This is a genomic window from Actinoplanes sp. NPDC026619 (assembly GCF_040638295.1).
Taxonomy (GTDB): domain Bacteria; phylum Actinomycetota; class Actinomycetes; order Mycobacteriales; family Micromonosporaceae; genus Actinoplanes.
This window is the reverse complement of record NZ_JBEZYA010000013.1, coordinates 59,707-109,431: the sequence shown is the minus strand read 5'-3', so window position 1 is coordinate 109,431 and position 49,725 is coordinate 59,707. Positions and strand designations below refer to the sequence as shown.

Annotated in this window: 45 protein-coding genes; 32 read left to right on the top strand and 13 right to left on the bottom strand. The window is 69.9% G+C overall.

Annotated elements, in window-relative coordinates; translation table 11 throughout:
- The 3 genes from AB0E90_RS26735 to AB0E90_RS26725 form a co-directional block, all read left to right on the top strand.
- Positions 1-253, top strand: a 253-nt coding sequence (locus tag AB0E90_RS26735; RefSeq protein WP_360411723.1) for a hypothetical protein, incomplete at its 5' end; no start/stop codon positions are given.
- On the top strand, positions 235-1,023 hold the full coding sequence (locus AB0E90_RS26730; protein WP_360411720.1) for a hypothetical protein: 789 nt from the start codon (positions 235-237) through the stop codon (positions 1,021-1,023). The genes AB0E90_RS26735 and AB0E90_RS26730, both read left to right, overlap by 19 nt.
- Positions 1,008-1,667: a response regulator transcription factor gene (locus AB0E90_RS26725; protein ID WP_360411696.1), complete on the top strand. Its 660-nt coding sequence runs from the start codon at positions 1,008-1,010 to the stop codon at positions 1,665-1,667. Before AB0E90_RS26730 ends, AB0E90_RS26725 begins: the two co-directional genes overlap by 16 nt.
- Positions 1,668-1,728: 61 nt before the next feature.
- On the opposite strand, the gene AB0E90_RS26720 is transcribed toward AB0E90_RS26725, so the two are convergent.
- Entirely contained in the window at positions 1,729-4,458 is a 2,730-nt protein-coding gene (locus tag AB0E90_RS26720) for a M14 family zinc carboxypeptidase (RefSeq protein ID WP_360411160.1), read from the bottom strand.
- A gap of 120 nt (positions 4,459-4,578) precedes the next feature.
- Between AB0E90_RS26720 and AB0E90_RS26715 the strand changes: the two genes are divergently transcribed.
- Genes AB0E90_RS26715 through AB0E90_RS26700 form a run of 4 tightly spaced genes read left to right on the top strand, consistent with a single transcriptional unit; the run spans position 4,579 to position 11,668 of the window.
- Positions 4,579-5,811, top strand: a complete 1,233-nt coding sequence (locus AB0E90_RS26715; RefSeq protein ID WP_360411157.1) for a CHAT domain-containing protein — start codon at positions 4,579-4,581, stop codon at positions 5,809-5,811.
- Positions 5,812-5,823: 12 nt separating this feature from the next.
- The gene (locus tag AB0E90_RS26710; protein WP_360411154.1) at positions 5,824-6,129 is read left to right on the top strand and encodes a hypothetical protein; all 306 of its coding nucleotides are present in this window, start codon (positions 5,824-5,826) and stop codon (positions 6,127-6,129) included.
- Positions 6,126-6,743, top strand: a complete 618-nt coding sequence (locus tag AB0E90_RS26705) for a hypothetical protein (protein ID WP_360411151.1) — start codon at positions 6,126-6,128, stop codon at positions 6,741-6,743. The genes AB0E90_RS26710 and AB0E90_RS26705 overlap by 4 nt, the downstream gene beginning before the upstream one ends.
- Positions 6,740-11,668, top strand: a complete 4,929-nt coding sequence (locus tag AB0E90_RS26700; protein WP_360411147.1) for a hypothetical protein — start codon at positions 6,740-6,742, stop codon at positions 11,666-11,668. The genes AB0E90_RS26705 and AB0E90_RS26700 overlap by 4 nt, the downstream gene beginning before the upstream one ends.
- Here the strand turns inward: AB0E90_RS26700 and AB0E90_RS26695 are convergent.
- From AB0E90_RS26695 to AB0E90_RS26685, 3 genes are read right to left on the bottom strand one after another with little or no spacing between them, the layout of a single operon-like run.
- Positions 11,654-13,162: a long-chain fatty acid--CoA ligase gene (locus tag AB0E90_RS26695; RefSeq protein WP_360411144.1), complete on the bottom strand. Its 1,509-nt coding sequence runs from the start codon at positions 13,160-13,162 to the stop codon at positions 11,654-11,656. The genes AB0E90_RS26700 and AB0E90_RS26695 overlap by 15 nt on opposite strands.
- 3 nt (positions 13,163-13,165) lie before the next feature.
- Positions 13,166-14,293, bottom strand: coding sequence for a DUF5938 domain-containing protein (locus AB0E90_RS26690; protein WP_360411141.1), 1,128 nt, complete (start codon positions 14,291-14,293; stop codon positions 13,166-13,168).
- 2 nt (positions 14,294-14,295) lie between these two features.
- The gene (locus AB0E90_RS26685) at positions 14,296-15,078 is read right to left on the bottom strand and encodes an SDR family oxidoreductase (RefSeq protein WP_360411138.1); all 783 of its coding nucleotides are present in this window, start codon (positions 15,076-15,078) and stop codon (positions 14,296-14,298) included.
- 104 nt (positions 15,079-15,182) lie between these two features.
- Here AB0E90_RS26685 and AB0E90_RS26680 point away from each other — a divergent pair, with 104 nt between their 5' ends.
- Genes AB0E90_RS26680 through AB0E90_RS26660 form a run of 5 tightly spaced genes read left to right on the top strand, consistent with a single transcriptional unit; the run spans position 15,183 to position 21,124 of the window.
- Positions 15,183-15,788, top strand: coding sequence for a TetR/AcrR family transcriptional regulator (locus AB0E90_RS26680; RefSeq protein ID WP_360411135.1), 606 nt, complete (start codon positions 15,183-15,185; stop codon positions 15,786-15,788).
- 34 nt (positions 15,789-15,822) lie between these two features.
- Positions 15,823-17,040, top strand: a complete 1,218-nt coding sequence (locus tag AB0E90_RS26675) for a cytochrome P450 (protein ID WP_360411132.1) — start codon at positions 15,823-15,825, stop codon at positions 17,038-17,040.
- A gap of 32 nt (positions 17,041-17,072) precedes the next feature.
- The gene (locus AB0E90_RS26670; RefSeq protein WP_360411129.1) at positions 17,073-19,112 is read left to right on the top strand and encodes a serine/threonine-protein kinase; all 2,040 of its coding nucleotides are present in this window, start codon (positions 17,073-17,075) and stop codon (positions 19,110-19,112) included.
- Positions 19,113-19,116: 4 nt separating this feature from the next.
- Entirely contained in the window at positions 19,117-20,499 is a 1,383-nt protein-coding gene (locus AB0E90_RS26665; protein ID WP_360411126.1) for a hypothetical protein, read from the top strand.
- Between the two features lie 25 nt (positions 20,500-20,524).
- Positions 20,525-21,124, top strand: a complete 600-nt coding sequence (locus tag AB0E90_RS26660; protein ID WP_360411123.1) for a nitroreductase family protein — start codon at positions 20,525-20,527, stop codon at positions 21,122-21,124.
- Here AB0E90_RS26660 and AB0E90_RS26655 read toward each other — a convergent pair.
- Positions 21,121-21,564: a nuclear transport factor 2 family protein gene (locus tag AB0E90_RS26655; protein WP_360411120.1), complete on the bottom strand. Its 444-nt coding sequence runs from the start codon at positions 21,562-21,564 to the stop codon at positions 21,121-21,123. The two genes, AB0E90_RS26660 and AB0E90_RS26655, sit on opposite strands and share 4 nt — an antisense overlap.
- 424 nt (positions 21,565-21,988) lie before the next feature.
- Between AB0E90_RS26655 and AB0E90_RS26650 the strand changes: the two genes are divergently transcribed.
- From AB0E90_RS26650 to AB0E90_RS26625, 6 genes are read left to right on the top strand one after another with little or no spacing between them, the layout of a single operon-like run.
- The gene (locus tag AB0E90_RS26650; RefSeq protein ID WP_360411117.1) at positions 21,989-22,330 is read left to right on the top strand and encodes a hypothetical protein; all 342 of its coding nucleotides are present in this window, start codon (positions 21,989-21,991) and stop codon (positions 22,328-22,330) included.
- A gap of 14 nt (positions 22,331-22,344) precedes the next feature.
- Positions 22,345-22,671 carry a hypothetical protein gene (locus AB0E90_RS26645; protein ID WP_360411115.1) on the top strand — a complete coding sequence of 109 codons (327 nt, stop codon included), beginning with the start codon at positions 22,345-22,347 and terminating at the stop codon, positions 22,669-22,671.
- A 6-nt stretch (positions 22,672-22,677) separates the two neighbouring features.
- Complete coding sequence (locus AB0E90_RS26640) at positions 22,678-23,475, top strand: metallophosphoesterase (RefSeq protein WP_360411112.1); 798 nt, start codon at positions 22,678-22,680, stop codon at positions 23,473-23,475.
- A gap of 34 nt (positions 23,476-23,509) precedes the next feature.
- The gene (locus tag AB0E90_RS26635; protein WP_360411109.1) at positions 23,510-23,950 is read left to right on the top strand and encodes a YbaB/EbfC family nucleoid-associated protein; all 441 of its coding nucleotides are present in this window, start codon (positions 23,510-23,512) and stop codon (positions 23,948-23,950) included.
- Between the two features lies 1 nt (position 23,951).
- Positions 23,952-24,266 (top strand): type VII secretion target, encoded by a 315-nt coding sequence (locus tag AB0E90_RS26630; RefSeq protein WP_360411106.1) that lies wholly within the window; start codon positions 23,952-23,954, stop codon positions 24,264-24,266.
- Between the two features lie 2 nt (positions 24,267-24,268).
- On the top strand, positions 24,269-24,973 hold the full coding sequence (locus AB0E90_RS26625) for a hypothetical protein (RefSeq protein ID WP_360411103.1): 705 nt from the start codon (positions 24,269-24,271) through the stop codon (positions 24,971-24,973).
- Positions 24,974-25,038: 65 nt separating this feature from the next.
- On the opposite strand, the gene AB0E90_RS26620 is transcribed toward AB0E90_RS26625, so the two are convergent.
- Positions 25,039-25,431, bottom strand: coding sequence for a PIN domain-containing protein (locus AB0E90_RS26620; protein WP_360411100.1), 393 nt, complete (start codon positions 25,429-25,431; stop codon positions 25,039-25,041).
- Positions 25,428-25,694: a hypothetical protein gene (locus AB0E90_RS26615; protein WP_360411097.1), complete on the bottom strand. Its 267-nt coding sequence runs from the start codon at positions 25,692-25,694 to the stop codon at positions 25,428-25,430. Before AB0E90_RS26615 ends, AB0E90_RS26620 begins: the two co-directional genes overlap by 4 nt.
- A gap of 207 nt (positions 25,695-25,901) precedes the next feature.
- On the opposite strand from AB0E90_RS26615, the gene AB0E90_RS26610 reads away from it, so the two are divergent.
- On the top strand, positions 25,902-26,846 hold the full coding sequence (locus tag AB0E90_RS26610; RefSeq protein ID WP_360411094.1) for an acyltransferase domain-containing protein: 945 nt from the start codon (positions 25,902-25,904) through the stop codon (positions 26,844-26,846).
- 14 nt (positions 26,847-26,860) lie between these two features.
- On the opposite strand, the gene AB0E90_RS26605 is transcribed toward AB0E90_RS26610, so the two are convergent.
- Positions 26,861-27,280: a VOC family protein gene (locus AB0E90_RS26605; protein WP_360411092.1), complete on the bottom strand. Its 420-nt coding sequence runs from the start codon at positions 27,278-27,280 to the stop codon at positions 26,861-26,863.
- A 194-nt stretch (positions 27,281-27,474) separates the two neighbouring features.
- Between AB0E90_RS26605 and AB0E90_RS26600 the strand changes: the two genes are divergently transcribed.
- Positions 27,475-28,326, top strand: coding sequence for a carbohydrate esterase (locus tag AB0E90_RS26600; protein WP_360411090.1), 852 nt, complete (start codon positions 27,475-27,477; stop codon positions 28,324-28,326).
- A gap of 38 nt (positions 28,327-28,364) precedes the next feature.
- On the opposite strand, the gene AB0E90_RS26595 is transcribed toward AB0E90_RS26600, so the two are convergent.
- The gene (locus AB0E90_RS26595) at positions 28,365-31,991 is read right to left on the bottom strand and encodes a hypothetical protein (protein ID WP_360411087.1); all 3,627 of its coding nucleotides are present in this window, start codon (positions 31,989-31,991) and stop codon (positions 28,365-28,367) included.
- A gap of 374 nt (positions 31,992-32,365) precedes the next feature.
- Between AB0E90_RS26595 and AB0E90_RS26590 the strand changes: the two genes are divergently transcribed.
- The gene (locus tag AB0E90_RS26590) at positions 32,366-33,982 is read left to right on the top strand and encodes a cellulase family glycosylhydrolase (protein WP_360411084.1); all 1,617 of its coding nucleotides are present in this window, start codon (positions 32,366-32,368) and stop codon (positions 33,980-33,982) included.
- Positions 33,983-34,305: 323 nt separating this feature from the next.
- Here the strand turns inward: AB0E90_RS26590 and AB0E90_RS26585 are convergent, their stop codons facing one another.
- Positions 34,306-34,602 (bottom strand): FkbM family methyltransferase, encoded by a 297-nt coding sequence (locus AB0E90_RS26585; protein ID WP_360411081.1) that lies wholly within the window; start codon positions 34,600-34,602, stop codon positions 34,306-34,308.
- 807 nt (positions 34,603-35,409) lie between these two features.
- Between AB0E90_RS26585 and urtA the strand changes: the two genes are divergently transcribed.
- The 9 genes from urtA (at position 35,410) to AB0E90_RS26540 (ending at position 44,218) form a co-directional block, all read left to right on the top strand.
- Positions 35,410-36,672 carry an urea ABC transporter substrate-binding protein gene (gene urtA, locus AB0E90_RS26580; RefSeq protein ID WP_360411080.1) on the top strand — a complete coding sequence of 421 codons (1,263 nt, stop codon included), beginning with the start codon at positions 35,410-35,412 and terminating at the stop codon, positions 36,670-36,672.
- 73 nt (positions 36,673-36,745) lie between these two features.
- A complete protein-coding gene (gene urtB / locus AB0E90_RS26575) occupies positions 36,746-37,630 on the top strand; it encodes an urea ABC transporter permease subunit UrtB (RefSeq protein ID WP_360411079.1) in 885 nt (294 codons plus the stop codon).
- Positions 37,627-38,724 (top strand): urea ABC transporter permease subunit UrtC, encoded by a 1,098-nt coding sequence (gene urtC, locus AB0E90_RS26570; RefSeq protein ID WP_360411076.1) that lies wholly within the window; start codon positions 37,627-37,629, stop codon positions 38,722-38,724. The genes urtB and urtC overlap by 4 nt, the downstream gene beginning before the upstream one ends.
- Positions 38,721-39,524 carry an urea ABC transporter ATP-binding protein UrtD gene (gene urtD, locus AB0E90_RS26565; RefSeq protein WP_360411073.1) on the top strand — a complete coding sequence of 268 codons (804 nt, stop codon included), beginning with the start codon at positions 38,721-38,723 and terminating at the stop codon, positions 39,522-39,524. The genes urtC and urtD overlap by 4 nt, the downstream gene beginning before the upstream one ends.
- 1 nt (position 39,525) lies before the next feature.
- Complete coding sequence (locus AB0E90_RS26560; protein WP_360411070.1) at positions 39,526-40,209, top strand: ATP-binding cassette domain-containing protein; 684 nt, start codon at positions 39,526-39,528, stop codon at positions 40,207-40,209.
- 85 nt (positions 40,210-40,294) lie between these two features.
- Positions 40,295-41,971, top strand: a complete 1,677-nt coding sequence (locus AB0E90_RS26555; protein ID WP_360411067.1) for a hypothetical protein — start codon at positions 40,295-40,297, stop codon at positions 41,969-41,971.
- Positions 41,971-42,537 carry a helix-turn-helix domain-containing protein gene (locus AB0E90_RS26550; RefSeq protein ID WP_360411064.1) on the top strand — a complete coding sequence of 189 codons (567 nt, stop codon included), beginning with the start codon at positions 41,971-41,973 and terminating at the stop codon, positions 42,535-42,537. Before AB0E90_RS26555 ends, AB0E90_RS26550 begins: the two co-directional genes overlap by 1 nt.
- Positions 42,522-43,109: a TetR/AcrR family transcriptional regulator gene (locus tag AB0E90_RS26545; RefSeq protein ID WP_360411061.1), complete on the top strand. Its 588-nt coding sequence runs from the start codon at positions 42,522-42,524 to the stop codon at positions 43,107-43,109. The genes AB0E90_RS26550 and AB0E90_RS26545 overlap by 16 nt, the downstream gene beginning before the upstream one ends.
- 248 nt (positions 43,110-43,357) lie before the next feature.
- Positions 43,358-44,218 carry a hypothetical protein gene (locus AB0E90_RS26540; RefSeq protein ID WP_360411058.1) on the top strand — a complete coding sequence of 287 codons (861 nt, stop codon included), beginning with the start codon at positions 43,358-43,360 and terminating at the stop codon, positions 44,216-44,218.
- 463 nt (positions 44,219-44,681) lie between these two features.
- Here AB0E90_RS26540 and AB0E90_RS26535 read toward each other — a convergent pair whose 3' ends face one another.
- Positions 44,682-45,950 carry a DUF4143 domain-containing protein gene (locus AB0E90_RS26535; protein WP_360411055.1) on the bottom strand — a complete coding sequence of 423 codons (1,269 nt, stop codon included), beginning with the start codon at positions 45,948-45,950 and terminating at the stop codon, positions 44,682-44,684.
- A gap of 373 nt (positions 45,951-46,323) precedes the next feature.
- Between AB0E90_RS26535 and AB0E90_RS26530 the strand changes: the two genes are divergently transcribed.
- Together AB0E90_RS26530 and AB0E90_RS26525 are read left to right on the top strand one after the other, a co-directional pair.
- Positions 46,324-46,581, top strand: a complete 258-nt coding sequence (locus tag AB0E90_RS26530) for a type II toxin-antitoxin system prevent-host-death family antitoxin (protein WP_130511265.1) — start codon at positions 46,324-46,326, stop codon at positions 46,579-46,581.
- Positions 46,578-46,838 (top strand): Txe/YoeB family addiction module toxin, encoded by a 261-nt coding sequence (locus AB0E90_RS26525; RefSeq protein WP_360411051.1) that lies wholly within the window; start codon positions 46,578-46,580, stop codon positions 46,836-46,838. Before AB0E90_RS26530 ends, AB0E90_RS26525 begins: the two co-directional genes overlap by 4 nt.
- Positions 46,839-46,858: 20 nt before the next feature.
- Here AB0E90_RS26525 and AB0E90_RS26520 read toward each other — a convergent pair whose 3' ends face one another.
- Entirely contained in the window at positions 46,859-47,734 is an 876-nt protein-coding gene (locus tag AB0E90_RS26520; RefSeq protein WP_360411048.1) for a hypothetical protein, read from the bottom strand.
- Between the two features lie 319 nt (positions 47,735-48,053).
- Positions 48,054-49,193, bottom strand: coding sequence for a hypothetical protein (locus AB0E90_RS26515; RefSeq protein WP_360411044.1), 1,140 nt, complete (start codon positions 49,191-49,193; stop codon positions 48,054-48,056).
- Positions 49,194-49,725 lie beyond the last annotated feature (532 nt).

Below are 49,725 nucleotides of genomic sequence, written 5' to 3'. Positions count from 1 at the left end.
CCAGCCGAACGCGGCCCAGCCGAACGCGGCCCAGCCGAACGCGGCCCAGCCGAACGCGGCCCAGCCGAACGCGGCCCAGCCGAACGCGGCCCAGCCGAACGCGGCCCAGCCGGGCCTGGCCCCGCCGGGCGCGGCTGGCGGGTTTGCGCCGTCATTCCGCCGGCCGGTGTCGTGGCGTCCGGCGGCGCCGCGGCCGTGCTGCGCCGGATCGGTGCACAGTGGAGCAGCGCGGCCGTGCTCGACGCCGGCCTGATGCTGCTGACGCTGGCGCTGCCGCTGACCTCGGCGCTGGACGGCGCCGGACCGGCCGCGGTGACCCTGCTGACGCTGGCCGCCGTCGCCCATTCGGCGCCACTGCTCGCGCGCCGCCGCCACCCCTGGCCGGTTCTGATCGCCTGCGCTCTGACCGCGTGGCTGAGCACCCTGCTGGTGGCGACCGGAGTGGCCCCGGGCGGCGAGGTCTTCTTCTTCGGGCCGGCCGCCGACCTGGCCGCGGTCTATGCCGTCGCCGCCCGCGCGGCCCGCTCGTGGATCGCCCCGATCGTCTCGCTGGCCGGCACCGCGGCGGCCTTCGGGCTCCTGGCCACGATCGAGCAGCCGGCCGGCGGCGGTCCCGGTGGAAGCGGAGGCATGGGCGGCGGACTGGCGGTCATGGTGTTCCTGCTGTCGGCGGCGTTGTTCGCGGGTCTGCTGGCCGCGCCGTTCGGCGGTGCCTGGCTGGCCGGCCACCTGGTCCGGAAACGCCGGGAGCGCCGCCACGACCGGGAGCGCGGGCTGGTCGCGGTCGAGGGGATGCGGGCCGAGGCGAGGGCGCGCCACGAGCATGCCCGGATCGCCGACGGTCTGCGGTCCGCCGTCCTGGAGCAGGCAGCCCGGGTGCCGGCGGCCGCCGAACAGGCCGACCTGGCGGGCGTCCTGGAGGCCGCGCGGGCCGCCCTGGCCGCGATGCGCGGTCTGCTCGACGGCCTGGGCGGGCGCCCCGGCCGGACCGAACCGGAGGTCTCGTCATCGCCGTCCGTGTGATCGTCGTCGACGACCAGGTGATGGTCCGCGCCGGACTGTGCGCAGTCATCGGCGCGCAGGACGACCTGGAGGTGGTCGGCGAGGCCGGCGACGGTGAGGCCGCGCTCGAGCTGGCCGCCCGGGCCGAACCGGATGTGGTGGTGATCGACGTGCGGATGCCCGGCATGGACGGCCTCACCGCGACCGCCCGGCTCACCGCGGCCGGCAACCCACCCCGGGTGCTCGTGCTCACCACCTTCCATCAGGACGAATATGTCTTCGCGGCGCTGCGTGCCGGCGCGTCGGGCTTCCTGCTCAAGGACGCTGGGCCGGCCGAGCTGGTGACCGCGATCCGCACCGTGGCGGCCGGCGACGCGATGCTCAGCCCGGTGGTGACCCGGCGCCTGATCGAGGCGTTCGCGGCCGGCCGCGTCTCCGGCGCCCGCCCCGGCGACCCGCGCCTGGGCACGCTCACCCCACGCGAGCGCGACGTGCTGGTCCAGCTGGCCACCGGCCTGTCCAACGCGGAGATCGGCGCGGCTCTCGGTATCACCGCCGGAACGGTGAAGGCGCACGTCAACGCCCTGCTGCCGAAACTCGGCGCGCGCGACCGGGTGCAGGCCACGATCGTCGCGTACGACCTGGGCCTGGCCCGCCCGAAATAGGCCCGCCCGAAATAGGCCCGCCCGAAATAGGCCCGCCCGAAATAGGCCCGCCCGAAATAGGTCAGCCGACGACCGAGCGGAGCGGGATCCCGGCCGCTTTCAGGTCGGCGACCAGGTTGCGCAGGAACGGGTGTTCGTCGAACTGGAGGCCCTGCGGGTTCGGGATGGTCAGGTAGGCCGAGTCGCCGGCCAGCGCGACCGTTGCCGTGTTCGTGTAGCGGGCGACCAGGCTCCGGGCGCGGGCCAGGTCGGCGGTGGCCACCTGGATGCGGCCGGGGCGCCACTCGCCGCCGAGGTTGGCCGGGGCCGGCTGGGCGGCCGCGGCGGCCCGGGCCGGGGCCACGGTGGGGGCGATCCGGGCCGGCGCGGTGGCCGCGGGCGGGTGGAGCAGGGCGTTGGCCAGCAGTTGCAGGCCGCTCTCGTTGTACGCCCGGAACAGCGGGTTGAACGCGAACAGCACCGCGTGGCCGGCGCCGGTCGGCTCGTCCACCACCACCGGCGTTCCCTTCAGGACGTCCTCGTGGACGGTGTAGCCGTTGTGCCAGAACGTGTCGTCGCTCGGGTAGGTCAGGACGTTCACGCCGGTGGTGCTCGGGGTGAGGATCGCGTCGTTGTTGTTGAACTCGAAGTCCTCGGCCGGGCGGCCCAGCGCGACCGGGCTGCTGGTGTCCACGTCCACCCGCAGATGCGAGCCGATCACCAGGTAGTCGTCCGGCTTCGCCTTCTCGGTGGTGGAGGTCAGGCCGGCCGCGCGGGCCAGCCGGGTGCCCTCGTTGCGCAGCCCGATGTAGGTGTGGCCCTGCGCGATCCAGTTGCGGAGGTTGGCCTGGCCGGCCGCGGTCAGACCGCCGGTGGCGCTGCTGCCGTCGGGCACGAGCAACGCCGTACGGCCGGTGAATGCTTCGGTGTTGTCGTTGATGTCGGCCGTGGTGACCGGCGCGAGGTCGAGGCCCCATCGTTCGCCGAGCACGTAGCGCGCCTCGCCGTAGGAGCCGGATGTGGTGGAGATGCCGGCGCCGCGGAACAGGCCGACGTCGGGCCCGGTGATCGCGGTGCCGGTGGCGGCGCGGCGGCCGGGGGTCAGGGTGACGCCGAGCGAGCGGGCCAGCCGGTCGACGGCCGGGGTGACGGCGGCGGCCGGCAGCCGGGCCTCACCGTCGTCGCGGACCGGGGTGATCCCCTGGTCGAGCAGCTGGAACGTCAGCTGGGCGGCCGCGGCCGAGTCCAGCGGGAACGTGTAGGACCCGGTCGCCGGCCCGCTGCGGCCGCCCTCGATCCGCCGGACCACCGACGCCCGCGGCCGTACGTCATCGCCGGTGTAGATGGTGTCGATGCCCATCAGGAGCGGGTTGCTCCACGAGGACACGTCGTAGAAGTAGGGGAACGGGACGTACGGATCCTCGCCCAGCGTGGCCTGGATCCAGTGCTTCTGCGGCTGCTCCATCGGGATCCAGTAGGCGCCGGCCGGCACGCTGACGTCGCGGCCGGTGCGACCGCCGAAGATCCGGGCGTTGCGCACCGTCAGGGGCTTGTCGACCTCGTACACCTCGACGTCCATCCGGCGCAGCCGCTCGACCAGCCGGCGCACGTCGGCGAGCTGGCGGCCGGGCATCAGGAAATACGATTTGATCTTGATATCCGGCACCGGGAACTGGACCGCGTTCTCCGGCTGCACGATCTCGTTGGGCTCCAGCGCGCCGGCCCGGCCCTCGGCGAGCGCGTCCGCCCAGATCCGGTAGTAGCCGGTCAGCACCTCGCGCTTGTTGGCGGCGGCCCAGCCCAGGGTCGCCCACTGGGTGTTGAACTGCTGCTGCACCCGATCCTGGACCGCCGAGGAGCTGCCTTTCTCGTACGTCATGCCGGCCGCGCCGAATCCGGTGGCCGGGACCGTATCGCCGTACCCCATGTAGAAGAGGTCGTAGGTGTCGTAGTTGAAGTAGCACTCGGTGGTGACCGTGTCGGTGCAGGCGCCGTGGTAGCCGAACCCGGCCTTGTTGGCCGCGCCGATCCGGTTGATCCAGTCGACCGGCTCGTCGGCGATCTCGTGGTGGATCGGGTCGGCGTTCGGCGGGAAGAAGTATTGCTGCCCGCCCATCTCGTGGGCGTCGACGAAGACCTGCGGCGGATACTTGCGGAGCAGGTCGATCTTGCGGTCGGTCTCCGGCTGGGTGCGCGCGAACCAGTCCCGGTTGAGGTCGAAGCCGAACTCGTTCTGCCGCCGGTTGGCGTCGCGGCCGTCCGGGTTCTGGGTCGGCAGAATCACCGTGATCAGGTTGTCGTTCCGCTGCTTGACCGCGCAGGACCGCCCGGCGGCCAGCTCGTACAACGTCTTGAGGGCGGCGTCGGCGCCGCTGGCCTCGCCACCGTGGACGTTACCGGCGATCCAGACGATGGCCGGCCGGGTCGCGGCGATCCGGCGAGCCATGGCGGCCGGCGTCTCGCGCGGATCCCGCAGGGCACGGATCTCGTCGGCGGCGCCCGGCCGGCCGGACACCACGGCGTATTTCAGCGGCTGGCCGAGCACGCTGTCGCCCATCGTGCCGGTGGTCACCCGATCGGACGCGATGTCGACCGCGCTCAGGTAGTCGCGGATCTCGGCGTTGGTGACCACCCGCTGCTGCCCGGCGCCGAGCGGGAAGCCGAGGAAGGTCTCCGGGCTGGGCACCGCGTCCAGGTGGGCGGCCGGGTCGCTGTCGCAGCCGGCGGCATGTGCTGCGCCCCCGGTCGGAAGCGGTGTCATGGCCGCCGTCAACACGACCACCAGCAGGCCGGCCAGAGTCGGAATGCGCATCGCGTCCCCCGTTTCACATGGTGGGCGCAGCCTATGGCCTGGCATTCGCCGACATCAATAGAGTCACCACTGGGCCGCACTCTTCGAAGGATGATCCATATCGGTCGCTAAGGTGGCCGCATGGCCGAAAGCCGGGTCCAGCTGGCGCGCGAGTGGGACACCCTGGTCGACCAGGCCCGACGGCTCGGCCCGGAGTTCGCCGATCTCCTCCGGCCGCCCACCGCCGAGTCCCTGCGCCCGGCCGTGGCCGGCGGCGCCGCGATCCTCGTCAACGTGACCGCCCGCCGATCGGACGCGCTGGTGGTCACCGTCGACGGCACCCGCCCGGTTCCGCTGCCGCTGACCGCGGCCGAGGCCGCCGAGCTGGCCAACCGGCATCTGCGCCGGGTCGCCGAGCTGGACCGGGCGGCGGCCCGGCTCGATCTCGCCGGGGAACGAGTGATCCGGCACCCGGACGGCGCGTCCTACCAGGAGCACTACGCCGCCGTCGTGGCACTTCAGGACGCCCGCGACCGGCTGGACGCCGACCTGACCGAGACGCTCGCCCGGCTCTGGGACACGGTGGCCGAGCCGGCGCTGGCCGAGCAGAGCGACGGGGCCCGGATCTGGTGGTGCCCGGCCGGCCTGCTCAGCTTCCTGCCGCTGCACGCCGCCGGCCGGCCCGACCGCCCCGGCGCGTCGGTGCTGGACCGCACCGTCTCGTCGTACACGCCGACGCTGCGGGCGCTGGCCCGCGCGCGGGCCGGCCCGGACACCGCCGGCCGAACCGGGCAGATGCTGGTCGTGGCGGTGCCCGAGGCGCCCGGCGAGCCGCCGCTGCCGCAGGCCCTCGAGGAGGCCGAGGTGGTGCGCGCGGCGGTCCCGGCCGAACGGCTCACCGTGCTGGCGGGGGCGGAGGCGACCCGGGCGGCCGTTCTCGGGGCGCTGCCCGCACACGACTGGGTGCACTTCAGCTGCCACGGCGCTCTTGACTACGAGGACCCGTCCCGAGCCGGGCTGCTGCTGCACGACGGCCGGCTGACCGTTGCCGATCTGGGGCGCGGTGACTACCCCGGCAGTTTCGCCTTCCTCTCCGCGTGTCACACGGCGGCCGGCGGGATACGCCTGCCGGACGAGGTGATCACCCTGGCGGCGGGCGTGCACCACAGCGGGTTCCGGCACGTGCTGGCGACCCTGTGGGCGGTCGACGCCGACGTGGCGCTCGCCCTGGCCCGTTCGGTCTACGCCGGTTTCACCCCCGGCGCCGGCCGGCCCGACATCGCCGCGGTGACCCGGGCGGCGGTGCTGGAGAGACGGGCCGCCGAGCCGGGCCGGCCCAGCCGATGGGCCATGTTCACGCACACCGGACCGTGATGGGGAGCGCCGATGGATGAGATGCCCTACGAAGAGGTCACCGACGACGCGTACGCCGAGGTCGCGGCCGCCTTCGACGTGTCCAGCCCGGCGCCCGGCACGCTTCTGCTGGCCGGCCGGTGCCCTCGCTGCGCCGCCGAGATCCGGGTGCCGGTGATCGACGGCGTGTTCAAGAACGCCGGCCGGTTCCGGCGCGCGCCGGCGGAACGGATGGCGCCGATGATCTGCACCTGCGCCGAGGAGCACCCGGGCCGCCCGCCGGGACGGATCGGCTGCGGCGCCTACTGGCTCCTGCGCATCACGGCCGGCGCCCGATGACCGTGCGCCTGAGCCCCGGACCGGCGGCCGGACCGCACGACGCCCGGGCCGCGCTGGAGCAGTTCGACGCCATCGACGGCGAGCTGGAGCGGGTCCGCGCGGCGGCCGCGGCCTGGCGCACCGGAATGGCCGGCCTGCTCGCCGCCCTCGTCGGGTTCGGCCTGCTCAAGGGCCGTACCGATATCGGGCAGCTCGCCGCGCCCTGGCCGGCGGTCACCGGCGGCATCCTGCTCGCGACCGCGGTGACCGGCGGCTTCGCCGCGATCTGGTTGCTCCGCGCGGCGCACGGCCGCCCCGAGCGGACCCGATTCGACCGGGCGGTGCCCGGCCGGATCGCCGACCACGTGGCCGCCGGGCTCGCCCTGCACGATCTGCGCCGCGGCATCGCCGCCACCCTGGGCTGCGCCACGCTGCTCATCGCCGCGGTCGCCACCACCTGGTACGGCCCGGCGAAGGGCGGCCCGAAGATGCGGGTCCAGCAGCTGGGCAGCGTGCTGTGCGGCACCGTGACCGGCCTCGACCAGGGCCGGCTCACCCTGAAGACGGACGCCGGGCTGGTCACCGTGGACCTGACCCGAGCGCTGACCGTGAAGCCGGTGGACAACTGCCCGTGACCGATCTCGGCGAACTCACCCACCGCACCGACGCGCTGCTGCGGCGCTACCAGGAGTCCGGTGATCGGGCGGTGCTGACCGAGGCGGTCACGACCGCCCGGCTCGCGCTCGCCGCGGCCGGGCCGCAATGGTCGGCGCTCGTCGGCGTCAACCTGGCCTCCGCGTTGCGCCTGGTCGATGCCGCGGACGGGAACGAGTCGGCGCTCCGCGAGTCGATCATGCTGGACGAACGCTTCACCGCCACCGCGGCGGACACCGGCCGGCGTCTCGCGGTCCTGGACCGGCTGGCGGAGGCGTACCGGCGGCTGGCCGGTTCCCGGCCCCGGGTGGCGGCGGAGGGTGAGCTCTCCGCTGTCCGGCGGGCGGCCGCGATCCGCGATCCCGGCCGCGCCGCTCGCCTGGACCGGTTGCGCGAGCTGCTGTCGGACGGACCGCATCGGGCCGAACTGGTCCAGGTGGTGCGCGACCTGATGGCCGAGACGGCGCATCCGGCCGGCTCACCGCCGCACCTCGTGCTGCTCTCGCATCTCGCCGTCGCCCAGCGCGAGCTGTACAAGGAGAGCCGCGAGCCGGCCGACCTGGACGCGGCCCTCGACTGTTTCCGGGAACTGGCCGGGCAGGTGCCGGACGGGGAGCTGGGCTCGATGTTTCACGGCGAGCTGGGCCGGCGTCTGCTCGAGCGCTATCAGGAACGCCAGGATCCGGCCGATCTGGACGCGGCGCTGGCCGCCGCCGACCGGGCCGTGACGCTCGGCCGGACCGGCCGGGAGCTCTTGTCGCTGGCCAACGTGCACCGGGCCGTGGCCGATCGGACGGGGAGCTTCGCCGAACTGCGACTGTCCATCGAGCTCTACCGGGAGGCGCTGCCCGGCCTGGCGCCGGAGCACGCCGAGCGCGCCCGGGGCCATCTGGCCGACGCGATGGCCGAACTGGGCGGCCGCACCGGCGAGGACGACCTCGTGCGGGATGCGACCGAGATGTCCGCCGCCCAGCGCGACATGAACGGCCGGGTGCTGCACTGGCAGCATCTGCTGGCGCGGGCCGAACGGCCGGACGCCACCGGCGACGAGGCCGAGAAGCTGGTGCGGTACGCCCGTGAGCTGGTGGCCGACGCGACGGCCGAGGATCGCCCGTACCGGATGTCCGATCTCTCGGTCTCGCTGCGCGTGCGGTACGAGGCCACCGAGGACCGGGCGATCCTCGACGAGGCCGTCACTGCCGGGCGGGCCGCGGTCGCCACGGTTCCCGCCGGGGATCCGCGGCGGTACCGGGTGCTGGCCTTATTCGGTCAGACGCTGCGCATGGCGGCCAGGGTGGACGACGACGCGGACCTCGCCGTCGACGTCTGCACCGAGGCGCTCGAGTCGGCCGGCCCGGATCATCCGGACCGGCCGCGCCTGCGGGGCGACCTGGCCAACGCGTTGCTCCTGCAGTCCGGCTACCGGCCGGATGACGCCGCTCTCCTGCCGGCCGTGGTGAACCATGCGACGGCGGCCGTGGCCGGCGCGAAGACGACGGCGGAAGTGGTGGCCGCCCTGCCCGCGCTGGCGGTCGGGCAGGGCCGCCTCGCCACCGCCGGCCAGGATCCGGACGCGCTCGACGCGGCGATCGCCCGCTGCCGGGAGGCGCTGGCGTTGCCGCTGAGCCGGCCGGCCCGCGCCGGTGTGCAGGCCACCGTGGCCGGGGTGCTGGTCACCCGCCTGCGGATCGGGGATCTGGACGGGCCCGCGATCCGCGAGATGGCGCGCGAGGGGCTGCACACCTGCCGGGAGGCCCTGGCCGTCCATCCCGGAGTGCCGACTCTGCGCGCGTACCTGCTCGCCCTGCTCATGCTGGTCATGGAGAACACCACGGCGATCGACGACCTGCGGGACCTGGCCACCACCGCCGACGAGCTCGTGGGCGGCCCCGATCCCGAGTCCCTCGCCCTGCGTTTTGCCGGTCTGGTCTACGAACAGCTCGCCGAGCGGACGCAACAGCTGCCGGACATCGAGGCGGCCATCCGCTATCAGCACGAGCTGGCCGACGAGTTGCCTCGCGGCCATCCGGAACGGGTCCCGCTGCTGCAGGCGGTGGCCGCCGGGTACCGGATGAGACTGGCGGAATCGGGCTCGCCGGCGGATGCGGACCACGCCGTACGGTTCGGGCAGGCGGCCCTCGACGAGGCCGGCCCGGATCAGGCGGCGCGCTTCGATCCGCTCACCGAACAGTCCGCTCACCTGCGGGACCGCTTCCGGGCCACCGGGCGGCGCAGCGACCTGGTGGAGGCGGAACGGATCGGCCGCGCCGACCCCCGCGCCGGTCGATTTCTCCCCGACACGCTGATGCTGCGTTATCAGGCCGACCAGGACACCACGGCGCTGGATGAGGCGGCCACGCTGAGCCGGACCGTCGTGGCGGCGAACCGTGACCCCTCCTTCCTGATCCAGCTCGCGAACGTCCTGAGCACGCTCTACCACCTGCGCGGCGTGCAGGAGGATCTGGACGAGGCCATTGCGCTGGTCGGCGAGGCGATCGAGAGCGCCGGCCCGGACCACCCCGGATCGCCGATCAGGCTGGGTGAGCTGGCCACTCTCCGAACGATGCGATACCTGCGGACGAAAGATCCGGCCGACCACCGGGAAGCCCTCCGGTGCGCCCGGGCCGCGCTCGACCTGGTGCCGCCCGGCTCGCAAAACCAGCCGCGGCACCTGAGCGTCCTGTTCGCCGTGTGGCTGGCCGCGCCGGACGAGGACGGCGCGGCCGCGGAACTGGACCGGCTGATCGAGATGGCGCCGGCGGTCGCGGACCCGCACTGGCCGGCGTTGCTGCACTATCTCGGCGTCGCGCTGCATCGGCGGCACCGGCGCCTCGGTGACCCGGCCGACCTGGACCGGGCCATCGACCTGCTCCGGATGCTGCTGGACCAACCCCGCCTCGACGACGCACAGGTCATCGGCACCCGCACCGAGCTCGGCGAAGCGCTCATGCGGCGGAACGGCGCCGGCGACCGGGCCGCCGCTATCGAGCTGTGGCGAGAAGCGAGCGAGCCGGCCCATGGGAATGCGGACCGGCGCATCGAGGCCCTGTTGTTCCGGACGGCCGGGCTGGCCGACGATCCGGCCGCCCAACTACCCCTGCTCCGCCAGGCGCTCGACCTGCTCGCCGAGCTCTGCTGGCACGGCTCGCCGCGCGCCGACCAGCAGCGGGCGCTGAGCCGGTGGTCCGGCCTGGCCGGCGAGGCGGCCGCGGTGGCGCTCGACAACCACTCCCCCGACACCGCCGTCGAACTGCTCGAACAGGGCCGGGCGGTGCTGTGGGCGCGGCTGCTGGACGACCGGACCATTCTGGACGCGGTCGCCCGGGTGGCGCCCACGCTCGCGGATCGGATGCGGGCGGTCAGCGCCGCGCTCGACGCCACCGGCGAGCTCGCCACCGCGGCGCCCCCGGACACCGACACCTTCGCCGGCGTCGAAGTGGACCACGCCCTGGCCCTCCTGGCGGCCGGCGACGAGGCCGCCGCCGAGGCGATCCTCGTTCGCTACGCGGACACCGGCGATCCGCGCCTGACCGCCACCTGCTCGGTGAATCTCGGCATCCTCCGATACCGGCGCGACGACCTCGACGGCGCGGTCGCCGACCTGAGCCGCGCGCTGAACACCGGCTGGGGAACACCGGCGATGGCGGCCGGCAATCTGCTCTCCGGCATTCTCGGGAAGCGCGGTCAGCTCGACGACGCCCGGCGCGTGCTGGCGGACGTGCTGCGCATCGACGGCGATGCGCGGGCTGCCGCCGAGGCCCGGGAGCGGCTGGTGGTGCTCGGCGAGCTCGAACGTGACCCGACCGGCCTGCTGGCGATGGCCGGCCCGCAACTGGCGTCCGGGCGCCCGGACGCCATCCTGGTGCTCGCGATGAAACTGCTGGAACGAGGCAACCCGGAGGACGTCGACGCCGCCGGACGACTGATCGAGCGGGCCTGGGAGATCGATGGCAAGAACGACGCGCACCTGAGCCTCGTGCGGGCGAGGTTCCTGGACCGGTCGGGCGACGTGGCCGGCGCGATGGCGGCGCTGCGAAAGCTGGACGGCGCCGAGGCCCGGCTGCAACTCGCCGACCTGGCGCTCGAGGCGGGTGACCCGGACGAGGCATTCGCGCTCTACCGTGAACTGGCCGCCGGCCCCGACGGTGAGCAGGCCCGGCAGAGGCTGGCCACCTTGGACCTTCCCCCGGCGGATCAGCCCGCGGCGCCGTCCGGCTTCGACTACGGACGCTGGATGGCGTTCCGGGAGCCGCCCGAACCGGCCGTTGCCACCCTGCGGGCCGCCGTCGCGGCCGGCGACCGCACCGCGCGTACCCAGCTCCATCTGGCCCTGGTCATGCGCCTGGGGGACACGCCGGCGGCGGTGACCGCCGCCTACCGCCAAGGGGTTCTGCTCGGCGCGGCCGAGCCGGCCGTGGTGGCATTCTGCCGCGCCGGCCTGCGGGCCGCCCGCGGCGACCGGTCCGGCGTGACGTCGGGCTTCACCAGCGCCTACGAGCAAGCCGTACGGGCCGGGGACACCGAGCTGGCGACGCTGTCCGCGGCGCACCTCGGGCACCACCTCGAGGAGCACGACGACGTGGCCGGCGCGGCGGCCGCCTACCGCCGGGCGCTCGGCGGCGGAGACCGGCACCTGTCCGGAGCGGCCGGCCTCGCCCTCGCCCTCCTGCTCGACCAGCACGGCGACCGGGACGGTGCGAACGCCATGTTCCGGCAGGTGTTCGAGCGCGAACATCCCTACCAGAGCCCGATCGCGGGCCTCGAACTGGCATCCGGGCTCGCGGCGGACGGCAACGACGCCGCCGCGGCCGAGATGCTCCGCCGGGTGATGGCGGGGCCGCAACCGGACGCGGCGGCGGAGGCGGCCGGCCGGCTCGCCGAGTTGGTCCGCCTACGACCCGGGTGACAGGCGGGTGCGCAGGTCGGCTTTGAGGATCTTGCCGACCTTCGACCTCGGCAGGTCCTCCCAGATCTCGATCTGCTTCGGGGCCTTCACGCTGCCGATCCGCTCCTTCACGAACGCGGCGATCTCCGCCTTGTCGACCGTCACGCCGTCGCGCAACTGGAGGATCGCGGTCACCCGTTCGCCCCACTTGTCGTCGGGCAGGCCGATCACCGCGCAGTCCTGGACCGCCGGATGCTGCATGAGGGCCTGTTCGACCTCGGTCGAGTACACGTTGAAACCTCCAGTGATCACCATGTCCTTGGCCCGATCGACGATGAACAGGTAGTTGTCGTCGTCGAGGTAGCCGATGTCGCCGGTGTGGTGCCAGCCGTGCGCCGAGGCGGCCGCGGTCGCCTCCGGGTCGCGGTGGTAGCCGCGCATCACCAGCGAGCCGCGGGCCACGATCTCGCCGGTCGCGCCGCGCGGCAGCAGCTCGCCGTCCGGGCCCATGACGGCCACCGTGACCAGCGGCGACGGGCGGCCGGCCGACGACAGCCGGGCCAACGCGACGCTGCCGTCGGGGAGATAGTGGTCGGCCGGGGCCATGGTGGAGATCATCATCGGGGCCTCGGTCTGGCCGAACAGCTGCGCCATCGGGCCGATCCGGCGCAGCGCCTCGGCGAGCCGGGCCGCGGACATCGGGGCCGCGCCGTACCAGAAGCAGCGCAGCGACGACAGGTCGGCGGCGTCGAGCGCGGAGTGCGCGAGGACCATGTAGATCAGCGTCGGCGGCAGGAAGGTGTGCGTCACCCGGTGCCGGTCGATCAGCGCGATGAACTCGGCCACGTCGGGCTTGCGCATGATGACGATCTCACCCCCCTTGGCCAGTACGGGGAAACACAGCACCCCGGCGGCGTGGGTGAGCGGTGCGAGCGCGAGATAGACCGGCCGGTCCGGCCACGGATAGCTCATCAGCGTGATCGCGGTCATCGCCTCGAGATTGGCCCCGGTCAGCTCGACGCCCTTGGGCCGCCCGGTGGTGCCACCGGTCCCGACGATCATGGCGAGGTCGTCTTTCGCGGGGCGATCCGTGGCCTCGGAGCCCGACAGGAAATCGTCCCAGTCCGTCTCCAAGCAGACCAGCGTCTTCAGCGCCGGCAACCCGTCGCGGATCTTCGCCACCAGCGGCGCGAATGCCTCCTGATAGATCAGCGCGGTGCACCCGAACAGATCCAGGAGCTCGCGGTTCTCGTACGCCTCGTTGCGGGGGTTGATCGGGCACCACACCGCGCCGGCCCGGCTGATGCCGAAGACGCAGGTGAACGCGGTCGGGTCGTTCCCGGAGAGCACCGCCACACGCTCGCCGGGAACGATTCCATGGGCGGCCAGCGCCGCCGCGACGCGAAAGCTCAGTTCCTGAACTTCCGCGTAGGTACGGGTCTGGCCGTCCGTGGTCAGGCAGGGCGCGTCCGGGTCGAGGGACGCGCCCTTGTCGAGGTATTCGACGAGCCGCATGAATCAGCGCTCGACCGTGACCGTCGGCTCGCGGACCAGGCCGAAGCTGGTCAGCACGCCGAGCAGCTCGCGGTGGCCGAAGGCCTGGCAGCCGGAGGCGAACCCGACCCGTCGCGGCGGCTGCTGGAGCAGGTGGTAGGCGGCGTACGCCTGCATCAGCCCGGTCTGTTTGTAGTTGGAGTTGCCGTAGATCACGCAGTGCGCCCGGCCGAGCGGGCCGGAGGCGTGCACCGAGTCGACCGACTTGTTCAGGCGCGGGTTCTCCCGGGGCGGCATCTGGTTCATCACCTGCGACGCGGTGGCGGTGAGCGCCGCGTACCGCTGGTCCGGTTCCATGTCCTTCGTGGCTTCCAGAGCAGAAGCGACGATCTGCGGTACGCCGTTCATCAGCGCGTTGTTGAACACGCCACCCAGCACCTTGACGTTGGCGACGCGCGGGTCCTTGCGGTACCAGACCGGGTGCGACGTGCCACCCCACGGCAGGGCGAGGGCCAGTTCGTGCTGGCCGGGCAGCACCAGCTGATAGAGCCCGGCCGACGGGTCCCACGCCTCGTAACGGTTCTGCTCGAGCCGGTAGGCGCCGGAGGTGGCCGCGTTGACCAGGATCGTCAGCGTCGACGCGATGGTCGGGCTGCCGCCCCAGAACACCGCGATGTCCAGCGTGTCCAGTCCCGGCCGCTCCAGGCAGATCTCAGATGCGATCTCGCCGGTGGTGTACATCTGCGCGATGCCCGGCGCGAGCAGCAGGCCGGCGGCGGCGAAGTCACTGCCGTACTTCTCGTCGCAGGTGATCATCCAGTCCTGCTCGCCGGTGGTGTCGAGGTAGTGCGTGCCGGCGGCCAGGCACGCCTCGGCGACCTCCGGCCCGTACACGCTGAACGGCCCGACCGTGTTGCAGACGACCGAGGCCCCGGCGAACAGCTCGGTGAGCGCCTTGACGTCGTGCGCGACCTCGGCGATCTCGTAGTCGGCGGTCTCGATGCTGGCCACGTTCTCCTGCATCGACTGCTTGATCTTGGCGGCGTCCCGGCCGGCCGCGATGAACGGGACGTTGTATTCGCGCAGGTATTCGCAGATCAGCCGGCCGGTGTAGCCGGAGGCGCCGTAGACGACGACAGGCTTGTCGGTCATGGTCACATCCCCATTCCGCCGTCGACCGGCAGGCCCGCGCCGTTGATGAAGCGGGCCGCGTCGGAGGCCAGGAACACCACCGCGTCGGCCATGTCGCCGACCTCGCCGAGCCGGCCCGACGGGGTGAGCTCGATGACGGCGCCGACCGCTTCCTCGGGCGAGCCGAACAACCCGAGCCGGGCCACGTCGTTGGCCAGCCCCGCGCCCATCGCGGTCGGGACAAGACCGGGATAGATGCAATTCACGCGTACGCCGTAACCGAGCTTGCCGGACTCCATCGCCGCGACCCGGGTCAGCCGGTCGACGCCGGACTTGGTAGCCGAGTAGACCGAGATGCCGGGGAACGCGATGGTCGCCGCGACCGACGCGACGTTGATGACGACGCCGCCCTGGCCCGAGGCGCCGCCCGGGCGCATCGCCCGGAACGCGTGCTTGATGCCGAGCGCGGTGCCGAGCAGGTTGACCTCGAGCTGCTTACGGACCGCGGCCGGGTCGAGGTCGACGATCAGGCTGGTGATCTCGATGCCGGCGTTGTTGACCACGATGTCGACCGGGCCGGCCTTTTCCATGGCCGCGGCCCAGCTGTCGTCGTCGGTGACATCGAGGTGGACGAAACCGTGGCCGTCGCCCAGCGACTCGGCGACCTTGGGGCCGAGGTCGTCCTGCAGGTCGGCGACGACGACGGCGGCGCCGGCCGCGGCGAGCGCGCGGGCCATGCCTTCACCCAGGCCCTGCGCGCCGCCGGTGACCAACGCGCGGCGGCCGGTGAGATCGATCTGTGCCATGGAAGCTCCCGGGGAGTGTACGAGGACGAGACCCACATCACATGCCGGTTCTTGACACTTGTCAAGAGAAGTCTGGACGACTGTCAAGCCCGTAGGATGTGCTCGTGCCCACGACCCGACCGGTCGACAAATACGACCGCCGCCGCGACGAGCTGGCCGAGTCCGCGCTGACCACGCTCGGCGCGGTGGGCTATGCCCGGGCCAGCCTGCGCGAGATCGCCGGCAACTCGCCGTTCAGCCACGGCGTCGTGCACTACTACTTCGAGGACAAGCTCGAGCTGGTCATCTACAGCGTCCGTTACTACAAGGCCCGCTGTGTCACGCGGTACGACGCGGTCGTGCGCGACTCGACCACGGCCGACGAGCTGATCGACGCGTTCGGGGCGAAGCTCGCGCAGACCATCCGCGAGGAGGCGCCGATGCACCGCCTGTGGTACGACCTGCGCACCCAGAGCATGTTCGAGGAAGGGCTGCGCGAGGCGATCACCGAGATCGACGCGGCGCTCGAGGCGATGATCTGGCGGGTCATCGAGCGATACTCGGCGCTGACCGGGCGCCGGCCGGCGGTGACGTCGCCCGCGGCGTACGGCATGCTCGACGGTCTTTTTCAGCAGGCGCTGCTGGCCTTCACCGCCGGGGGTGAGGCGGTCCTGGCCGGGCTGTCCGGGCAGATCCGTGCCGTTCTGCCGCTGATGCTCGCACAGGGATAGATAACGATCACTGGTCTTCGCCAGAATCGTCACCATGAGCGACCACGGCACGACCGTACGCGAATATGACCTCTTCACGCCGGAGGCGATCGCGGACCCCAACGGCTTCCTGCACTCCGTCCGCGCCGAGAGTCCCCTCTCCTGGCTGCCACAGCTCGACGCCTACCTGCTGACGCGGTATGCGGACATCAACGCGGCGCTGCGCAACAGGCGGATGGACAGCGCCAACATGGCCCGGGCCCTGCAGCGCCTGACGCCGGCCGAGCAGGAGGAGCTGGCCCCGGTCCGGCGATCCATCGAGATGTGGATGGGGCACACCGTCCCGGCCGACCACGTCCGCTTCCAGCAGCTGCTCAAGCGCTACTTCACGCCGGCGATGATCGACCGGCTGCGGCCCCGGGTGCGCGCGTTCACCCACGAGCTCCTCGATGCGGTAACCCCGAAAGGCCAGATGGAGGTCGTACGCGATCTCGCGTACCCCCTGCCGGCGAACGTGATCGCCGAGCTGCTCGGGATGCCGGTCAGCGATCGCGAGCAGTTGCAGGCCTGGTCGCGCGACATCCTGCCGATCTTCGGCAACGGCGACCTCCAGCAGTTGCGCCAGGCCCAGCGCAGCATGCTGGAGATGCACGACTACCTGCGCCTGATCGCGGCCGAGCGCCGTCGCGAGCCACGGGAAGACGTGCTGAGCACGTTCGTGGCCGCCGAGGCCGAGGGCATCCTCACCGAGGACGAGGCGGTCGCCAACTGCGTGCTGCTGCTGTTCGCCGGCCACGAGACCACCGCGAACCTGATCGCCAACGGCCTGGTGCTGCTCTTCGACAACCCCGGCGAGCTGGCCCGGCTGCGGGACGACCCCAGCCTGACGCCACTGGCCGTCGAGGAGATGCTGCGCTGCGACGGACCGGCCGGCGTCATCGGGCGGGTCACCACCGCGGACACCGAGGTGGCGGGCCACGCCGTACCGGCCGGAAAGCATCTTTATCTTGCCTTGATGGCCGCCAACCGTGACCCGGACGTCTTCGGAGCGCCGGACGTCTTCGACATCACCCGCGAACGCAACCGGCACCTCAGCTTCGGCATGGGCACCTATTACTGCCTGGGCGCCGCGCTCGCCCGGATGGAGACCGACGAATGCCTGCGGATCCTGCTCGATCGCTGCCCCGATCTGCGCCCCGCCTACCAGACTCCGGACTGGCTGCCGACCGCGCCGATCGGCCATCGACTGGCCTCATTGCCGGTCACGTTCTGACCAGGTGGTAGCCACCAAGTAGGGTGCTGCCCGTGACGCGTCCACTCTCGCCGGGCGATCCGCGCCGGCTCGGTGACTACGAGCTGCTCGGACGCCTCGGCGAGGGCGGCATGGGTGCGGTCTTCCTCGGCCGCGCCCCCGACGGCCGGCTTGTCGCGGTCAAGGTGATCCGCCCGGAACTGGCGTGGGACACCGAGTTCCGCGGCCGGTTCCGCAGCGAGGTCAGCCGGGCCCGCGAGGTGCCCGGCTTCTGCACCGCCGCGGTGCTCGACGCCGACCCGGACCACGCCACGCCCTATCTGGTGGTCGAGTACGTCGACGGCCCGAGCCTGCGCGAGGTGATCAAGGAGCAGGGCCCGCTGTCCGGCGGCGTCCTGCACAGCGTCGCGGTCGGCGTGGCGACCGCGCTGGCCGCCATCCACGGCGCCGGGGTGATCCACCGCGACCTCAAGCCGGAGAACGTGCTCTTCGCGCTCGGCACCCCGAAGGTGATCGACTTCGGCATCGCCCGCGCGCTCGAGGCGACCAGCCGGCACACCCGCACCGACCAGATGGTGGGCACGGTCGCGTACATGGCGCCGGAGCGCTTCGACTCCGACTCGGACCGGGACGCCGGGCCGCCCGCGGACGTCTTCGCCTGGGGCGTGGTGGTGGCCTACGCCGCCACCGGCCGCACCCCGTTCCGGGGCGACTCCCCCGGCGCCACCGCGGCCCGCATCCTCACCCAGCCGCCCGACCTGTCCGGCCTCGACGGACCGCTGCGTGACCTGGTCGGCCGGGCCCTGGCGAAGAAGCCGGAGGACCGCCCGACCGCGCACGAACTGCTCGGCCTGCTGCTGGCCACCGAACCGGGCCGGGCCCTGGAGCAGCAGCCCGAGCTGCGCCGGGCCGCGGAGGCGGCCGCCGCCGTGCACACCGACGTCGTGCCCCGGCGCCGGACCGGCCGGTTCCTGGCCGCCGCCGGCCTCGCGGCCGTGCTGGCCGCCATCGGCCTCTTCACCCCCGCCCGCGATCTGTTCTCCGGCTCACCCGCGTCCAGCTTCGTCACGCCGCCCGCCGCCAGTCGCATCGCGATCCCGGCCGCCTCGGCCCGGTCCCGGGTCCAGGGCCCGTCGGTGATCGACGCGCTGGACCGCCCGGCGCAGTGGAAGGCGAGCCGGTTCAGCGACAACGTCGACGGCTGGTGCGAGTTCGACGGCAAGCGCATGGTGGCGATCACCCATCTGTCCACCGTGCACGAGTGCGCCGGACCTACTGACGCGTTCGCCGGCGATCAGACCATCGCGGTCGACACGACCGTGGTCACCGTGGAGGCCTGCGCGGTGATCTGGTTCCGGGTCGTCGACCGCAGCGGTTACCAGGCTTCGTTCTGCCCGAAGGAGATCCGCCTGGGGCTGGACGACGACGGCGACGTCACCGGCGAGCAGAAGGTCGCCTCGACGGCGTTCCAGCCCGGCCGGACTCACCGGACCGCCATCGCGGTGCGCGGCGAGACCGCCCACGTGACGGTCGACGACGCGGAGGTGCTGAGCCTGCCGCTCACCGACCCGCTCCTGGCCGGCGGCCAGGTGAAGCTCGGCACGATCAACGACGCGCGGAGCGGGGATTCCAGCGCCGCGTTCGCCAACGTCGAGCTTCGCTCCCCGACGGTCGACCCGACGGCGAAGTTCCCCGACCTGCGCGGACCGGGGGCGGCCTCGTCGGTGGTCAAGCTCTACTCGTACGACCCGGCCGCACACGTCGTGGTGGTCGAGCCGGTGCTCTACCTCGCCGGCCCCGACTACTGCACCCTTTTCAAGATCAAGCAGACCGACGAACGGTGCAATCAGGAGACCACCATCGTCGAGAGCCACCTGAAGGTCACCCTCCCCGCGGCCGCCCGGCCCGCCCTGACCACCTGGGACGACCCGCAGGCCGAGGGCGACTGCATCGGCTCGATGACCAGCGGCGGACTCTGCCCGATCAAGCCGGCCGCGTTCAGCGAGTGGCTGAAGTCCGACCCGCTGGGCCTGGCCGCGGTGACCACAAAAGCCGGCCAGGCCACCAAGTTGGCCGAGATGTACCGGCCCTAGCCGCATGGTCGACCATCGATGGATCGAGATGGCCCTCGCCGCCAATCCGTCCACGCCCGAGGACGTGCTGACCGAGCTGGCCGAGACCGGCGACGATGAAATCCGGCTCGCGCTGGTGCAGAGGCGGATCGGGCGCCCGTCCCTGGAGGGTGTGGCCGGGGTGCTCGCCGGGAGGTCCCACGCCGGGGTGCGGGAGGAACTCGCGAGGGCGACCTACGTGCCCGACGAGGTGCTCGTCCGGCTGGCGGCCGATCCGGTCCGCGCGGTGCGATGGCAGGTGATCCAGCGGCCGATGGACGTGTTCCGGGCGGCGGACGGCCGCCCCTACGTGCCGGCGCAGGCCTATGCCATCCTCGCCCGGGACCCCGACGAGATCGCCCAGCGGGAACTCCTCGACAGCCGCGAAGCCCCGCTGCACATCAAGCGGGAGGTCGGGCAGCGGAACGAGAAGCTCCGGGATGAGGTCCTGCTCCGGTTCGGCGAACCGGACGAGGCCCGGGACGCCTATGAGCGCATGCTCTCCGGGGAGAAGGCCGATCAGCGGCGGCTGGCGCTGGCCTCGCGCCGGTTCCGGCCACCGGCCGAGCTGACAACCCGGCTTCTCGCGGACGAGCGGGACCGGCTTGCGGCGATCGAGCGGATTCCGCTGGACGCCGAGCTGGCCCGGGCGCTCGTCGCCGATGACGAACCGGCGGTGCGGCGGGCGGTGGCGGTCAATCCGGATCTGTCGCGGGAACTCCTGGAGGCTCTCGCCGTCGACCCGGATCTCTCGGTGCGGAAGGCTCTCACCGAGCGGCCGTACATCCCGCTGGATCTGCTCGACCAGGTCGACTATGGACCGGACCCGACCGCGTACCAGGTGGATTGGTTGTGGGAACGCCGGGAGGATCTGGCGCTGGTCGCCGAATACTCCCGGTCGAGCCAGCTCGCCTATCGGCGGACCGTGGCCCGGATGCCGCGGCTTCCGCGCGAGATCGTCGAGCGGCTGGCCACCGACGAGGACGACCGGGTCCCGGTCTTCCTGGCCGCCGTCAACGGCGAGCACGTGCCGATCCGCGTACTCGAAGAAGTGCTTCTGACCTGGACCGGCCACAGCAGCGCCGCGATGGCGCGCAACCCCCGCGTGCCGGACGAGTTCATCGAGCGTCTGAGCCGCTCGGACGACCACCACCATCGCTGGCTGGCCTACTTGACCGGCCGGCTGACCGCGGAGCAGCGCGCCCGGCTCGCCGACGACCCCGATCTCGCCGCGTGGCTGAAGCCGCCGCCCACTCCGGAGCAACTACGCGAACGGCTGGCCGACCCGTCACCGGACGTGCGGGCCGAAGCCGCCCGCGACCCCGGACTGCCGGTGGAGCTCATCAGGGAGTTATGGGCATCGAGGTGACGGCTTCGTCGGGTACGTTGCGGCGATGGACTTTCAGGACGTCGTCCGGCGCCGCCGCATGATTCGCCACTACGACCCCGACCGGCCCGTCCCGCCGGAGGTCGTCGACCGCATCATCGACAACGGCCTGCGAGCGCCCTCCGCCGGTTTCGCGCAGGGCTGGGGCTTCCTGGTCCTGGACACCGCCGCGGACATCGAGCTCTTCCGGACCGCCGCCCGCCCCGCCGAGGACCCGGAGCGCTGGTTCGCCGCGACCGTCCAGGCGCCGCTGCTGATCGTTCCGCTCGCCAACAAGGACGTCTACCTCGACCGGTACGCCCAGGCCGACAAGGGCCACGCGGACCGCTCCGACGCGTGGTGGCCGGCGCCGTACTGGGACATCGACACCGGCTTCGCCTCGCTGCTGATGCTGCTGACCGCGGTGGACGCCGGCCTGGGCGCCTGCTTCTTCGGCCTCCCCGCCGATCGCGTCGACACGTTCCGCCGCGAGTTCGGAGTGCCCGAGCAGTACAACCCGATCGGCGCGATCTCGATCGGCTACACCGAGGAACCACCCCGCGACCTGAGCAGCCGCCGCCGCCCGAAGGCCGACGTGGTGCATCGCGGCCGGTGGCAGCAGCCTTAGCCCTTGTCCACCGCCCGCAGCGCGGCCAGCAGGCTTTCCAACTGGCCCCAGGCCCGGGCGCTGGCGATCGGATCGATGTAGTCGCGCGACTCCACGATCAGCCCGTCCCGGATCCGCATGACGAAGACACACGGCACGGTGAAGGCCTCCCCGGTCTCGGCGACGTGCCCCTGGTAGGCGAACTCGGCGACGATCACCTCCGGGTCCGCTGTCTCGTGGACGGTCACGCCGACCGGCTTGCGCTTCAGCGTCCGTGTCTCCGGCGGCGCCGACGTGAAGTGCTCGTGCAGCTCGGCGCGGCTCCGCAGAGCCGGCGGCGCCAGCGGGTGGAACGGATGGCTGACGTGGGTCTGCTCGGCGTACAGCCCGGCCAGCTCCTCGTAGGGACCGTCACAGACCCCGTTGACCAACCGCAGAAAAACCTCACGCGGACTGTCCATCTGCTCGGCCCTCCCCCATCGACACCCGTGCAGTCAGCGCAACCGTAGCGACCCCGGTCGCGGCCGCCGGCACAGGTGGAATGGGAATGTCGCTCCAAGCGGGTAGCCCCGCGACGATAGTGTCTTGTCGACATCGATGGAGGTGACGTTGACTCCAAGATCCCGCGGTCACGGCAGCGGCGGCGACGACCCACCCTCCGGAGGCCGGGGCCGCCGGAGCCGTGGTGGGCGGCCGGGCAACGTGGAGCAAGGCGAGAGCCACGCCCGGGAGACGTTCCAAGATGGGCGGCCCACGGCTGCAGGCGGCGGCTCGGCGCCCTCTACGGGGTCGCGCTCGTCCTCGTCGAGCCAGCCCAAGGGTGTCCCGTACGGTTTCCGCGACTTCGGACAGTTCCGGGAGTTCGCGACACGTTTTCGGGGCCGGATGCGCGAGATCTATCCCGACCTGGAGATGGGGTTCCAGGGCAGTTCGGTCACCGGGCGAAGCGCGGATAACGGGGATCCGTTCGACCAGGGCCGGGTCAGCGACTACGACATCGCGATCAGCGGCGACTCGGTCTACCGGGCGGCGAACGAGAACGGCGTGCAGTACCGCGGCGACCAGGTGTCGACCGGGCCGCTGAGCGAACGCGACCTGGACCGGCTCGGTCTCGACGGCATAGTCGAGGACGTGTCGGCCGAGACGGGTCGCGAGGTCCACATCATGATCTTCCGTACTATCGAAGAGGCCGCCGGCCGTAAACCGACCATCAAGGTCTGGTTCTGAACGGGAAGCACAAAGTGATCTACGACGTGTACGGATACGGCGAGCCCAGCCTCGGCGACCAGCCCGGCAGGCTGGCTGAGGCTCTCGGCGTGGAGTGGGTCAAACACGAGAGCGACTACCGCGGCATCTACTTCGCGGCGCGGCCGCGGACCGGCGCCGGCAAGCTCCGGCTCCAATCCAACGACCTGCGCGACGGTGACGACGAGTACCACCAGGAGCCCGACTTCCCGGAGTACCGCTACCTGCTGTTCGTCGACAAGTTCGATCGCCCTGACGAGGTACGGACCCAGCTGGCACCGCTCCCCCAGTGGCGGTTCCTCTACCGCAGCGTCGTGGAGTAGCGGCTGATGCGGCTGGTCAGCACGCGACCGCAACGGCTGGCGACGGTTCCGTACCGGGCGGCCGGCCCGGGCGGCGTCCCCCAGAACGTCCAGCTCGGCGTCGAGCGGCTGCCGGTCGAAAAGCTTCCAGCCGGCTGCGACGCGGTACTCGCCACCGGAGATCTGCAGGGAGTCGCACCCTCGCCACTCGGCGGAAACCCGGTGCTGCTCGGCATCGCGCTCGCCGATTACCTCGGAGTGTGGGCGGACAGCGGGCTCCTGCCGCCGGCCGGCCGCGTCGGCGTCCTGCTCACCGGCGATCTGTATTCGGCACCAGGCGCCGACCGGCGCGGCGCCTCCGGGGCGGTCCTCGACGTGTGGCTCGCCTTCGCCGCTGCGGGATGCCCGATGGTGCTCGGGGTGGCCGGCAACCACGACGAGGTGACCGCCGCGGAGGTGACGGAGTTCGGCCCGGACGTCGCTCTGCTGGACGGTGACCGCCGAGGCTTCGGCGGCATCACCGTCGCCGGGATCTCGGGGATCATCGGCGACCCCGGGCGTGCCCTCCGGCGTATGGAGAAGGACTTCCTCACTACCGTCGAGAAGCTCACCGCGCCCGCGCCGGATGTGCTGCTCCTGCACGAGGGGCCGACCGGTGACCGGGCAGGTCAACTGGGCCGGGCGACGATACGCACCGCGCTGGAACGGCGAGCGCCACCGGCACTGACGCTCTGCGGGCACGTGCATTGGGACGAGCCGGTGGCGACCGTCGGCGACGGGCACATCGTCAACGTCGACGCCCGGGCGATCGTTTTCACGGCATGACCCATTTGTGCTGGTCGTTGTTAGACTCCGCCACATGCCCGAGGTCTCCGATACCCAGGCGTTCCTGGATCCGGACGCGTCCCGTGAGTACCTGCGCTCGTGGAAGGACAACGTCGACCGGGTGGCGGCGCAGGCAGCGGCCATGAGCGAGCAGATAGAGCGACTGCGCGTCCGGGCACGGGACGGAAACGGCCTGGCCGAGGTCACCATCGACTCCGCCGGGGTGCTCGTCGGCTTGGAGCTGACCGACCGCATCCGCCGTTTCGAGCCGGAGGTGGTGGCACGGGCGGTGATGAGTGCGCTGCGCGGAGCTCGGGCCGAGGCCGCCGATCGAGCGCATGACATCGCGGTCGAAACGATGGGGCCGGACTCGTTCTCGGCGCGCACCACCGCCGATCGAATGCGTCAGGTGCTGGAGCAGCCGGACTACGACCAGCCGCCCAGCGAGGACGAGCCGGACCCGAAGGGGCACTGACGTGTCGGACGCATTCCAGGTGGATTCGTCGCAACTGTTCCGGCACGCTGCCAACGTGCGGGCGATACGCGACCAGCTTGCGACGATCAAGGGCGCGAGCAGTGCGATCTCGCAGGACGACAGCGCGTACGGCCAGCTGTGCGGGTGGATCTCGGCAATCCTCGAGCGTCGGCACGACGGTCAGGATCAGCTTTACACGTACGTCGAGGAGAACCTTCAGCTGCTGGCCGACGCCCTTGACGCCACCGGCCGTGACTACGACGCCGTCGACAGCAACGCACAAAACGTGATCCGGGCCGCCGGCGGGCTGGACTGACGATGGTGTCGAACTCCTCCCTGGTGGCCACGTCGACGACCACCAGGACCGCGTACACAGGCATCTCGCTTGCCGACGGTTTCCAGGGCCTCCACCAGTCGGTACAGAGTGGCAGCTGGGTTGACGGCGTCCTGGCCGGCGGTTCCCTCGCGGGCGACGCAGCGGCCACCGTCATCGATCCGTTCAGCGCGCTGCTGGCCAACGGGCTGGGTTGGGTGATGGAGCATTTCGAGCCGCTACGCGACATGCTCGACAAGCTGACCGGTATCCCAGACAAGATCGTGGCGCACGCACAGACGTGGGCCAACATGGCGGGCGCACTCCAGACCATGGCCGAGGACCTCCGGGCGGGCCTCGCCGCCGACCTCCCCGACTGGGGCGGCGCCGCCGCCGAGTCGTACCGGTCGATGATGACCAACAACGTGGACGGGCTCGGCGGCCTGGCAGTGTTGGCCGACACCATGTCAGCTGCCACTCAAGCAGCGGGCAACCTGGTCCAATTCACCCGCGACATCGTCCGCGACTTGATCTGCGACCTGGTGGCGCGGGTGATCGTGTGGGCCGCCGAGGCTCTCGCGGTCGTAACCATCCCGATCGTCACCGCACAGATCATCTCGGCGGTCGCCAAGTGGTGCGGCCGGATCTTCGGTTACACCGGCGCGCTGATCAGCAGCCTGCAGAACCTGACCACCCTGATGGAGGGTTGAGCGCTCCAGGATGGCCCTGGATGCACGTGCGTGAGCAGACAGCGGTCAGCTTGTCGCGAGCGTCGTCAGACCCGGCGGACGACCAGCCCAGGCTTCGTCTCGGCGGCGGCACCCAGCTGCGTGATGTCGCCCGGATCGCTGGTGAAGACGATCGCACCGAATGCCAGAGCGACGGTGACCACGGCCGCGTCAACGACATCGCGAGTTCCCGCCTTGCCACACAGCACCCCGGCCGCCTTCGCCGTCTCGATGCCGACCGGAACCACCTCGCAGCTTTGCAGGAATCTGCCGAGCTGGACCTGTCGCCGGGCATCGCGCCAGGCTTGCGCTACGACAATGGCGGGAACGAGTAGCCGGCGTCCGTCCTCAACGGCCAGACGATGAATCGCCCATATCCGACGATTGTTGCCATCGATCGCCAGCAGCACGCCGGCGTCGTACACATAGGGAACGTTCACGCCGCCGCCGTAGGTGACGCACTCAAAGCCTCGGCGTCAGCGGCGGCCATCTCCGCCCGGGCCGCCGCGAGTTCCTCGGCCGTGAACGCACCGTGCTCCGCCTGCCATTCGGCAACCAGATGCCGGCCCACCCGGCGCCGCAGTTCACTTTCGGCGGCGCTTGCGACCAACCGTGACAGCGGGACGCCGTCCTCCCGCGCCGCAGCTCCGAGAGCCTCGACCAGCTCCTCCGGAAGCGTCACCGTGACCTTCTTAGCTGCCATACAAAGACCATACACCGATATGGCGGCCTCCTGACCTAGGAGCCGGCGGTGCGCCAGACGCACCGACACGCCCGGCGAAGGCTCAGCTTGCCCGATCACTCCCAGACCTCCGCACGGTCTACTGATTGCCGATACATGCTTAGTGACTATAGTCGTACGACAATAACAGCGCAGCCCCGTGGCGTCGGTGTCGGTAGGGTCGGTTGCGTGGATCTGGATTACATCGCCTTGCGGCTTGGCGTGGGTCGCGAGGAGGTCGAGCGGGTGCATCGGCTCGCCGGCGATCGGGCGGGGGCGCCGCTGCCGGGGAAGGCCGACGCGCCTGCGCTGCTCGAGCGGCTCGGGGTGCGGCCGGAGGATGCCGCCGAGGTCATGGCGGGCTGGCCCGATGCTGGTTCGCCGTTGTGGACCCCGGAGCTGAGCTGGCTGCTCGACCGTTCGATCGCCCTGGTCCGGGCCGATCTCGGCGGGCACGAGTGGCTGGCGCCCGGGCCGGAGCTGCCGCGCGAGCGCGGGCCCGCCTGGCGGCATCTTTATGTGTACGCCTACCTGGCCCTGCTCGACGTCGTGCGGGGGTACCACCGCGATCATGGCATCGCCGACGCCGTGGGGTGGGCGACGCTCGCGGATCTGGGCCGCAACCTCGCGGTCGACCGGCGGATGAACCGTGCGGGCTGGCCGGTCATGCAGGCCTGGCTGACACTGCACGCGCGCGGGGGCATCTACGAGTTGGGCCGGCTGCAGCACCAGCGTGGCGACACGTCCATCGACCTGCACATCCCGGAGTCGGGGCCGATGACGCCCGAGGCGGTCGAGGCGTCGCTGGACGAGGCTCGCGCGTTCTTTCCGCGGCACTTTCCCGACGAGCACTACACGTCGTTCTCCTGCGGCTCGTGGCTGCTCGACCCGCAGCTGCGCGAATACCTGCCGGCCGGCTCCAACATCATCCGGTTCCAGCAGCGGTTCGAGCTGGAGCCGTACGAGAAGGGTGATGGCCCGGACGCCGACGTCGAGGTGCTGCGGTTCGGCTTCCGCACCCTGACCACGCCGCTCGACCGGCTGCCGCGCGGCAGCGTGCTCCAGCGCGCGATCGTCGACCACCTCCGGGCCGGTCGCCACTGGCACTGGCGGCGTGGGCAGTTCCCGATCTAGGCAGGCGGCCGGAGTCAGAGCCGGCTCAGCGGCGATCGATCGCCCACCGACCACTTGTGGCCGAACGGATCGGTGAAGCCGCCCTGCCGGTGCGTGCCCCAGGGTGCGCTTCGGTCCTCGATGGCCGACCCCGCGGTCGCGCCGGCGGCGACGGCGCGTTCGACGATGCGGTCGGGGTCGTCGGTGAAGAGCTCGACGCGGGCGCTCGTGACGCCGGCCCGGCCCGGACTGGTCTCCGCGGGATTGTCCGGGTTCACCTCGTGCAGGAAGAACGGGGCGCCGGCGATCTCGAGGCCGACCACGCCGCCCAGGTTCCACAACTCGGTCGCGCCCAGCGCCGTCCCGTACCACGAGGCCGCGGCGCCGGCGTCCGGGACGATGAGCATCACCGAGATCACGGGAGACGCCGGACGATCTTTCGGTTCATCGGTCATCCGAACAGCATGCCGGAAATCGCGTGCGGTCGGGCGCCTGTCCACCCGTACACAATCTTGAGCAATTGATTTCCTTCAATATTAAAAACCGCTCGTCGCATGGTCTCTACCGCCCGGCGCAGTGGCCAGGTAAGCGCTTGCCCGCTGAATTTTGCAGGCGTCACGCTGAGGCTCCGTCCCCCATAGGAGGAACCATGCGTAAGGTTCGCCTGCTGTTCGTCTCCGCTCTCGTGATACCCCTGTCGCTGGTGGCACCGGGCGCCGCCTCCGCCGCGATGATCGCCCCGCCCGGCTGCAGCGTCCGCGCCGAGCCGGAGGCCGCCACCGCCGCCGCGGTGGCGACGACCAACGTCTGGATGGCCGGCGACTCGACCATGGCCAACCCCAGCTCCACCTGTCCGGTCGGCTGGGCGACCGAGTTCGACGGGCAGTTCCACACCAACATCGTGGTGAACAACCTGGCGGTCTCCGGCCGCAGCATCCAGACGTGGCTCTACGAGAGCGGCGTGACGTCGACCAAGAACTCGGCCGGCGAGTGCACCCTCAGCTCGACGACCCCGTCGACCAACTGGCAGAAGACGCTCGACGGCATGAAGGCCGGCGACTACCTCTTCATCCAGTTCGGCATCAACGACGGCGACAGCGCCTGCCCCAAGCACGTCGGCAGCGCCCGTTACCAGCAGCTGATGACCATGATGGCGCAGACCGCTCAGGCCCGCGGCGCCTTCCCGGTCCTGGTCACGCCGGTCGCGGCCATCGCCTGTTCGGGCAGCACCGCCACCCTGAACCGCGGCTTCTACCCGGAGACCTTCGCGGCCGGCACCGCCACCGGCGCCCCCGTCATCGATCTGCGGACCCTCAGCGTCAACTACTACAACTCGCTGGGGCTCTGCCCCAACAACGGCGATTACACCGCCGGGCTCGTGGGCCAGTTCTTCTGCAACGACCACACCCATTTCGAGGCGTACGGCGCTCGCCGCATCATGCGACTGGTGACCGGCGCCCTGAAGACGCAGAACATCGCGCTCGCCGGATCCCTTCTGTAGCAACGCGTCGCCCGCCGGACGATCCGGCGGGCGACCGCTCATTCCGGTGTCGCCTTCTTCCCGAGCAGCTTGAGGTACTTGGCCTCCCACACCTTGTCGATCTTGATCAACACCTGGTCGAGATCGCCGAAGATCTCGCCGAGGCGGGCGTTGAGGAAGTTCGGGTTGTTGATCACGTCGCCGAAGGCGTCCCAGATGTGTTCCCACGCGAAGGCCCGCGGAATGTCCTTCTCGCCGGCTGCCGGCGCCATGGCCTGCCGCAGGGCGCGGCTGGTCAGCGGGCTGCCGGACCGGGCGAGAGCGCGGTCGACGACGAGATCCTGCAGCAGGTGGGTGGCCGCGCCGTGCTCCGGCGCCGTCTTGGCGATCGCCGAGATGTCGAGGAACGACTCGCCCTTCGTGACAACCTCCGCGAAGAACGCCGGCTCGGTCAGCTCGAGGTGGCCCGGCAGCAGGTTGATGACCTCGTCCGGTGCCTTCTTGGACAGGTCGAGCACGGCCGCCAGGAACGCCTCGGCCTTGTTGGTCAGATCCAGGTGCAGGGTGACGATCTCGCCGTTGGCGACGTTGCGCAGCGCCACCTCGAACGGCTTCCCGACACCCTGGGCCGCGAGATCGATCGCCCGCGCCTGGACCCGGGCCACCGTGTCGGCAACCGTCTCGGCGTCGGTCAGCGCCTCGTACGCGACCCGGAGGTCCTTCGCCATCTGCGGGTTCGTGCTCTCGAACAGGGCCATCGCCTGGCCGAGCGGCTGATCCGGGCTGATCTCGCCGATCGGCGTGGACGGCTCCGCGCCGCCGAGCGCCTCCACCGTCTGCGCGCGGACCTTCGCCGTGTTCGCCACCGCCTCGTCCAGCAGCGCGGCGTCCCCACCGGTCGCGCGGATCAGATCGTCGAGCCCGCCGGCGTCGCCGCCCACATCGGCGAGCATCCGCTCCAGCTTGGCGGCGTCGCCACCCGCGGCGGCCAGCAGCCGTTCCAGCGCGGCCTCCTCGGTGATCACCGCGCGCAGGCGGGCCAGCGCGGCCGCCTCGGCGCCCGCTTCCGCGGCCACCCCCAGCCCGAACAGCCGGCCCGCCCAGGCCACGAACTTGGCCCCCAGCACCAGCGAGGCGACGTCGAAGGCCGCGCCACCGACGAGCTTTCCCCGCTCGTACGCCGAAAGGCTGTCGTCGGAAAAGGCCTGGTAGAGCTTGTAGCCGGCCATACAGGCAACAACCACAATGCCGATGACCAGGAGTACGCCGGAGATCGCCCCGATGAACGACGCGATCGCGGCGAGCGCCGTGAACACCGCCACGATGCCCGCGAGGCCGGCCACCAGCGCCCCGATGATCACCGCCACCACGACGATCGCGATGACCACCAGCGCGATGACGGCCAGCACCTTGACCATCTCCCACGCGGTGGCGAGGAAGCCCACCACGAACCCGGCGACGAACCCGGCCGCACGATCCCACCAGCTCTCGTCCTCGATCTCGGCGGCCCGCTCGTCGATACGCCGGCCCACCTCGTCGAGCATCTTCTGCTGCGCCACGATGCCCTCGCCGACCTTCCGGGTCACCTCGGCGAGCCCGCCGGCCTCCTGCTCGGCCCACTTGCGATCGGCGTCGGCCAGCGCCTTCGCGAACGTGCCCGTCACGCCCGCACGCGTTTTCGCGTACTCGGCGAGCGTCTCGCCGGCCTGCCCCGTCATGCCGCCGACGGTGGCCCGCGCCGCCTCCCCCGTGCGCTGGGCGAAATCGGTCGCCGCCTGCGCGGCCGGCGCGATGAGCAGGTCGGCCTGCTGCCGCATGTCGTCGGCGACGGTCCCGGCGGCGAAACTCATGCCGCCGGCGCTGCTCTGCACGAGCCGGTCCAGCTCCCCGAGGAACTCGGTCGCCGTCACGTCGAGCTCGGCGGCCGCCGCCGTCAGGTCGGCGGCGGACACCCCGGTGAGCGCGTCGGCGACCGCGGCCGCCTCGTCCAGCCCGGCCGTGACCTCGGCGAGGGCCGCATCCACGCCGGCCAGCCCGGCTTGCCGGTTCCGCTCGATCGCCGTCATCGCGGCGGTGGCGGCCCGCGCCACGTCGCCGGCCGCCGCCCGCATCGCGGTGAACTGCTCGATGACGGCGCTGCGGTCGCTCGCCACCTGCGCGAGTGTCTGGTCGGCCGCCCGCTCCACCGCGGACACCGCGGCCGCCCGCCGGTCCGCCACCCGCTGCCGCGCCGCCGACAGGTCCGCGCCGGCCATCTGCTCGGCGACCGCCGCGCCCTCACTGCGGAACTTGCCGGCCAGCGCGGCCATGTCCTGGCGCGCCGTGCCCGCCGTCGCCTCGCCCGCCTTCATGATCTCGCCGGCCGTCTCCTGGGAGATCTCCCGGGCGGCGCGTGCCTTCCGGGCCCCGCGCTCGGTGGGTTCGAGCACCTTGGCCCTGGCCTGCCCGATCGTGACCGCCTGCACGGCCCGGTCCCGGGCGCCGGCGATGGCGCGCTGCGCCTCCCGCTCCCCGCCGGCGACGGCGGCGGTCGCGTGCCGCTCGGCGGCGGCGAGGACGGCGGCCTGATTCTCCCGCAGCGCGGTGTCGAGGGCCGCGAGGGTGGCGTCGGCCTCGGCGTTGATCCGGCCGACCTCCCGTACCCGCGCCTCCTGCACCGCCGCCTCCGCGCCGCTCGCGGCCTGTGTCGCCGTCGCGATGCTCTCGTCGGTGACGGCCAGGATCCGCGCGGCCTCGCCGTCCGCCGCGGCCCGGACCCGTGCGGCCTCCGCGTCGGCCGCGCCCCGCAGCGCCGACCGAGCCTGCTCACCGGCCGCCACCACGTCGGCGCGGCGGCTGGCGACCCGCTCGACCAGGGCGGCGGCGGTGGGCACTTGGGCAGCTTTCGCCGCGCCGGCCACCGGAGCCGGCCGAGGACCACCGTCACGCTTCGCCACGGTGGGCGCCGGCAGCGCGACGGCCGCCATATCGGCGGGCCCGGCAACGGCCGTCCCTGTCGCCGGCGCACCGGCCGCGGCGGGTGCGGACGCCTTGGCGGTTCCAGGCGCGGTGGCCGTGGCAGTTGCCGGCGCGGCGGCCGTGGCGGTGGACGCGGCGGCCGTGGCGGGTGAGGACGCGGCGGCCGTGGCGGGTGAGGACGTGGCGGCCGTGGCGGGTGAGGACGCGGCGGCAGTGGCGGGTGAGGACGTCGCGGTGGCGGGCGCGGCAGTCGCGGTGGCGGGTGAGGACGTCGCGGTGGCGGGCGCGGCAGTCGCGGTGGCGGGCGCGGCAGTCGCGGTGGCGGATGCGGCGGGTGCGGCCGCAGTGGCCGTCGTGGCGAGCGCGGCCGTCGCGGGTGCGGTGGCGGAAGCGGGCATCGGTTCTGGCCCGGCTGGCGTGGCGGCATCGAGGATGTCCGCCGCAGGTGCCGCGGCGAAGGAGGCGGGCGTCGACGCACCCGCCGTGCCCTCCGCGGGCGGCGGCGCGACCAGACGGGCGACGGCTGCGTTGCCGACCGAGCCCTGCAGGGCCAGCAACATCTCCGGGGTCAGCCCGCCGCCCGCCGGCGCACCGACGGCGGCCATGTCGGCAAGCTGCCGGGACAGGACGCCGGATCCGGCTTCGAGCGCCGGCGTCGCGACGGCGGTCGGCGTGACGGACCGCTCGACGGCATCCGGGCCGGTGCTGACCTCGCGTTCTGCGGCCATCCGCCCATCGTGGACGCTGGCGTCCGGGGATGCCGCTGTCAGTCCACTTGGCGACAGGCATCAATGCGTCGCGCCGAGCATCACCGGCCGCAGACGACGCCGGCCAACCCGGGCGATCCGGCACCGCCCTCCCCCGCCACCGAACCGGCGCAACCGGTCAGCTCGGCGAGTTGCGGCCCAGCTCGGCGTCCCACGCTCCCCCTCTCCCCAGCGCGCACCCGTGCCCGGTCACGACATCGGGGAGTACCGTGAGGAAAAATCAATCGAAGCGCTTCGATTGACACGCTGGCGCGCCCGTGTCAACACTCTTCGGCAGGCGCGGACTGGATTCACCGCCAGTTCAAGTGCCCAAGACCCGTACGAAAGGAATGTTTATGAGTTCGATCGTAAGGAGGGCCGGGCTCGCAACCGCTGCCGCCGCTCTGGCCCTCACCGGAGCCGCGTATGGCGTAGCGAGGTCGGCATCGGCCGACGTCGTGGCCGAGCTGACCGCTCCTCAGCTGGTCGCCGACATGGGTGCCGGCTGGAACCTGGGCAACCAGCTGGAAGCCAACAACAACGGAATCCCCAGCGAGACGGCGTGGGGCAACCCGGTCGTCACGCAGGCCCTCATCGACCGGGTGAAGGCATCGGGATTCAAGACGATCCGCATCCCGGTCTCCTACTTGGGGAACATCGGGGCCGGCCCGAACTACACGGTCAGTTCCGCCTGGCTGACCCGCATCGCCGAGGTCGTCAACTATGCCTACAACCAGGGCCTCTACGTGATGATCAACATGCACGGCGACGGCTACAAGTCGGTCACCGGTTCCTGGCTGATCTGCGATTCGTCCGACCAGACGACGATCAAGGACAAGTACCAGAAGGTCTGGCAGCAGGTCGCGACGAAGTTCTCGAGCTACAACGATCACCTGATCTTCGAATCCATGAACGAGGAATTCGACGGGCAGTACGGCACCCCGACCTCGGCCTGCTATTCGAACATCAACGCCTACAACCAGATCTTCGTGGACACCGTACGGAAAACCGGCGGCACCAACGCCTCACGGTGGCTTCTCGTCCCGGGCTGGAACACCAACATCGAGTACACCGCGGGCAGCTACGGATTCGTGCTGCCGACGGACACGAACCGGTCCAGCTCCATCCCCAGCGCCGAGCAACGGCTCATGATCTCCGTCCACTATTACGACCCGTGGGATTTCGCGGGCCAGGAGGACGGCACCATCACGCAGTGGGGAGCGGCCGCGACCAACGCGGCGAAGAAGTCGACCTGGGGCCAGGAAGACTACATGGACACCATGCTGAAGAAGATGTACGACGCCTTCGTCACCAAGGGATATCCGGTATTCGTCGGTGAGTACGGCTCGATCGACAAGACGACGTACGACTCGGCCAACAACACGTACCGGGCGAACTACGCGAAGGCTCTGGTGGCCACCGCCAAGAAGTACGGCGCGGCCACCGCCTACTGGGACAACGGCTACAACGGCCAGCACGGCTTCGGCCTGTTCGACCGCACCACCAACACCGTGACCCAGCAGAGCATCATCAGCGCCATCATCACCGCCGCCGGCAGCAGCACGCCGACCACTTCACCCACCACGGCACCGACGACGACGCCCACTTCCGCGCCGACCACGACGCCGACCACCGCCCCGACCACCAGTCCCGGCGGCACCAGCACCTGCAAGGTCACCAACGCGGTCAGCGCCTGGAACACCGGCCTGACCAACAACGTCACGATCACCAACACCGGCACGTCCGCCATCAACGGCTGGACGTTGTCCTTCACCCTGGCCGGCGGCCAGACCATCACCTCAGGTTGGAACGCCACCTACTCCCCGACCAGCGGAGCGGTGACGGCGACCAACGTCAGCTACAACGGCGGCCTGTCCGCGGGAGGCTCGGCCAGCATCGGCTACCAGGCCACCCACACCGGCAACGCCGCCGCCCCGACCGGCTTCAAACTGAACGGCGCCACCTGCAGCTGACTCACTGACCCACCCACCACGGCGGGCCGGAGCCGCCCAGCGGCCCGGCCCGTCGTGATCAGTCCTCATCAAGGGCTCAGCCCAGGAGTCCCCCGAGGAGCGGCACGCGCTGAAGCAGGCTCCCGGCGAGCCCGTTCGAGGTGTTGTAGTTGGTGACCTAGTTCCGGTTGTAGTTGGTGTTGTAGTTCGTGCTGTAGTTGGTGCCGTAATTCTTGTTGTAGATGGTGTTGTAATTGTTGCTCTTCGTGTTGTTGAAGTTAGTGCTGTGGGTGTTGCTGTGAATGACGTTGTTGGTGGTGTCCGGCTTTTTGTCTTCGTGGACGCTAGGCGCCGCGCTGGCGGGCTCTGACGACCGAATGAGACAGGGTGGCTTCGGCGGGCCCGTCCTCGATAGTCACGGGCCCAGTCGCTCCGACCGCCGCAGCATTGACGACCGCGACGTTGGTCAGTCCATTCAGGTCGACCGTGCGTTGCAGCAGCGAGCAGGTCCACGGGTGAGCCTCGACGGCAATGACCCGCCCCGCCGGACCGGCCAGCCGCGACAGAACAACCGTCTCCGTTCCGTACTCCGCACCGAGCTCGACTTCGGTGTCCCCCGGGCGCACGGTATAGCCATACATGAAAACGTCCCGCGTCGCCTTTTCGACTACCCGAAAACCGGCGCCGCGCAGCGTGGGGCAAACCAATGTCCCACCTTTGTACCGGTGGATCCACCCACCGGTTCCAGTGTCCCGACTTACCTTCGCAGGGTCTCGCTGCTTGACGGCTACATGTCCCATTCGAAGAAGCGACTTAGCGCTATCAGTAACGTTCATCCGGACCCTTCTGAGCTGGACGGGCGGCTGGGCGACGCTGTCCTGAAAGCGGCAGTCGTCTCCCGCCGTCGTACCAACCCCGCCGGCCGGCCATCGGTCACGCTGACGGATTTCCGGACGCTCCAGACCTGGTCCGGGTTCGACGTGAGGCTGATCCGCCGACCACTGTGAGACCTAGAACCGCGTCAGGCCGGCCGGTCCGGCAGCAGCTCGGCAGGACGTCCGCCGTTGCGCTCGTGGTGGCCTAACGGTGAGGCTCCATCCGTCTCCAGGATGTCAGAACTGTGCCATGCGAGTCGCACCCATGACGGAGTCTGGCAGAACTTTGACATCGCAGATCGTTGATCATCCCCGTATTTCCAGCACTATCGCATCCGGATCGCTCCGGCGGCTACAGAGTTGGAACATTCAAGAAATGTCAGAGCAATGACTCGCGGCCAGTCTGCTCTCACTAGCAACAGCGGCCGGCGGCACGGGGCGGGGAGTTCGGACGACGGCGGCTCGCCCTGGACATTTTCATCCGCACGATCCGCCGTGCCGCGACCCCGGCGTCACGCCCCTTCAGCAGGAACGGAGTTCTCACATATGTCCAGCACCAGTAAACGGCTGCGCGTGCTTGTGGCTACGGGCGCCATCGGGACTCTTCTGCTCGCCGGCTGTGGCGCCCGAGCCGGCGACGACACCGCCGCCGCCGGGTCGTCCGCGGCGGCCAGCTGCGTCGACACCTCCGGCAGCACCATCAAGCTCGGCTTCCTCAACTCCCTTACCGGTGGGATGGCGATCTCCGAGAAGACCGTCTCCAACGTGCTGCACATGGCCACCGACGAGATCAACACCAGTGGCGGCATCCTCGGCAAGAAGATCGAGTACGTCCAGGAAGACGGCGCCACCGACTGGCCCACCTTCGCGGAGAAGACCGAGAAGCTGCTCACCCAGGACTGCGTCGCCGCGATCTTCGGCGGCTGGACCTCGTCCTCACGCAAGGCCGTGAAGCCGGTCGTCGAGAAGCTCAACGGCCTCTTCTTCTACCCGGTGCAGTACGAGGGCCTCGAGTCCTCGCCGAACATCTACTACACCGGCGCGACCACCAACCAGCAGATCATCCCGGCGATGGACTTCCTCGCCTCCAAGGGAGTGAAGAGGCTGTTCCTCGCCGGCAGCGACTACGTCTTCCCCCGCACCGCGAACGCGATCATCAAGCTCTACGCGGCCAAGCTCGGCATCCAGATCGTCGGTGAGGAGTACGTACCCCTCGACAAGGACGACTGGACCAGCCAGGTGGCGAAAATCGTGGCGGCCAAGCCCGACTTCATCTTCAACACCATCAACGGCTCGTCGAACGTCGGCTTCATCAAGGCGTACTACGACGCCGGCCTCACGCCCGCGAAGACGCCGATCATCTCGGTGTCGATCGCCGAGGAGGAGGCGCCGGCCATGGGCCACGCGGTCACCGGCAACTACGCGTCCTGGAACTACTTCGAGTCGCTCAAGACCGACACCAACCCGAAGTTCATCCAGAGCTGGAAGGCCTACCCCAAGAGCAGCGGCGTCACCTCCGACCCGATGGAGGCCGCCTACATCTCGCTGTACCTGTACAAGGAGCTCGTCGAGGCGGCCGGCTCATTCGACGTCAACGCGGTGAACGCCGCGGCGAAGACGAAGACCATCACGTTCGACGCGCCGGAGGGCAAGGTCACGCTCGACGGCAAGAACCACCACATCTCCAAGCCGGGCCACATCGGCCAGATCAACGCCGGCAACCAGTTCGACATCGTCTGGGCCTCCGACAAGTTCATCGAGCCGGACCCGTACCTCGAGGGCTACGACTGGTTCCCGGCGGCGATCCGCAAGCAGCTCGCGGACGCGGCGGGCTGATCCCCCACTTGGACGCGGGGTTGCGTGTCGCCCGCGGCACGCAACCCCACCCCCACAGAGAGAGCGAAAGCACGTGGACGCACTGATCCCACAGCTGCTGAACGGCAGCGCACAAGGTGCGCTGCTCCTGCTCGCCGCACTGGGCCTCTCGCTCACCTTCGGCCAGATGGGCGTGATCAACATGGCCCATGGCGAGTTCCTCATGCTCGGCGCCTTCACCGCCTACCTCGTCCAGCAGGTCATCGCCGCCAGCGACCTGTCGATCCCGGTCGCGCTGCCGGTCGCGTTCGTCGCCGCCGGCCTGTTCGGACTCCTGCTGGAGGTCACCATCATCCGATGGATGTACCGCCGGCCCCTCGACACCCTGCTCGTCACGGTCGGCGTCAGCCTGATCCTGCAGCAGGCGGCGCTACAGATCTTCCCGTCGCAGGGCGTCCCGGTGGAGAAGCCCAGCTGGCTCGACGGGCAGCTGGACGTCCTCGGCTACGAATGGCCGCTCCGGCAGCTGTTCACCATCGTGCTCGCGGCCGTCTGCGTCGCCGCGCTGTCGGCCTGGCTCAAGTACACCTCGTTCGGCCGCCGCATCCGGGCGACCGTGCACAACCGGGACCTCGCCGAGACCACCGGGATCTCCACCCGCACCATCGACCGCCTCACCTTCTTCGTCGGGTCGGGTCTGGCCGGGGTCGCCGGAGTGGCCGCGTCGCTCATCGGCGGCACGAACTCCCAGATGGGCGCGCAGTACATCATCCCGGCGTTTCTCGTCGTCGCCGCCGGCGGCATCGGCCAGCTCAAGGGCACCATCATCGCCGCGTTGGCGGTGGGCGTCGCCCTCTCGTGCTTCGCCTACTGGACGACCGGCAGCTTGGCGCAGGTGCTCGCCTTCATCCTCGTGATCGTCTTCCTGCAGGTACGCCCGCAGGGCCTGTTCACGGTGCGAACCAGGAGTCTGGCATGACCAAGCTGAAGCCATGGGTCTCCCTCGGCGGCATCGCGGTGTTCGCCGTCCTGCTCCTCGCGGTCGCCCCCGCCGTACTCTCCGATCACTGGATCAACAACCTCGGCAAGTACTGCTGCTGGGCCATCGCCGCCGTCGGCATCGGCCTTGCGTGGGGCCGGGGCGGGATGCTCGTGATGGGGCAGGGGGTGTTCTTCGCCCTCGGCGCCTACGCGATGGCCATGCACCTCACGCTGGAGACCGCCGGTGACCGAATCCCGGGGTTCATGGTGCTCTACGACCCGCTCGCGCCGCTCCCGGCGTTCTGGGAGCCGTTCCGTAGCGCGGGGTTCACCCTGCTGGCGATCGTGCTGCTTCCGGTGATCGTGGCCGGCATCCTCGGCTACGCGCTGTTCAAGCGCCGGGTGAAGGGCGCGTATTTCGCGATCCTGACGCAGGCGCTCGCCGTCGCACTGGCCACCCTGATCAGCTCCACGATCCGCGAGACCGGCGGCGACACCGGGCTCAGCGACTTCAAGTTCTTCTTCGGCTTCGTGCTGAACGACCCGGCGAACAAGGTCATGGTGTACCTCATCGCGGCCGCGCTGCTCATCGTGTGCCTGCTCGCGGTGTGGCAGTTCTACCGCAGCCGCTTCGGTGAGCTCCTCGTCGCCACCCGGGACGCCGAGGAGCGCGTGCGCTTCCTCGGCTACGACCCGGCCAACGTCAAGCTTGTCGCCTTCGTCGTGTCCGCGCTGATGGCAAGCATCGGCGGAGCGATGTTCGTGCCCATCGTCGGCATCATCACCCCGGCCGAGATCGGCGCCGCCGCCTCGATCCTCATGATCGCGGGTGTTGCCTTCGGCGGCCGGGCATCGCTCTTCGGCCCCGCGCTCGGCGCGATGGCGGTCGGATGGGGGCAGTCGAGCCTCGGCTCGACCTGGCCCGACGGCTGGACCTACATCCTCGGTCTGCTGTTCGTCGTCGTCATCCTCCTCCTGCCGAACGGACTGTCGTCCCTGCCGGCCAGGTTCACGGGGCGGCTGCGCAGGCGCCCTGCCGGACAACCCGCCCCGGTGATCGCCGCCGCAGAGCTCGAAGAGGTGCGGTCATGACCGACGCTTCCCTCGTTGTCACGGATCTCCACGTCGAGTTCTCGGGTTTCGTCGCGGTCGGCGGCGTCTCCTTCGACGCGCACCCCGGCGAGGTCCGGTTCCTCATCGGCCCGAACGGCGCCGGCAAGACGACCTGCATCGACGCCATCACGGGGCTGACCAAGGGCACCGGGTCGGCGAGGCTCGGCGAGACAGAGCTGCTCGGCAAGCAGGTGCACAAGATCGTCCGCTTCGGGGTCGGCCGCACCTTCCAGACCGCGAGCGTCTTCGACGAGCTCACCGTGCTGCAGAACCTCGACATCGCCGCCGGGCTCCACCGCTCCTCGGTCTCGCTGCTGCGGACCCGGCGCGGCGTCGACCCGTCGATCGAGCAGGCGCTGGAGGAGACCAGACTCGCCGCCGAGCTCGCCACGCCGGCCGGCATCCTGTCGCACGGCCAGAAGCAGTGGCTGGAGATCGCGATGCTGCTCGTGCAGGACGCGAAGGTACTGCTGCTCGACGAGCCCGTCGCCGGTATGAGCCACGACGAGCGCACCGCGACCGGCGAGCTCCTTCAGCGCATCGCGGTGAAGCGGATCGTGCTCGTGGTCGAGCACGACATGGACTTCATGCGCCGCTTCGCCACCCGCGTGACAGTGCTGCACCAGGGCAAGGTGCTCTCGCAGGGCACGGTGGCCGAGGTTCAGGCCGATCCCAAGGTGCAGGAGGTCTACCTCGGCACCGCGGGCGCCGCCACCGCGGCCGCCATGGTGGTCGTACCCGAGCCGGTGGCCGAGACGCTGAAGCTGATGGAGGACTGACATGCTCGAGCTCACCGACATCGAGGCCGGCTACGGGCGCACGCGGGTGCTGCACGGCGTGACGGTGCCGGCCGGCAAGGTGGTGGCCGTGCTCGGCCACAACGGCGCCGGCAAGACGACCCTGCTACGCCTCGCGATCGGCCTCATCAAGCCGACGAAGGGCCGCGTGCTGTTCGACGGTGAGGACATCTCGTCGCTCGCCCCCAACAAGCGCGTTGCTCGCGGGATGGCGTACGTGCCGCAGGGTCAGCAGTCGTTCGGCCAGCTCACTACGCTGGAGAATTTGCAGCTCGCCGCGGACGGGCGCCGGCGCGGGAAGGCTCTGATCGAAGCGCAGATGGTCCGCTTCCCCGCCCTGGAGAAGTTCGCCACCCGGAAGGCGGGCCTGCTCTCGGGCGGGCAGCGCCAGCAGCTCGCGATCGCCCGCGCCCTCATCACCGAGCCGAAGCTGCTCATCCTGGACGAGCCGACCGAGGGCATCCAGCCCACTATCGTCGCCGAGATCGAGCAGACCATCATGCAACTGGCCGGCGAGGGCATCAATGTGCTGCTCGTCGAGCAGCACATCGGCTTCGCCCTCGAGGCCGCCGAGCGTTACGTCGTGCTCGCGTCGGGCTTCGTCACACAGACCGGTGATGGTGGTTCGGCAGCCGCCTCCACCGTGCGAGCCGCCATGGCGATCTGAGGGCGATGTGACCCACGTCGGCAATGCTGTCGTAACACCGGACAGCAAGGATTCCCTGACGCAAGGTGCCTTAGGGGATGCCACTGTGTCGACGTACAACGCGCGCGCGGCCGCAGAGGACAGCCTGGAGGACTACGCCTTCCGCTATGTGCCGCGCACCTTCCGGCGCTGGAGCGCCGCCTCCGTCGGCGCGACTGCCCTCGGGTCCATCGCGTTCCTCGCCGACTTCTCGATCGGCGCGAGCATCGGCATCGACCACGGCACCCCCAACGCTGTGCTCGGCATCGTGTTCGCGTCGGTCATCATCCTCATCGTCGGTGTGCCCGTCGCCTACTACGCCGCCCGCTACAACCTCGACCTCGACCTCATCGCCCGTGGCTCCGGATTCGGCTACTACGGCTCCATCATCACGACTGTGGTCTTCGCGGGCTTCACCTGCATCTTCTTCGCCCTGGAGGGCGCCATCATGGCGCAGGGGCTGCAACTGGCGACGGGGATGCCGCTGTGGATCGGCTATCTCATCTCGACCGTCGTCGTGATCCCGATCGTCATCTACGGCATGCGTGCGCTGGAGCGCCTGCAGTTCTGGACCACGCCCCTATGGCTCGCCCTCGCTCTGCTGCCGCTGCTGTGGATCGTCGTCTCCGACCCCGAGGCGGTCCGCGCCTTCACGTCGTTCACCGGCAACTCCGACGGCTCGATCAGCTTCGGCGCCGTGGTCTCGAGTGCGGCCGTGTGCTTCGCCCTCACCCCGCAGCTGGCGGAGCAGATCGACTACCTCCGCGCGATGCCGCCGCGCACGCCGTCGAACGCCCGCTCGTGGTGGACGTCGTTCGCGTTCGCCGGTCCGGGCTGGGTCGTCTTCAGCGGCACCAAGCAGGTGATCGGGGTGTTTCTCGCCGTCTACCTCCTGGTGCGGGTCGAACCCGGTCTCGGGCACCAGGCGACCGAACCGGTCAAGCAGTTCGTCGAGATGTACCAGACCCTCCTCCCCGACTGGCTCGCGATCGTTCTCGCCCTGGTGCTCATCGTGGTCGCGCAGGTGAAGATCAACGTGACGAATGCCTACTCGGGCTCACTCGCGTGGTCGAACGTCTTCACCCGGGTGGCGAAGCACTACCCCGGTCGTACGATCTTCGTTCTGTTCAACCTCGTGATCGCCTACACGTTCATGATGTTGGACGTCTTCACCCTCATCTCCTTCGTGCTGAGCCTCTACGCGAACGTCGTCATGGCGTGGCTCGTGACGATCGCCACCGATATCGCGATCAACAAGTGGGTGCTGCGCATCTCGCCGCGCTTCCCCGAGTTCCGCCGCGGCATGCTGCACGACTGGAACCCGGTGGGGCTCGTGTCGGTAGGGCTCGCCTCGGTGCTGTCGCTGCTCGCGTTCGCCGGGTTGCTCGGCGCCGCTGTCAAGCCGTTCTCGGTGCTCATCGCGATCGGCGTCGCGTTCGTGACCACGCCGGTCATGGCCCTCGCCACGCGGGGGCGCTACTACCTGCGCCGCCACTCCGACGGCATCGACTCCCCCCGGTTCGACGAGCACGGCAACCCCTCCGGCGAGCGGCTCCGCTGCCATGTCACCGGCTATACGTTCGAGCGGCCGGATATGCTGGCCTCGGCCGAGAGGGGACCGCGCGGCGAGGTGCAGTACGTCTCGTCGCTGGCGCTCACGCTCGACGATTCCGATCGCTACGTGCTCCCGCCGGAAGTCGCCAGGCCCACGCACTGGGCGACCACCCGAGGAAGGGGGGCGTGATGGAGGAGCCGGTCGACACCGCGACCGCGATTCTCGCGAGCGCCGCGGTGCTGCTGCGCGAGCGCACGTTCGACGACATCTCCTACCGTGCCCTCGCCGACGAGGTCGGCATCTCGGAGCGCACGATCTACCGCCAGTACCCCACGCGCGCACACCTGCTCGCCGCACTCTCGAACTGGATCGAACAGACCTTCTTCCCGCTGCCGCCGTTCGTGACCGTTTCCGATTTCCGCGCCGCCGTGCACGAGCGCTTCCGGGCCTTCGACGCGTCGCCCGCGTACGCGTACGTCGGCGCGCGGGCATCCGCGATCTCGCCGACGCTCGACATCGAGCCGGCCTACATCACGCGTGCGATCGAGGCGATGCTCGACGTGGCGGCGCCGACGCTCAACCGGCGGGACCGGCGACGGGTCGCGGCATCCTTGCGCTACTTCTCGTCGGCGATGTTCTGGGCGCGCCTGCGCACCGGCTTCGACCTGGATGCCGGCGAGATCTGCGACGCGTTCGACCGCGCTGTGGGCACCGTGCTTGCCAGACTGCCCGAAGCGACGTGGGCGCAGAGGTGACCGGGTCGGCGGCCCTCCCGGCGCTGAGCGGCACGCAAGTGGCGATCCTCGCCGCCTACGCCGAACTGATCGAGGAGCTGGGCAGCGACGACGTGTCGAACCGGGTCATCGCGCGCCGGGCCGGCATCGCCGAGCGCACGGTGTTCCGCAACTACCCCACGCGGGTCGACCTGCTACTGGCGACCGCAGCGTGGATCGAGGCGACGGTGTTCGCCCGCGAGGAGTCGCACTCGATCTTCGACATCCCCCTCGCGATCCGCGACGCGATGGAACGGTACGACGCACGGCCGGAGCTCGCGCACGTCGTCGCCGAGACGGCGATGCGCGGTGTGAGCGGCGCGGCGCCGTCTCCCGGCCGGGCGCAGCTCGAGCGGCTGCTGGATGCCGACGTGCCGTCCCTCGACGCGGCGCAGCGCACCGCGGTCATCGCGGCGTTGTCGCACCTCGACTCCGTCGGGGCCTGGGTAACATTTCGCCGCGAGTTCGGTATGGACCGGCGCGACATCGCCGACGCCGCCGCGTGGGCGGCGGAGGCGGTGCTCGACAGCATCCGCGACCGCGTCGCCCCGTAGCGGGTCCGGGGCGCCCCGGAGTCGGTGTGGTGGGCCGGACGATGCACTATGCGAACCGCACTCCTGTCATCCATGACGGATGCACTGCGAGGCCATTTCGCCAGCTCACGTAATCGGCTTGAATCGAAGCCGCCCAGGAGTGGTCCGCGAACGGCCCAACCCAGGTAGACGGATCGTCAACTCTCACCAACCTGCCTCGATTCCGACACAACCGCCATACCAAGAAAAGGCCGGTATCGTGCCCTTCCATGAGTCGATGGAAGGCGATCTTCTGGATTGTCGTCGGTTTGAACGCTTTCACCGTGGCAGTCATATTTTGCCTGCAGATTCGATCGGGATCATGGAGCAAAGCCGACCAAATTGGTGGTGCATTGGGTTTTTATGCAGCCTGGATCATCCTGATCGACACACTTGTTATCGCAAATTTGCGGCGACAGGCATATGCGTCTCCGGCTCATATCCCAGACGCCTCCGACACACCCATCATTGAAAATCCCGGCCGAACAGGCTCATCGATCGCAAGATTCTTCCTCATGACTATGTGTCGCCACTTGAATAACGGGTACGCATTCGCTGCCGCAGCTGCCGCGCTCTTAGTGCTCTATGGGAGCGTACTGTGGGACAACTTCGGCCCGCAGGCGCCGCGCTCCTACTTCGGGGCAACGTTTATGAGTGGCGAGGACACTCTTCATTTCGGGCCGACCGAAGTCATAATCGTCAGCACAGAGACTCGGAGGAAACACTTGTCGAAAAGCCCCGTTGCCCCAATCTGGGAAGAGCTTGCTCGACAGGCAATTCCCGACCTGGCCGTCATTGATCAGAAGGAGCCAGGAAGAGGCGCGGAACTTTGGTTTTTCATGCCTTCGGCCATCCTTCAGAGCAACGATGGAATCTCCGGGAAGGAAGGGTGCGAAGTGGCATTGGAGAAGGCGACCAAGCAAACCAGCGGGGCTTACGTGACGGTCAACCTCAATTCAGACGCCATCGTTTGCGTGTCACCCCATCAATCCGGCACAGCCCAGGTCAAAGTGCATTCCGGCCCGGTGGAGTTCCGGGTTGCCTACAGGTTTTACCCGCTAGATCACGAACGTGAGGACAGGATCTGGTGAGAAAGGTGCCATTAAAAGCTAGTCACCCACATCGCCGAGGTTACGCTCGCGTTGCTGCGCCAGGGCCGGCGTGCATCTACGCGCGGCGGGCTCGTGTCCACGGGAGGATGGGCACCATGGTCAAGCGAGCGGCCGGGCGCTGACATGACGCCGCAGTGCCGGTCGCGTGGGCTACCAATGCTGGATTACGGCTGCTCGCGCTCGGAGGCTCGCTCATACGCACTAAGAACGCGCTCCGCGGCAGCCGACGCCGGACCGGCCGGCGTGACCACCGCACCGTGGAGTCCGGGGGTCGCCCCCGGAGTCGGTATGGTGGCCGGACGATGCACCATCCGAACCGCCCGGCCACTGTCTCCGGCCATCCGTGGTCAGGATGTTTGACCAGTTCAAGAACGGCATCGTCGGCTTCGTAACCGAATTCGGAAGCTATCCGGGATGACGTTGGCCGGGTGAGAACTTGTCGTCAGGGGCCGAGCAATGCCAAAGGGACGACGGCTACGTCGTCGCGGCGGCGGTAAGCGCGCTCACCCGCGTAGATGACGACGGAGTCAATCAGGTCTTCGCCAATCCGGTCGCGCAGCCAATGCAGGTGCTTGGTGTCGGCGTCTTCAACGCGGTCGGCCAGCTTGACCTCGATGGCCAGCACCCTCCCGTCGGCGTGCTGGACTATGAGATCCACTTCGTGGAGGTTGTTGCGCGTCCGTAGGTGGCTTACCCGGCCCTCGGCTGCCTCGGCATATGTGTGGACGCTGAGCGCCACGAGGTGTTCGAAAAGAGCGCCGAGGATCGTGCCTTCGGACAGGTTGGTGCTGCCCTGTTCGGCTCGTAGCAGTGCAGCGGCATCGAGTCCCAGCAGGCGAGCGGCAAGCGCCGGGTCGGCCAGGTGATGCCGGGCGGACTGCCCGAGCCGATCAAGATGGTTATGGCCGGGAATCCACGGTGGCAGGTCGTCGAGCAACCACAGCGAGGACAGGGCATCGCGGTAGGCGAGTGTGGTCTCCTTGGCCGGCTTGTTCGCCAACCCGGCGGTGGCCGCGTCGAGAATCTTCGAGTAGGTCGCCGTCGTCGATGTCGCGGCGGCGTATGCGGCAAGCCAAGCACGTAGCACAGCCGGACGACGGACCGGATAGCCCTGCTCAGGGAACTCCCGCTCGACGACGTTGTCCATGTAGGCGTCCAACTCGGCCCGGCGGACACGGGACGGAAGTCTCCGGATGGCGGGGAACCCGGACGCGGTGATCTCTTCGACGTAGTCGGTCAGCCGGAGGTTGGTGCCCCCATCGACGTCGCGGTCGCCGGCCAGCAGCGCGGACAGGCTGACCGTCGAAGTCTCGATATCCCGTTCCGCCATGCTGAGCGGGCGCATCCGCATCGGGACGATCCGTCCAGCACCTGAGTGGATCACCGCGCCCCGAGGTGCCGAACTGCCGGCGATGATGAAGTGCCCAGGCGGAGAACCGGAATCGACCGCGCGGCGCACCTGGTCCCAAACCTCGGGGAACCGCTGCCATTCATCCACCAGAACCGGCCCTGGCAGACGAGACAAGACGGAGGGATCCGCGCTGAGGATCTCTCGCTGGGCAGGAAGGCTCAGATCGACGACTGACACGGCGCGCTGCGTCGCTGTCGCTGTCTTTCCCACGCCCTTCGGCCCATGGATCGACAGGGCACGCAAATGGGGCTGAAGCTCATCCAATACGTCATCCAGAACACGCCGCCGGTACTCGACCACAAAGCCACTCTACCCGAAACACATCTCCTACACGTCCAAATGCATAGCCCTTAGTCTTCCAGATGCACATCTTTTAGTCTGCCGAATTTACTCGGCATGCCCAGGCGTCCCTGAGCATGGATGCTACTGCTGTACTTTCCTGCTGTACGGACTCCTCTGAGGCGCCCCCGGAGTCGGCGTGGTGGGCCGGACGTTGCACCATGCGAACCACCCCATCGCCATCCCCGGTGGCCCACTATCGGGACGTTTGACCAGCTCACGTAGCAGGTAGTCGCGTTCGGGGCCGCGTCGGCGGCCCCGAACGGGTGTCAGGAGCGGCGCACCGCCACCACCACCAAGTGGTACCGTATCCGGTACAACCCTGGGAGGCATCGTGACTTCAGCGATCAGTGCCAGCGAGGCACGGAAGTCCCTCTTTCCGCTCATCGAGCGCGTCAACGAGGACCACACCCCGATCGAGATCGTCTCCAAGCGTGGTAACGCCGTCCTGGTGAGCAAGGAGGACTGGGACTCGATCATGGAGACCAACTACCTGCTCCGATCCCCCGCCAATGCCAAGCGCCTAGTCGAGAGTGTCGAGCAGTGGCGAGCCGGCCGAGCCACCGAGCGCGAGTTCGGCCCTGAGGAGTGAAGCTCAGCTGGACCGACCACGGCTGGGATGACTACCTGTACTGGCAGACCCAGCACCGTAAAACCCTCAAACGCATCAACGCACTGATAGCCGACATCAAACGCGATCCCGACGGCCAGGGCATCGGCAAACCGGAGATCCTCCGCAACAACCTCGCCGGCCTCCGATCCCGGCGCATCGACGACGAACACCGCATGGTGTACGCCGTCGAGACCAACGAGATCACCATCATCTCCTGCCGGTACCACTACGAGTAGCTCCGGCCGGTCATTGCTGCTCAGCCGCGTTTGGCGAACTCTGCCAAGCGCTCGCTGAGCGGGCTCACCCGCGGGCGCGGTGGCCGATCGAAATAGCCCGGCTTGACCTCACGCATCAGCGCCTCGCCGTCCCGGCTCCAGTCGAAGCGTGGCCGTTTCAGCAGCCGCCGGAACACGACACTCGCCTTCTCGGGATCCCGAGCAGCCAGCCGGCGCAGGACCATCGGTTCCACGCTGTCGTCCTCGAGATAGGACAGTGTCTGCTCGCGCCACCGGCGCCGCCGCAGCAGGCCGGGGTTCGCGAACGCTTCCTCCACGAGACCGAACTCCGCGTAGAAGCCGAGCCCGTCCGTCTCGTCGTAGATCAGCGCCACCGTTTCCGCATCGGTCAGATCCAGCGGCAACGACATCGACACCGCAGCAGGGACCTCCTTCGGGTCCGGTCCGAGAACCATGTCACGGCGGTACGTGTAGTAGCCGTCGAGCCGCTCCTGTGTCTGTTCACCCGGGACCACCAGCAGGTCGGTGCCGAAGAACTCGACGAACCGGGCGCGGTCAGCACGCTGGTGTTCCCATGCCAGTGCAATCTTGTCCGGGTTTCGGAACACCGCTTCCGGCGTACGCAACGACATGTCCAGCGCGAGCTGATAGGCAATGCCCCGCTCGCTCCCACGCAGAATCTGCACCGGCCCGCTCAGCATCCACTCGTCACCGACCGTGACCAGCCGGGCGATGATGAACGAGCGACGCGGCATCTGCTTGAACACGGCCGGGCCCATGTTCGATCGGACCCGATAGGTCAAGTCGTCGACCAGGCACTCCACCAGGAGCGCGGACCCGTCCTTGCGCTGCACCTCGAACGGGCCCTGCGCCACATCGCGCCAGCCGAGCAGCATCTCCCGTTTCGACCTCCGGCAGGTCCGGCCGGGCCTCCACGAACTGCTCCACCACCGTCCGGCCGTTCGCCAGCCGGTGCTCCAGCACGAAACAGTCCCAGAGCAGCATCCACCGCTGCTCGTCGGCGTCTTCCAGGCCGTTGCCGTACTCGGCCAGAAAACTCGACGCAGCCCGGTCGTAGCGGGGCTGCTGAGAGAACGCCACCAGCTCGCCCTTGAGCTCACCAGCGCGTCGTAGCAGCGCGGCATCAACCATCGACATGCCACCAACCTATGAGCCGTCAGAACGACATCGTCACGGGGTACCTCGTTCGGGTGATCAATCGATCAGACGCCGAGCGAGGCGTTCGGCGTTGAGTCCCCGCATTGCTCCGTCGACGGTCTCCGGGTCGGTGAGGTCGATACCGCGGGCCGTCAGTTCCGCGGCGATCTGCTTGGCCGGCCCCCACGCCGCCGTGTCGTCGAATGCCTCCTCGAACGCGGGAAGGAACGTGTCGACAGCCTCGATCACCGGACTGATCCATACCGGGTCTACCGCACGGTGTTCCAGCGCGTACCGGATCCAGCGCCGTAACACGTCCGGCAGCGCGGCGCGCTGCTCGGCGTCCAGCGCCGCCTTGCGCGGCAGCCAGTCGGCCAGGAACAAGCCGACCTGCCCCGGGCTCCAGCACAATGGGCCGCTGGTCATGTAGCCGTCGCCGTAGTCGAGGAACAGATCGGCCAGCGACCTGGCGACCGTGTCATCAGTAGGCGCGAACCCGTCCAGCAGTCGTTCCCGTTCCTCATCGCTCATCGGCTGCCAGTCACGGAAGTCCGGCAGGTACGGCCGGCATCGTGACCAGGCCAGCGCCCGTAAGTCGATGAAGTCCTCGTCATCGTGGCGGGGCCAGGTCATGTCCGTGGTCCGCAACGCATCCGCCAGCTCCGCCAGCGCAACCTCGACCGGGCACTCGACGGCCGGCATCGGCACCTCACCCGACTCACGCAGCCGATCCCAGGCCTCCGCCGCCCCCGACTGCAACACCGCCAGCTTGTCCACGAGCACACCGCCGGCGAGGGAGATCTGCGCCATCACCGTGTGCGGCGTCTGACCGGTGAATTCAACGAACAGCACGTGCTCGCTGTCCCAGACATCCACCGCCCGCCACGCCCGAACCGATGCGAAGGCAGGAACCTCAAACCACGCCGGCGCCGGCTGACTCTCCGACAAGATCTCCAACGTGCCGTCCAACATCGACCACTCCTCGGGGGCAGCGACACGGCGCAGCGCCACCACCGCGGCCAGCCCGTGCGGCGACGGCCGGGTCGACGCCCGGCCCACCACCTCCAGGTGGAACATCTTCTCCGGCTCGCGCTCACCGAGCCCCGCGGTCGACCATGCTGCGCCGAGCCAGCCGCTGGCCCACCGCTCGGCCTCAAGCGCACTGTCCTCGGACACGAGCGCCACCGCGTCACGCATCAACCGATCCGACAACCGCAACTCACGCACCGCACGCTGCGGACGCCTCGGCTTACCTCGTCCTGCGGGACGACCACGACTCTTGGGCATGTACCCATTTACCACATTGAGCCCGGCACCAGGCTCGAGCGACCCGCGGTTCGCGCAATGCCACATTCGACCAGCGTGAACACGCAGGCCAGGCATGAAGTGGGCCTGAACCAAGAGAATGCGAAACCCGCGGTAACGATGATCGATGATCCTCTGCCGGTAGGTGCAGCCAAGTCAACACGCCGGAGGACGGGCAGCGACAGTGGTCGCTGAGCAATACCGCGTCGCCAGGCGTGTGGCCAGCTTCCCCCACGTCGGCTCCCAATTCTTCACGGGCGACAAGATCGCTCAAACCGTGCGCAATATGATAATAGATACGGATCGAACCGCGGTGGACCTCCCTGGGATCGAACCGCGGTGGACCTCCCTGGGATCGAACCGCGGTGGACCTCCCTGGGATCGAACCGCGGTGGACCTCCCTGGGATCGAACCGCGGTGGTAC

Coding starts and splice junctions, on each gene's coding strand:
- AB0E90_RS26650 (WP_360411117.1), top strand. CDS start 21,989: ATGCGCGAGATCTATCCCGACCTGGAGATGGGGTTCCAGGGCAGTTCG.
- AB0E90_RS26685 (WP_360411138.1), bottom strand. CDS start 15,078: ATGGCACAGATCGATCTCACCGGCCGCCGCGCGTTGGTCACCGGCGGC.
- AB0E90_RS26720 (WP_360411160.1), bottom strand. CDS start 4,458: ATGCGCATTCCGACTCTGGCCGGCCTGCTGGTGGTCGTGTTGACGGCG.
- AB0E90_RS26595 (WP_360411087.1), bottom strand. CDS start 31,991: ATGGCCGCAGAACGCGAGGTCAGCACCGGCCCGGATGCCGTCGAGCGG.
- AB0E90_RS26540 (WP_360411058.1), top strand. CDS start 43,358: ATGAGTCGATGGAAGGCGATCTTCTGGATTGTCGTCGGTTTGAACGCT.
- urtC (WP_360411076.1), top strand. CDS start 37,627: ATGACCAAGCTGAAGCCATGGGTCTCCCTCGGCGGCATCGCGGTGTTC.
- AB0E90_RS26640 (WP_360411112.1), top strand. CDS start 22,678: ATGCGGCTGGTCAGCACGCGACCGCAACGGCTGGCGACGGTTCCGTAC.
- AB0E90_RS26605 (WP_360411092.1), bottom strand. CDS start 27,280: ATGACCGATGAACCGAAAGATCGTCCGGCGTCTCCCGTGATCTCGGTG.
- AB0E90_RS26665 (WP_360411126.1), top strand. CDS start 19,117: ATGGTCGACCATCGATGGATCGAGATGGCCCTCGCCGCCAATCCGTCC.
- AB0E90_RS26710 (WP_360411154.1), top strand. CDS start 5,824: ATGGATGAGATGCCCTACGAAGAGGTCACCGACGACGCGTACGCCGAG.
- AB0E90_RS26560 (WP_360411070.1), top strand. CDS start 39,526: ATGCTCGAGCTCACCGACATCGAGGCCGGCTACGGGCGCACGCGGGTG.
- urtD (WP_360411073.1), top strand. CDS start 38,721: ATGACCGACGCTTCCCTCGTTGTCACGGATCTCCACGTCGAGTTCTCG.
- AB0E90_RS26625 (WP_360411103.1), top strand. CDS start 24,269: ATGGTGTCGAACTCCTCCCTGGTGGCCACGTCGACGACCACCAGGACC.
- AB0E90_RS26520 (WP_360411048.1), bottom strand. CDS start 47,734: ATGCTGCTCGGCTGGCGCGATGTGGCGCAGGGCCCGTTCGAGGTGCAG.
- AB0E90_RS26615 (WP_360411097.1), bottom strand. CDS start 25,694: ATGGCAGCTAAGAAGGTCACGGTGACGCTTCCGGAGGAGCTGGTCGAG.
- AB0E90_RS26705 (WP_360411151.1), top strand. CDS start 6,126: ATGACCGTGCGCCTGAGCCCCGGACCGGCGGCCGGACCGCACGACGCC.
- AB0E90_RS26635 (WP_360411109.1), top strand. CDS start 23,510: ATGCCCGAGGTCTCCGATACCCAGGCGTTCCTGGATCCGGACGCGTCC.
- AB0E90_RS26600 (WP_360411090.1), top strand. CDS start 27,475: ATGCGTAAGGTTCGCCTGCTGTTCGTCTCCGCTCTCGTGATACCCCTG.
- AB0E90_RS26660 (WP_360411123.1), top strand. CDS start 20,525: ATGGACTTTCAGGACGTCGTCCGGCGCCGCCGCATGATTCGCCACTAC.
- AB0E90_RS26655 (WP_360411120.1), bottom strand. CDS start 21,564: ATGGACAGTCCGCGTGAGGTTTTTCTGCGGTTGGTCAACGGGGTCTGT.
- AB0E90_RS26695 (WP_360411144.1), bottom strand. CDS start 13,162: ATGCGGCTCGTCGAATACCTCGACAAGGGCGCGTCCCTCGACCCGGAC.
- AB0E90_RS26590 (WP_360411084.1), top strand. CDS start 32,366: ATGAGTTCGATCGTAAGGAGGGCCGGGCTCGCAACCGCTGCCGCCGCT.
- AB0E90_RS26585 (WP_360411081.1), bottom strand. CDS start 34,602: ATGTATGGCTATACCGTGCGCCCGGGGGACACCGAAGTCGAGCTCGGT.
- AB0E90_RS26690 (WP_360411141.1), bottom strand. CDS start 14,293: ATGACCGACAAGCCTGTCGTCGTCTACGGCGCCTCCGGCTACACCGGC.
- AB0E90_RS26675 (WP_360411132.1), top strand. CDS start 15,823: ATGAGCGACCACGGCACGACCGTACGCGAATATGACCTCTTCACGCCG.
- AB0E90_RS26715 (WP_360411157.1), top strand. CDS start 4,579: ATGGCCGAAAGCCGGGTCCAGCTGGCGCGCGAGTGGGACACCCTGGTC.
- AB0E90_RS26515 (WP_360411044.1), bottom strand. CDS start 49,193: ATGCGTGACGCGGTGGCGCTCGTGTCCGAGGACAGTGCGCTTGAGGCC.
- AB0E90_RS26550 (WP_360411064.1), top strand. CDS start 41,971: ATGGAGGAGCCGGTCGACACCGCGACCGCGATTCTCGCGAGCGCCGCG.